We start from the raw sequence: 57,671 nt of genomic DNA on the forward strand, positions 1-57,671 counted from the left end.
GATCCGTCGTTCAGGATTCCAGACGCGCTCTATCCCGCCGTCCCGGTTCTCGGCGTCCTCCTCACAGTCGTCGTCATCTCGCAGATGGCGACGATCATCATCGGGCTCGGGTTGGGTATCGTCGGCCTCGGCGTGGGCTGGTACTTCCTCTACGTCAGAGACCACGCTATCGACCGGGGACTCATCGGTGAAGCCATCACGCAAGGGTCGGTCGGATACCGGGTCGTCGTGCCGGTCTCGAATCCCGAGACTCAGGAGCGGTTGATTCGCCTCGCGGCGGCGACTGCCCACGCACACACGGAGGAAGGAACGCCGGAACTCGTCGCTGTCAACGTCCTGCAAGTCGCAGACCCATCACCGCAGCAGAACATCGCGGCTGAGCGGCTCGAACACCAACGCGATCTGCTCGAATCGGCGCGGGAGATCGCCTCTGAGATGGACGTGAAACTGCGGACGGTCGCGATGAGCGGTGATCGGGTCGACGAGACGCTGCTAGAAGCCATCTCTCACGAAGCGCCCGACCAAGTCGTCCTCGGCTGGCGAGGGACGCTCTCGAACGGTGGGTACGTGTTCGGCCCGAACCTCGACGCCGTCGTCGAAGACGCCCCGTGCGAGGTTACGCTGGTGACGTTCCACGGGAACCCGATCGGGGGGACAGTCGCCCTCGCGGGCCCGGGCCCACACGCACCGTTCGCTGCGCGACGGGCTGCCGAGTTCGCGACCGTCGATGGAACGACGCCGACGCTGCTGAACGTGCAGCAGATGCGAGACGGGGACGAGGATGCGGCGGTGGAGCGCGGCGAGGCAGTGATCGACGAGGTCGCCGGTCGGGCAGGCCTCGAATCCGGGGCGTATCAGCGCGAGGTGGTCGTCGCTGCTGATACCGAGGTGGCGATTCTCGATGCGGTCAGCCAGTACGATACGGTCTGTGTGGGGCTGTCCGAACGGAGCGCGGCCTCGCGAGTGATGTTCGGGACGATCGCGAGCCGTATCAGTCAGGAAGCGACGGGCAACGTTGGTATCGTTCGGGGGGCACCAGAGTCCTGACTACACCCTCTACATCTCGCACGCTGGTTCCGCCAGACTTCGAGTAGGTTCCGGCGACCGTGCCAAATAGAGGGTCCAAGTCGGTCAGACTTCTGCACGGACGGACAGACGCTCAGACTCAATCCTTTTTACCAGGCAACTGAAAACGGGTAGCGAATCCCGATGCGTCCACTTTCCGAGCGGGTATCGAACCTCTCCCGCCGTGACCGACTTATCGCCATCTACCTCCTCGGACTCGCGGTACTCGTGGCGTTCTACATGATCACCTATAACATCATAATGGCGCGCCTGGAAGGGGTGAACCAGTCGATATTCGCCTCTTTCGAATTCGTCGTCCAGACGATGACGACGACGGGGTATGGCCAGGACTCCGGGTTCTGGAGTCATCCAGCGACCTACCTCTTCGTCGCTCTCACGCAGATCTCTGGCATCGCTATCGGCTTTTTCACCCTACGGCTCATCATCATACCTCTATTCACTGGTGCCGAGGTGAACCTCGACAACCGGCTCACCCCGAAGCAGGATCACGTCATCATCTGCGAGTACCGTCGTGACTCCGCTGTCCTCCTCGACGAACTCCAGGAACTCGGTATCGATTACGTGCTCATCTCGTCCGACGAGGAAAACGCGCAGGAACTCTCTAACGAGGGGTACTCCGCCATCCATGGCTCTCCACAGGACGCCTCGGCGTTCGACCGGGCCAGCATCGACAGCGCTCGGATGGTCATTACGGATGCTGGGGACGCGAACGTCAACACCATCCTGACAGTCCGGTCGATTCGTTCGGATATCGAGATTCTCACGCTCACCGATGACAGTGAGATGCGCGATATCCTGCTCGATACAGGTGCGGACACTGTCCTCTCGCCACACGGAGCGCTCGGCCAGCGGCTCGCAGAGAAGGCGATCTCATCGATCAGCCTCGATCTGACAGACACGATCAACCTCGGCGGTGACTTGGAGGTGATGGAGATTCCGGTCCACCACGGGAGCCACCTGATCGGCTCTCGGATCCGTGAGTCGAATATCAGGGAGGAGACAGGTGCGAATATTATCGGGGCATGGATCGATGGGGAGCTCCAGTTGCCCCCCAACCCTGACGCTATCATCCGCCAGAATACTGTACTCCTCGTCACCGGGGGGAGCGAGGCGCTGGAGTCGTTCAGCGACTTCACGCGTCCGGCACGCACGCTCCACAGGCACGAGGACATCGTTATTGCCGGCTATGGTGAGGTCGGACAGGCGGCTGAGGACGTCCTCACCGATGCCGATATCGAGACGACGACCATCGACGTTGAGGACCGCAAGGGCGTCGATATCGTTGCGGAAGCAGGGGCAAAAGAGACCCTCGTGGCGGCAGGTATCGAGAACGCCGGGGCGATCATCGTCGGCCTCCCCGACGACTCTGCATCGCTGCTAACGACGGTGTTGGCACGGTCCCTGAACGAGGATATCGAGATTCTGGCACGGGTCAGCGAAACCGATGCCACGCGGAAGGCACTGAGCGCGGGGGCCGACTACGTCCTTTCAGTCCCCCGAGTGAGCGCGCGGATGGTCGCTAAGGAACTCCGGGGGGAGGAGATCCTCGCGCCGGCGAGCCAGATTCGGCTGATTCAGGTGCCCGCAGGCCCGTTTGCTGGCTCGACGCTTGCCAAGTCAGAGATTTATGAACGAACTGGCTGTCGCGTAATCGCCGTTGAAGATGATGCGGGACTCACCAGTACGGTCGATCCCCAGCGGCAGTTCACTGGCGACGAGCGACTTACCATCGTTGGCACGGATGAAGCGGTCCAGCGGTTCCTCAAGCAGTTCGATGTCTCACCGATGCAGGAGACCGAGACGTAGTACCGTCTGCCGAATGCGTCCTCTATATCGGTCACGCCGGTTCTGTCTGTTCCTGGGCAGATTAGCATAACCGACATCACCGACTCGTCCAAGGGAATTCGTGGAGGTTGGTGAAGAGGCGGAGGGCGTCATCAAGGACATCATCCCCGGAGTCCTGTGCAGCGGCGTGGACTTTCGCCGCGTCCAGGAGTGTCTCGAACGCCGGGCGGCGTTCATCATTGATGACGAAGTCGTCGTAGTCGAGGAAGACGCGCTTGCAGAACTGGAGGTCCTCGTAGCGCCAGTCCGACCAGAGGTCGGCGAGTTCGACCTCGTATTCCTGGCCGTTGTATTCGTCGCGGAGACGAACGAGTCCCCGGTCGGTATCGCAGGAGACGATACGCCGGACGTGGCCCGTCCCGTCGGTGATGAATACTTTGGAGTACGGAGCTACCTCGGCGATTCCGAGGTCCTCCGCCATCGTCTGGAAATCGAGTTCGCCATCTTCGGTGTGTGGGTAGCTGGCGCGACAATCCAATCGGTAATCGCTCGTTCCTTCCACGTCGACATCGATAGTTGCCTGGATGCCGTCGGAAGGCGTCGGTTCGTCGTAGGCGTAGTACTCGAGGTCGGATTCGAGGAGAACGTGGTGGGTATCCGAGTCGTGGACGCGGAGCTGTCGTTCGTAGCCGTCGTCGACGTTGGGGCCGCCGAGGGCGAGGACGAACCACCCGGAGTCGGGGGAGCCACGCGTGGCTTCGAGGACGCGATAGACGCAGCCGGTCTCTTCGTCGAGGAAGAAGACTGTCGGAGGGGTTTCGGAGTCGGTTTCGCGGGCTTTCGAAAGGGCGTGGAGAACGCATTCCTCGTCGAATCGCTCACAAAGGTCGGAGAACGTGTCTGGCGTATCGGTTGGATTTGAGTTCATGAGTGGCTGGATGACTGGCTGGCTGGTCGTGGAGATGCACAGTTACCGGCTTGGGGTGTCACTCGGGCGGGGCGGAGGGGGATTCGAGGATTTCGTGGACGTCGGGGTCGTACCGGGCGTGGAACGCGTCGAGTACGTCGCGCTGCCACCGTTCGTGGCCCGGATCGCCGAGCCTCTTGATGCCGAGGCCGTTCGAGAGCGCAACCTGTTCGAGGTCGATGCACTGAATCGAGGAGACGTCGCCGCCGTCGCCGGCGGGGATGTCAGCAGCGTCCAGGAGTGGGGTCTCGACCCAGGCGTCGAAGCAGTTGTCGCTCGAGGACGTGACGGCGAGGCCGTCGGTGGCGCCGGCGAACAGTTCGGTGGTGATTCGACCGAGATTTTGGTAGACGCCCGGCGGGATGACGAGGATGTTTCGTTCGTGGTCGATGGTGGATTCAGCGCGGACCTGCCGGGGGTGGCCTTTGAGGAGCCACTGTTCGTCGGTGTTGAGCCAGGCGCCACGGATGAGGCGCTGGATCGCAGCGTCGAGGTGGTCATGCGTGCGGTACGTGAGGTAGCCGGAGAGTCGAGCGTAGAACGTCATGAGAGAGTCTGGTAGTGGTGTGAGTCGTGTGTGAGTGGGACTCGAGAGCGTCCTCGAAGTCCGAGTTGCGGGCCGGGAGCGACGAGCACTCAAGCCAGTGAGACGTGGGTGATTTCGCCGTCGGGGTCGACCGTGTACTGGTAGCCGACGAGCGGAAAGCGGCATTTCTCGTAGCCGGCGGTCTGGACGATGAACGGTTCAGTGAGGTATGCTGCGAGTTCGCGCAGGAAGTCCTCGGTGTGCTCGTGCTGGTAGTCGTACACGAGGTCCTCGGTTTCGGCGTCGATGAAGGCGTCGCGGTCGTCGTCGCTGAGGCCCTCGAGCTCGCCGTCGGCGTCGAGGTGGTCGCGGGCAGCGTCACGGACGGTCGGGCGGTGTGCTGGCCCGAAGGAGGCGTAGCCGTACAGGACGAGATACGGCGACGGCGTGTCGCCGGTCTCGGTATCGCTATCCGTCTCCACGTCGGTGTCGGCGTCTTGCCCGGGTTCGGGTTCGATGACGTCGGCGGTGAGGTCATCGAATGGGCCGGTTCCGAGGAGCCACTCGGTGAGGAAGGAGCGGAGTTCGTCGACGCGTTCGTGGTCGACGGTCGGTGCGTTCGAGGCGGTGCTGACTTGGAGTGTTGCCATTGGTGATTCGGACGAGTGCCCTCCACCGATTCGAGGGAGACAAAGTGGGCGTGCTGGTGGAGCGGGGCGACTCAGATTAAGGAGCATCGCTGTACGGAAAATCGGGCGTCGCGTGTGGAGGGTCACTCGCGTTCAAGTAACCGAATCGAACGCGGATGAGACGTGGGTGGGATGCTTGCGTATCCCCCTGAGAGAGAACGACCGTGTTGGAGTGCTGTTGTGGAAGGCCTCTTGCGACGAATCACTCCTCAAGGCCGGCGTTGGCGACGGCCGAGGCGAGGGCCGCTTCGTCGATGGCCTCCTCTTCCGTCTCCCCCTCGGGTTCGGACTCGACGTTGCTGTCGGTGTCGTGGTCGCCGTCATCGCTCTGGTCGGCGTCGTCGGCGTCGTACACGCGGGTGGAGCCGTCCTTTGTGTCGGCCTCGGCTTCGACCTCAACCTCGCCATCGGCGTCGTCGTAGCGGACGGCGTCCATCCCAACGTCTTCGCGAGCGTCGTTGAGGCCGTCGCGGTAGACTTCGAGCGAGAGGTTGTCCCCGTACTGTTCGCGGCACATCGCGACGTAGGGGGTCGAGTCGGTACCGTCCTTGTCTCCGTCCTCGAAGGCATCGAGGCGAGCGGCCGTCCGGTCGATGGTTTCGCGCACCCACTGGTTTCGGGTGGCTTCATCGACGCGGGTGATGGTCTCGGGCCGAAGGGAGACGTTCACGTTGCCGTCGTCGGTTTCGTACGTGCTGGGCTTGGCGGTGATAGCGACGTACGCGGGGGGTTCGAGGCCGGAGAGGAACGCGGCGGCGTCGGGCTGGTACTGACCGGCGTAGACGAACACCGTCCCCGTGGGATCGACGATTCGGGCCTGCCAATATTCGCTGTCCTTGCCAACGTCGTTGACTTCGGTGACGGTCCCGACCAGGAAGTAGCGGTTCGCGGTCTCGCCGCTGGGGAGCAGCGCGAAGTTCGGGGCGCGCTCCTCGTCACTCTGTTTGAAGACGTGGGTTGCGTCGTTGAGTTCGGCGGCGAAGGCGCGCTTTGCGACCTGTCTGCCCTGTCGCTGGGTGCTGTTGCTATCGGTACTGCTGTCGGCTGTAGATGTTGAGTTACTCATTAATGTGAATTGGAGAGGGTAGTGGGCGGAGCGTGGGCCTACGCGAGTGGGTCGGCCTCATCGACGAGGAGATATTTCCCGATGACGCGGCCGCTGACTCGGTAGTAGCGACCGACGAGGGCGTCGGGGAGGTCGTTCGCGACGACGCTCGTATCGAGAGCGTCCATCGCTTGCTGTTTGGCCTCCTCGATGGTGATGTCGGCGAGGGCTTCGGTCGCCTCCTTGTCGAAGATGGCGTGCTGGACGCGCACGCCGTCGTCGAAGACGGCCTTGATGCGGAGGTCGAACTCGCCTTCGACCTTTCCGTGTTCGGCACACCGGCCGTCCTGGAGGACGCGCGTACAGCCGTCGTGGGGACAGCGCTTGATGAGCCCGCTTCCGGACTGGATCGCGACCATCGGGGCCTCGATGGTCAACTCCTCGGCGTTGTCGCCGACTTCGATATCGTCATCGACGGGATCGATGACCGTCCGGGAGTTGAGGTTGATGGAGTAGCAGCCTTCGTACTCGCTGGTGACGACGTTGTCGAGTCGGTACACGCCGTCCGCGTCGAGTTCGGGAAGCTCGGCTTTGGCCCACTTGGTGAACTTGAGTCGGCCGCTCTCGTCGCCGATGAGCCCGACCTGGGCGATGCTGTCGCTGGTCGGCTCCCATAGGTCGACGACTTTGACGGTGACGCTGACCCACTGGCCGTCGGTGTTGATTTCGTCGAGCGTCGTGTCGCTGGCACTCTGCGAGGGGAGTGCGAGGTCGTCGTATTCGATGCCGAGCACCTCGAGGTAGTGGTTGCGCGTGGCGCGAGTAGCCTCCTCGAGCGGCACGTTGTAGCCGTTAACCATCTGGTCGAGCCGGGTGACGATATCGTCGACACTCGGGAGGGCTTCATCGCCGGCGTCGTCGGGGAACTGTTCGATGAGGGTGGTCGCGGTCGTCGCGAGGTCGTCGCTGGAGGCGTTGACCGCCGAATCTGCGGGTGTTGCGTTGGTGGACATTGGTTCGAGTTTGGTTCTGGTTCGATGGCTGTTTGAGGTGTCTTCTGGGGGAGTTTCTCCACGAGGGAGACGGGCCGAGAAGCGTCGGAACGAGGCACACGAGAGCCGTGAGAGACACGGTATCTCTCGTCTCTGTTCCGATTCCCCTCACCCCCTCTTGGGGAGCAAAAACTCTGGGAGGGTTGCTGGTCGCGACGGCCTGCGAGTCCTGGCCTGCTCGGTCAGCGAGCGTCTTCGAGGCTGATGGTTTCGTCGGCACTAATCCATCCGCCGAGGGCGGCACGCTCGATGATGGCGAACGACCCGTCTTGGAGCGTGGCGAAGCGCGTCCCGACGGTCGGGCCTGGCCCCGGCGGGTCAGGCCGGTATCGGTCGTCGGGATTGACCGCTCGCGAGGGATCTTCGCCGTCGACGATATCGAGGGCAAACAGCTCCTCGTCGGTTTCGGTATCGGTGTCGCTGTCGCTGCTATCGGGATTGGAGTTGGTATGTGAGCACATGAGTGTGAAGTTAGCTGTCGTCGCGCCAGCGCTGGCCGCAACTGGCACACGAGAGGAGTCTGGTTGGTGGCTCGTCGATGGAGCGGAGTTGGACGAGTCGGTAGTGCGCCCGGTCGTGGGAACACTCTGGACACCGGCAGGTCGTCGTGGGCAGGCCGAGGCTCGGTTCTGTCGTCGCCGTCGTCTCGGAGGTGTCGGGAGTCGCGACGCCGGTGAGCGCGTTCGTGCTGGGGTCCTCGGTGGTCGCTGCGGTATCGCCGGTGGCGTCGGAGTCGTCGTTCTCGAGTGCGGTTCCGAAGTGGTCGAGGTTGCGCACGAGCGCCCAGAGACGGCGCTTGCCCTGTGGGACGGGATGGTCTGGGACGGGCATCGAGTCGGGCTGTGAGGTGGCAATGACGTCGTGGACGGCGGCGTGAATCGCGTCTCGGTCGGCGTCGGAGTCGACGAGGACGGAGACGACGTTGGCCTGTTCGCGCCACCAGGTCGGGAGTGGGATGCCGCCGTCTTCGTCGAATATTTCGGTAGCTTTGAGCCATTCGTGGGCGTCCATCTGCCCGCTCTCTTCGGCGTCGAGGCGGTCGACCGGCGTGTGGACGGGACGAGAGACTTCCTGCACACCGGGTGTGCCGAGCGCGGGTATCGAGCGGCCGCCGTGCCGCTGGAAGGGCTGTTCGATGCCGCGCTCACGATTTGCTTTGGCGTATTTCGCCCAGTCGACGTTGGGGATGTCGCCGCGTGGCGCTGGCCCGTCGCCAGCCTCGATGACCGTGATGCGAGTCTCGGAGTCGGCGGCGAGCGTCGCTTGGCCCTGATATTTCCCGACTTTCCCGGCGACAACGCGCACGAGGTCGCCTTCGTGGAGGATGGTTCCCTGATTGGATTTCGTCCAGACGGTGAATTTGATGGTCCCGGTGTCGTCTTCGATGAGGCCGACCTGCTGTTGGGTGCGGGATTTGGGTTGCCAGAGTCGCGTGACGGTCCCCTGGATGTCGGCTTCGACGTTATACTTCGAGGGGATGATCGGCACGGAAGAGATGGGCTGGATGACGCCCGCTTCCTGGTAGAGTTCGTCGAGGACGTTCGATTGGGCGGTGAAGAGGTCCTGTCCTCGGGCGACCTTGCTGGCGAGGCGGTGTTCGAGGATGGGCTTGTTCGGGGGTGTGACGAGGCGGTCGGTGATTCGGTCGGCAGCGTCGTGCACGCGCTGGGTGGTTTCCTCGTCGAGCTGCTCGAACGGGTCGTAGGAGTGGATGTTGTCGCCGATGACGCGGTCGTTGTAGTCGGCCCGGCGCTCGCGGTACTCGGTGAGGAGTTCCCCCCTGCGCCGTGTTTCCCGGTCGATGCCCGCGACGTGGGCGGCGAGGGCTTTCTCTCGCTGGCGTTTACGCTCTTCGCGAAGTCCGTGGAGGCGCTCTTGAGCTTCGAGTGGGAGTCCACTGAGGTCCTCGTCGGTGAGGTCCATCGGGTCGATGTCTCGGGCTTGCGTGGTGCGGAGGCTTGCACCCACCCAGTAGGCGTCGAGTTCCTGTCCGCCGGTGCCTTCGATTTCGAGGCCGAACTCGTCGTATTCGGGCTGGGTCCGGGCGGCCATCATGAGCTCGCCTGCGTTCTCGAGGCGGACGCCGAGACAGTCGCTCTCGAGGTGGGGGCTCTCGTAGAGGCCGCGAAGTCGGAGTTCGTCGAAGCGGTCATCTTGTTCGACATCGCTGTTCGAGAGGCGGTGCTGTCCGTCGTGGTAGTATGTCATCGGTAGGTCACTCCGTGGTGGTTGATTCGAGAGGCGGGCGGCTGTCGGCCACCCACCTCTCGAACCCCCTCGACCCCCTTGGGGGGCCAATACTGAGCGAGGGCTAGCCGAGCCCGGTCTGTGGAGGCGGAGCTCGATTAGCAGCGACACAACCTGGTGCAGTCCTCACAGGGCGTCTCGAACAGCGTATGTGACGTTGAGCCCAGAACAATCTGGAGTGGGCGACAGGATGTGGGGAGCGAGTAACATAGTCCCGTGGCAAAATACTATATTCCCGCACCGCAAAGGGACCAGTATGACTGATCAAGCGCCAGCCGAGTTCGCGGATATCAACGAGGAGGTCCGAGAGGATTGGAAGGAGGAGACGACACCTTACGAGCGTGTTCGCCACGTTATCGCCCACACGTATTCACCCGTGTCGGCAGACACCGTCGCCGAGGACGCTCTCACCTCGCCGAAGACGGCTCGAAAGCACCTCAATGCACTCGCCGACGAGGGGTTTGTCGTGACGGCTACCGGCGAGCACGGTGGGACAACTTACCGCCGGTCCCCCGAATCGCTCGTCGTTGAGCAGGCGGCAGATATCCTCGAGCACGTCTCGACGGATGAACTCGTCACGCGTATCGGCGAGATGCGCGATCAGCTCAACGAGTATCGCTCTGAATACGGCGTTGATTCGCCTGAAGAGCTAGCCGTCGAGCAGACGAACCAGACACTCGAGGATAGAGCATCGGACCAGCCGGAAATTGATTCGGAGACGATTCAAGAGTGGCAGACGCTCCGGCGCAACCTCGCGTTCGCAAACGCAGCCCTCTCGATCGCGAATGCCGAACGATTTGTCGATGGTGATCGTCGCTCGACCGACCGCAGTATTTCGGCCTAGTCGATGTCGAATCCAGCTGGAACGGAGGAGAGCCACTCACTCCGTGGGCCGATTGACCGGTCAGCCCTGATCACAATCCGCGATATTATCGACGAGACAGAGCCCCTCGCGACACCTTCACTCGACGACTATCTCAACCCGTCTGTACTTGAGATCAGCCTCAAGGATGGCCTTTGTGGGGCCGATAATGGGCGAATTGACGTCCAGTGGACAGTCCGTGGAGACTACAAGTTTCACTATACCGACTCCAAGGGCGTGAACTTTCGGTGGGGAAAGCATCCACACGATGGGGACTATATCCACGTGCCCGGTCTCGAGCATTATCACCCACCACCTAATGCGAGTTCAGACCCGGACGAGGTAGAGGAATCCTGCATCAAGCAGTCACCGGAGGCACTGGTTACTCGTGCTGTGCTCAAACTCTGGCGTGTCGCCTACCACAGCCAGTCATATGACCCGCTGAACGCTGGAAGCAATCCTCCGTGAGACTCGACTACCAGCAGAGCTAGCGATGGATAGTTCCGTCTTCGAGGTCCCTCGACGATATCGTTATATCCAAGCGTGGAGTAGCTATAGTGAGCCTTGAACGGCTCATCATATCAAAGTAGGAAGGGCCACTCGCCTTTCCATTCCACTAACGATGAGCTGTAGCGCCGTTACGTGAGCGAGTTTCTGTACTGACTGCTTCTGTTCGACGTGGTCGTTCGCGGTCTGTCGTCAAGGGCGCGCTGGAGCCACGTTGAATGTACGCGGGATTGTGGGAGGTTCCAACGAGAAACCGACAGACAGCGCAGGGATACCACGATACAGTTATCATCGCTGTCAGCCTCTCTGCGAGTGGAAAGCACGGCGCTTTCTTACTTTGATATGAGTGGATACACCGACAGGTCCGACCTCACTGAGGACGGACAACAGAACGGCAGTACCGAAATCGAACACAACACCGAACATGAGCACCCCACCCACACTGTTCGCCTGTTCTCACAGGCGGCAGACCACGGATTCCCGGCGACGGTTCGCCTCTCCACCGAGGAGATCCGCCGTCTCGACGATGGAGTGGAATCCCCGACGATTCGTCGGTGGCTCAACCTCGATGCAGACACGAACGCAGACGCGAGTTCCCACTCGCCGTCCGCACTCTCGACAGAGCGTGAGTTCCGTGGCACTGTGGATGGACAACACTCGACCACCGAATCTGACTCCGAATTCGACACCGATGTCGACGTCCTCGCCGATGTCGATGCCGGTGTCGACTTCGACCGTGAGTCCGAGCGTACTGGTGCGCACGAGTCCGGTTCTGAACTCGAACTCGAACGTGAATCCGAGGGCGTCTACGGCTGGTACGATGACCAACCGATGGTCGCGTCTCGGAGTGATGAGCGGAGGACTGAGATGAACGCTTGCGGACGACCCGCTGATGCGCTCTCTGAGTCCGATGTTCTCGCACGTGGGCAGTACATCTACATGGGCCACGACCGCCTGACCGACCCGACTGGGGACCAGTTGACGGGCACGGCATCTGGCTTCGATGAGTACGACCCCATCAGTTCGACGGAGGTTCCGGTGCGCCTTGGACGAACACTCGTCCCTGAAGACCAGCTGGATGCACACACTCGCCGGCTGCGTGCGCTGAAGGTCATCCCCGAGGATGAGCAGGCGCCACGCGAGGCAGAGGGTGTCGGAACGGACGATCTGGAAGTGACGCTTCCCTCTGGGGAGTTAGTCGCACTCCGGACTCTCGTTGCGAATCCAGCGGAGTACTCTCGATCGTCGATTCCTGGTATCGAGCGCCGGCTGGCGTTGGATGCAGAGCTAAAGAGAGTCTCTGCGGGAATTGACGCTGCTGGACACCTGACTGGCCTGGCTGCGACGTTGGATGCACACACCGACTTGCTCGCTCGCTACCGGAGCGCGCGTGCTGGTGTTGCTCCTGCGCGTCGTGAACAGACCGTCGCCCAGCAACTCTACGACCTCGCCGAGCCCCTTCGGGAGCTCGACGCTGAGGATTCCGAACTTCGTGAGGAGGTCTTGACTGAAGCACGCAGATTGCTCCAGGCTGAGACCGTCCACGAGATTCGTCGCCGACCCGTCGAAGTCGCGTCCGACCTTGCACAGCGTGTGCTGGATGGACAAGATGTGACGTCGGCATTCCTCAGACTCCTCGAAGACGAAGCAACGAACCCGAGAAACGTCCTGCGAATCAACGCGATTCTACAGGCGAACCTCTGGTCCTCGAAAGGCTATCTCACCACGCAAGGCGTCGTGAAGAAGGTCTACCATGCTGACGTCCCTGGATTGAAATTCGGGATGATCGTCAAGGATGGAGATCGCCGCGAGGATGAAGTTCGTGTCTCTGTCTGGGAGTCAAGCGAAGAGGAAATTACTGCATCAACGGCCGACCCGGATGACGCCGATGGAGAAGTAATCATCTCGAAGAAGATTCTCGCCGAGCCGAACGAAGGTGACGTGGTCCGCCTGGTTGACTTCAAGCTACCGTACAAGAAGTCCAACCAGACGTATCAAGGTCAACCGAAGCTCGACTCGCGTTGGGAATCCGAGATTCAGATTCTCGAGCGTGCACCGATCACCGCACCGACTCGCTCGACGCCTGCGACACCTCAGCGTGTTAGTCAGTCGTCGCGCTCGTCTGATGCTGGTGAGGCTGTTCCCCGGAGTTCCGCTGCGAAGTTCTCTGGTGACGTTTCGACAACCTGGCCTTCGCCAGTGCTGCTCGAGACGCTCATCGAAGACGAACTCGCTCGTGTCTCCGACCGCGTTCAAGCAATAGCCGAACGCAAACAGCTCGCACAGCAAGAGCGTCAGATGAAGCGAAACCGCCGATTCCTCACGGACCACCCTGAGGCACTCGGTCTCTTCAAGGCAAACGCGTTGATGAGATTCGTGAACGGCGACTCGCCTCGTGACCCCTCGTCGTGTTGGGTTTGTGGTGTCCGGAACGATGACATGAACTACGATCCGGTCGTAGCGTCTCGATTCCACCCACTCTGCCTGGCACGCGCTGGTGTTGAGAGTTGTAAGGAATACACCGAACAGCGCCTCACCGAGTACACCGAGTCACTCGATGGAGGAGCTGCCTGAGTATGTGTATGAGCACAGTTGATACCCGTACTCAGGTTCGGATTCAGGCTCAGATTCGACAGACCTCGATAACGGTACTCCCCGATACCTGGTTGTGTCCTGAACTGTAACGAACCCTAGCACCCCCGAGTTCCCTACCGATCGAACTCAGAATTCCAACTAAATTCTCTTTCGAAAACCAAACCTGTAGCCGCCGAGCAGCGCCTCAGCCTCCCGAACCGCCGATCACGAACCCCCCAGAAGCAGCCTGTGCTACGGTCGATGTCGTGCGGACCAGAATGTGGTGGGTGTAGTTCCACATTCAATGTAGCCAACGAGTCCTCATACGGGTGAGACGCATATGGAACAACAGTATGACGACGTCTGGGCACGGTGAGGAGGAGACATGGTTTGAGGTACAGCTGTCGGTTCCATGGGTGGTGGCGGGAACGACGGGCGTCCAGGACGTAATCAACATCGCGGTGTCGGAGGTGGGCAAGAGGGTGAATCAGACGTCGGCGCGGTACTCGGAGATCGTCGTTCAGGACGTCGCGTGTCCGTCCTGCGGGTATGAGTATGAGGCGGCGCTTTCGACGACGGATTTCGCGTTGGTGGTCGTGACGGTGTTGGCGCAGTTCGAGGCGTCCTCAGCGGAGGAGAGTTCGCGCATCGCGAAGCGTGAGTTGGGTGTGCGAATGAAGGATATTCCGTTGACTGTCCTTGGGGTTCGGCGGGCGTCGTCAGCAGTGGAGCCAGCGGTGGAAACGGCGTCGGAGCCGGACGCGGTGACAGATGCGCCCGCAGGGGACAGGCCGGAGAGTGACGCCTCGAGGTCAAGCTCCTCGGCGAGGTAGTCTTCCGTCTCTTCAAACTTCATAGTGAAACGAAGCCCTACAGGTGGTATAGCGCTAATACTGGCCCTTAGTACTCTACCTCAATCCAACTTCCTGGGTATTCGAACCCAGTATTCTGATTGTGACCCCGAAAGTCATAATATTTATTATGTTAAGGAACCAACTGATGTCGTGCCCAAAACACCCTCCTACGACGGACGACACCCCTCCATGGATGGGCACACATCCACCGGGGATTAGGACAGTTTCCTACGTCTCCTGCCACGAGCGAGCGAAGTTGCTCGACCAGTGCCGAGCGTAGGATCAGCGGAGCAGTCTCTAGCGGTGGATTAGCCGCGGATGACTGTAACGTCGAAGCCGATAGCAAAGCCAGTTCCAATCCCACTGCCCGTACAAGCACGGGAACTCGGCCTCTCACGTAAGGATGGCCGGGGACACCCTCCTTTCGAGAAAGTACCAGAACGAACGGTGCGCGAGGTCGATGGCTTAGTGTCTGGTCGGGGAGTGGATTCAGCCAATTCGATTCGTAAAGAAGATTTCGAGTGTGGGGTCATGGCTGTCGAGGGACCGAAATCCGTGGTCCTCAGCACGCCCTCAACGACATGAGCAAAACTGGATATTCGATGCACAGCGACCGCCGGCTACCAGGACGGTCGGGTGAACGCGTGGAGGATGCGGCGGATCGTCGAGATGACGATGTATGCGGTCGAGACTGCGAAGCCACCGACACAGACGGTCCAGAGGCCGGTGGTAGCGAACTGCGGATCGACAGCGAGGAACATCATCCCGACGTAGGCGGTGATAAACATCGAAAAGACGGCGGTGGTCAGGAGCGGTACGTTGACCGGGGGTGCATATCGGATGGACATAATTCGTGGTCGGAGTCGAAGGTGAGTCGAGACTGATCGGTTCGGTCGGGTCGGCGGCGCACGGCCGCGCCGCGGACAAACTCGAGATCGAGCTGGAGCTGGAGCTCTGGCTCGGAATCGGAACGACGCGAGTGTCGTCGATGTCGCGGCGAGACGCCGCGCTGCTCGACTTCCTCACCCCTTTAGGGGACCAATACTCGGCCCGAGAGTGACCGTCCATCCGAGGGGGGTCGAACCGCATCGGTAACCGGCCGAGCGAAGCGAGGCCGGGAGCGGAGCGGGGCGGCGGAACGGGGCGGGGCGGAAGCGACAGGCCTCTCACAACCGGGGGAGCGCTAGCCGAGCCGGATCAGGGGATTCGAGCGTCAAAAAACGCCTCCGGGAGGTGGGGACGGCTCGCCCCTTATTGGGCTTGAGCGAGACTCGCTTCCGGCGCGATGTCCTTGATGGCCGCCTCGACTGCCGCTTCGATGTCGGAGACATCCGACTGGTACACCGACTGGACGGCGTCGGTGGCGTCGGAGTCGCGACTGGCGAGCGCGCCGAGGCGCTGCTGGGTCGCGTCGATGGTCTCGGCCACCCACGAGTCACGGGCCTCGCGGTCGACGACCGTGATGGACTCAGGTTGGATGGACACCTTCACGCCGTAGTCCGTCTCGTAGTGGTGGAGTTTGCCGACCACGGCCACGTACGAGGGCGTCTCGGCCGACCGGAGCACGTCCATTGCCTCTGCCTGGTACTGCCCGGCGTAGAGGTTGGCGGCCTCACCAGCGGCCATCACGCGCCCCTTCCAGAACTCGGAGTCACTGCCGACGTCAGCCGTCTCGATGAGCGTCCCGACGACGAACACGCGGTTGGCCGCCTCGCCACTCGGCAGGAGCGTGAACTTCGGCGCTCGGTCATCGCCCTCGTCTTCGGGGCGGGTGAACGAGTGGGTCGCCTGGTTGAGTTCTTCGGCAAACAGGCGCTTGGCCGGCTGGCGCTGAGTGACGGCCGGGGCGATGATCGCGTCGCTGAGGCCGGGGTTGTCAGCGGAGTAGCCCGTCTCGACCGCTTCGTCCACGAGGAAGTACTCGCCGACGACCGGGCCACGCACATCGAACGTCTTCCCGATGAGCGAGGCGCGGAGTTCTGCGCCGACCACGCTGGCGTCGAGGGCATCAGCGGCCATTTCCTTCGCTCGCTCGAGTGTGATGCCACTGACAGCGGTGGTCATCTCGGCGTTGAACAGCGCTCGGACAGCGCGCTCACCGTCGTCGAGGATCGCTTTCAGCCGAAGGTCGAACACACCATCAACTTCGCCGTGCTCGGAGCAGCGGCCGTTCTGGACGACGCGGGTGCAGTCCTCGTGGGGACAGCGCTTGATCAGGCCACTGCCGTCTTCGAGGGCGACGAGCGTGCCCGTTGCGCGCACTTTGCCGTCGGTGGATTCGACGGCGTCCTCGGCGGCGACCTCGGTGACCTCGCTGGCCTTGTTGAGCGAGATGGAGTACTTGCCTTCGTACTCGTTGGTGATGGCCGAGGCGATGTCGTAGGTGACGCCCTCCTCGAGGGCAGGCAGGCTCTCAGTGTTCTTCTGCCAGACGACGAACTTCATCTGGGCGCTCTCATCACCGATGAGGCCGACCTGCCGCATGGAGTCGTGCTTGGGCTCCCAGAGGTCGACGACCTGCACTCGGACGTCCACCCATTCCTCCGGGCCGACATCTGCGATGTCGCCGAGCATGACGCGCTCGAAGGCGTGCGAGCCGCTCGCGTCGCCACCGAAGCCCGCCAGCGCCGAGATGTCCTCGGACAGGTCGCCGTCGTCGAGGTCGTACTCCGCTGCGAGGTTGCGAACCGTCGTCGTGGTCGCCTCCTCGAGAGGGACGCTGAACTCCTGCATCGCCGCGATTCGCTCCTGGACGGTCGAAGCGGGCACGTCCACGCCCATCTCGCCGAACTTGCCGCTGATGTCTGCCGCACGCTGCTCCACGCTGAGGTTGGAGTTTGCACTCATAGTAGTCTCTCTGAGGGGGATTTCACGAGTCAAGACAGAACGAGGACGTGCCTCGCCCCACCCGCACTTCCCTCACCCCCTTTGGGGGCCAATACTTTCGGGAATCGCAAGCAGGACAACCGCCAGTGGCGGAGTTTTAACAGATCGGCGTTGCTCGCATCGAGCCGCTCGTGAGGTCGAAGATCGAGAAAATGGACGTCGTCACGCCCTCTCTCACTTCCCTCACCCCCTTTGGGGGCCAATACCCACGTCAAAGGGGAAAGCCGAACTTGTCTTCGTTGAAAGTCTCGCTCGATTCTGAATTCCAGTGACTGTAGTCGATGTCGGGAGCGTATTCGAGTTGTATTTCTCTCTGGTAGGCCCTAGGATTATATGTTCCTAAGATAACCTGTTGATGCCGGGAGATGTCAGAGGCACTGGCTCCCCCACCCCCAATCCCCTTGCATACTGGTAGCCGCTACCCCGGAAGAGTGGTTGTCGAGATAGAGTCAAGGATTGTCCATTACTCCCTTTTAGCAGCACGCATACCGAATTGGTCATCCACTGTGGATTGCTCTGAAGCCTAAGCCTGGAATCCTGCTCTTAGCACATGATGTGGATTAGAACGTGTAGTCGTCACGAACGACCGCGTTCGCACAGGATTCACAGAGGACGTCGAAGGGCGGCCACCCGGTGAGGCCGTCGGCGTCCTCGAGGAGCGCGGTCGGGACCAGGCCGCTGGTCCCACAGCCACCGTCACACGAGGTGAACGAGTGGCTGACCGCGGCGAAGGTCTCGCCGTGCGGGTCGTGGTCGGGCTTGCGGAACTCGGGTTCCTCGCCCGTTTTGAAGGACACGCTGACCGGCTCGCGCTCGGCCGTGTGGTTGGTATCGGTGCGCCGCTCGTCGGACTGGATGTTGGTCATCTCAAATCCCTCACCCCATTTGGGGTCCAATACTTTCGCAGCGACGAGGAAGGGGACACCACGGGCCGTGCGGGAGCGACGCCGCCGAGACGCGCGGCGATCACCCTACCAGCAAAGCCGGGAAGCGGAGTTAGCCGAAGAAGCGGGAGAACATCCCTCGTTGTTTCCGGCGTTCACGTTCGTCGGCCTGGATCTGCTCGTTTGCCTCCTCGTACTCGCGGAGGACGGCGTCGAGGCCGGAGAGCGTCTCCTTGGCCGTCGCAACGTCTTCGCGACGGACCAGCGGGCGGAGAATCTGCTTGAGCCGCTTGACGGGGTCGTCCGGAAGGTCGGAATCCGCCGGCGACAACAAGCCGGCCCGCTTGAGCTGGGTCCGGTAGCGTTCGCGTTCGCCCATCAGCTCGTCCATCGCCTTCAGGTAGGTCTCGGCGGTGAACTTGTAGCGGTCACGTTCCGCCTCAACATCCGCGAGATCGCGGAGCCGCTCTTCGAGGCGGGTCTGATACCGCGCCAGCACGCGGTTGTCCTCGCGAGCGACCTTCATCGCCTGGGCTGTCGGCGTTCGACCCTCGATGGGACCAACGGTCCAATCCGTCGGATGTTTCTCGGAATCGTCGAGATGGGGATTGGTCCGCGACCAGTTGCCACCGGCTTTCGTGACGGATTCGGTCATCATCCGCTGCGTACTCTCATCGAGGTCGGAGTCGATGTCCGTCCCGTCGGGAGCAGCGGGCGAGACGCCCTCCGGAGTGACGCTCCCACCAGGGGTCGACTCGCCCCGGTCGTTCGAGGCGGGGGAAGCGTCGCGCATGGCCGTCGACGCTGACTGTCCAGTGGGGGCGTTCGCAGCCGCGTCCGCAGCAGCGGCCGGGTCCACACCCATATCCACACCCACACCTCCGTCGTCGGCCCCACTGTCGCTGTCGTTGTCGCCGTCGAGGTCGAGGAGTACGTCGGGGGGACTCTCGGCGGCAGTCGCGGCGTCATCCGTGTGCAGCGGACCTGGGGCGCTCGGAGCGGCCTCGGCCGATGCAGACGCGCCATCACTCACGAAAGAACCCCCGGCCGCACCAGCGGAGTCCTGTGGCTTCTGAGCGGATGCTGAGGATGCCACGTCATTCGCGGGGATATCCAAGGCCGAGGTCGAGGGAGAAGACGATGCCGTTGGCCCGTCGGCCTTCGAGAACTTCACCCCATCGTCACTCGGGAGTTCGTAGTGGTCATCCACTCGGAGGAGCGCGCGGGCGAGAGTGACGCCGCCATAGGTCGCACCACTCGAGTAGTGTTGGCCGTCCCACTTGGGTCGCATCAACCCGGAGGTACGAAAGAGCGCGTCCATCCGATCGGGGTCTTTCCCCGTCCAGAACGCAAGCGTATGAGCGAACGCCATATCCGCTTCAGACTGACTCGGATAGTCGGCATCGTGAGACCCCCACATCGAGGAATCGCCTTCGTAGAGGCGGCGTTTTCGGTCGCCACCTTGCGAGTCGTACATCCGATTCAGAATCTCGCCATCTGATAGCTCGATACCGGGCCCTGCGAGGTCGGCAAACGTACTGGGGCACACCGGGGGAAGGTACTTCGTCTGGACCCGCTCGAGGGCTTCTCGGATGGCCGGGTCACGGATGTTTCTGAAGGCGTCACCGTAGCGCTCGACGAGTGCGCTTTCACTCTGCCGACCAGGGACTTCGGTGGAACGCCGACCGCCACGATTACCTCCACTTTCTGAGGTATCGCTCGCGGCGGTATCGGCGAGACTCAACTGCCCATCCGAGCTGGACTCACCACGAATGTACTCACCGTGAACGGCGTCTAACTCGTCCTGACATTTCCGAATCTCCGTGGGCGTGTCCTCGAGGTGGGCCCCAGTCACGGTGAAGTAGCGATCAGAGTCGTACATCTCGACGCGACCCCGGCGATTCCCGGCGGCGGTCAGTTCGCCCCCGACGAGGATATGCACACCCGTGCCGGAGGGAGACACTTCGGTGTATGAGTCGAGTCGGTCGATGATATCTTCGGCCCAGTCTTCGAGCTCGCCTGTATCAGGGTCACGACACTTATCGAGGTCGACGCCGGTGATGGAGACGTTGTCGGTGAAGACGAAGCCAAGGCCATCGCCGGGCACGCGGGAGTCGTTGAGTGCCTCCCACGCAGTGTCGAAGTCGCGGCGCTGTTTGGGGTTGGTGACGTCGCAGTTGATATCACCGCTGGTTCGATACGGTTTAGTCGGGATTTTGGTAGCTTTCCCGTTGCGCTCTCCCTCACGCCAGAGAATCCAGTTCTCGATAGAGCGGATATTGGCCGGGATTGCGTCGTTTGTTACGTCTATATTCGTCATAGATTCATCGTGATGTTCGGAAGGGTCGTCGCCACTCGACGGCGGGCGAAACAAACCCGGATTGTCGATATCGACCCGATTTCAGGGAAAATCGACACCCCGCGCGCGATTCGCGCAGAACTGGTGACCCCCTCTAATCCAATACTATGATATGTAGCATCGAAGGAGCCGAATGGGGCCACCAGATTGCTCGATAGAGCCTCTGGGCCGTTTTGCGCGCGTGCGCTAAGTCCCGACGGTTGGGGAGTCGTCGCAGACCCGGATTCTGGGGGTAGAAGGCTCTTACCTACTGAGCGCGGCGTGCGCGGATTTTGCGCGGATTTGCGCGCACTCGAATCACCTTCAATTTGGCCGATTTTGATCGGAGCAACGAGCGCGCTTTTTAGACCTTCTGGGCCGTTTTGCGCGCGTGCGCTAAGTCCCGACGGGTAGGAGGCGGTCTCAGACACGGGGTCTGGAGGTACAAGGCCCCTACATGCTGTGCGCGCCGTGCGCGTACTTTGCGCGCACCGCCGGAGAGGGTTATTCAAGGTCATCGAGTAGATTGGCCGCGCTGACGAACTCCCATTCTCCATCCGACCCCCAGATCGACTCGGTCAGTTCACCGTGTGACCGCCCCCGTCGTTTGGCAGGGAGCTCGTCGATTAAGCCGGCGTTCGCGAGAGCCCGCGCGATATTCCATGCTTCTGAGAGATTTGGGACGACCCAGATTTTCTTCTCGACGTCGAAGCAGTTGAAGTCCTCGTAGTGCTTGACGATGTGCTCGTGGCGTACGTTCCAGATCGCCTCTCCAATCACAGCTGGCTTGTCGTCTTTGTACGCGACGACATCTGGCTTCACGTCGGTCCCGAAGATCGGGGTGTATCGCTTGACGAAATAGTGAGAGGTATCATCGTTCGCGAGTGTGCGAGCGAGTGCCTCGACCATCACCTTGTGGTAGGTCTTCTCGTTGACGTCACCCTGGTCTTCACCAAAGGCGACGCGAGCGCCACACGCACGCTGACCGTCCTCGGTGACGGTGTAGTAGACACGGAGATTCTCGATCACCTTCTCTAGGTAGCCGAGGTCGATGAGCCGGTCGGGGGATACCTCAGAGAAGTGACTATTTATCGGCTTCATCGTATCGAGCATATCGAACTTGGGATGTCGACCGTTCACAGTTGTCACGACGGCGGCGAGAAATTGGCGTTCCTGAACTGTCAGATTCTCGTCTATGTCTGAGCCAACGCCACCGACCCAGGTATCGTGCCGGTCGGCGTGGTCAGCGTCCGAAGGGTTCTCCGTGGCCGCCCCCGCTCCATCGGCGCGGGTCGTATCTCCCTCCACGCCACCCTGTGCAACGGCGGTAGCAGTCTCGTCCGTGGTGGTTGGGTCGGCCCCGTTGTAGAGGAAGTCGTTGATACGATCTTCCAGATTGCTTACCGAATCTTCACCGCCACGTTCAGCGGGAGATTCGGCCTGAGCGCCACCGATTCCTTCGCTGGCTGCTCGGCGCGAACCAAAGTCGTCCGTGAGGTCGTCGGCGGGCCGGGTGACAGGCCTCGACGGGCCATTCTGATCGCCACCATTTGCGGGTTGCGTCCCGACCTGAGTTGCTACGTTCCGCCGACTCTCCCAGACGTCTTCTTCGGGCTCCGAGTCGGAGTCGGGGCCGGAGCCGGACACATCGTTGTGGTGTGCGTTCGGATCGGTGGCATCGACCCCAGAGCCGGTGTGGGATGCCGAGAGTTGCTCGGCGGAGGGGTCCGTGTTGCTTCCGGGGATGAGACAGTAGTCGTCCCGCGTTTGGCGTGTCTTCTTCGCGTCGATCCCTCCGAAGGAGTCACCGTAGGGTGAGACTGAATCCTCGTTCACGGGGTCGTCCGAGTCCCGGTGGCCGGCGGGGATGCCGACCGGCAGGAGCGTGACAAGTTCGGGAACGTCGGTCATGAAGCCCGTGTCGGGGAGTTGGGCGACCCATTCCCCACGAGGGAGTGACGTAATCCGGTCAACGAGTTCCTCGTCTTCGATGCCCTCGTGGAAGAGTGTCATCACCAGCTCTTCGTCGACGGCGAGTTTGCCGATGAGTTTGGTGTTGATGTTCCGCAGAATCTCCTTGTAGGAGGAGACGTCGAGGGCGTCGGATTTCACCTGCTCGGCGAAGTGAACGATAACCTCGAGGGCGAGGCCGAACTCACGGCCGTCGGGGATCATGTCGTCGCGAACCAGTTCGGACTGGAGGAGCGGTGCAGCCTCGTCGATAATCAGGTTGATGACGTAGCCATCGCTGACAGGCGGTGTCTTGCCGAGGCGATGGCGGAGGCGAGCGCCGGACCAGATGTAATCGAGCAACATGAACGTGAAGAGGTTGCTCGAGGCGGGCCGGAGGTCGCCGGTGTCGATGAGAACGACGCGCTTGCTGGCGAGGATGTCCTGGATGTCGAACATCGGCGATTGGTGGGCGTAGTGCCCGTTCTCCTCGTCCCATTCTGGGACGAAGTTGAGAATCCGCCAGATGAACGACCGCTCTGCTAGTTTCGTTATCCGATTCATCACCGCGTCGATGGAGGTCATGAACCGCTGGCGGTCAGCATCGACGTGGCGCTGAAGGGTCCGGTGGAGCGTGGCATCGCTCACGGGTGGGAGCTTCCCCTGAGCCTTCGTTTCCTCGTTCATGCTCCCAAGTTTCTGCATGTCCATCGCCGCAGTCAGGAGGTCGCTGATGGGCCATGCATCCTGGCCGTGAACGGGGTCGAACATCGCCTTGATGAGGCTGTTGAGAATTTCCTGAGCGACGAATGCCTGGTCAGCCATTTCTCGACCGAGGACGTACACGAGCAGTTCGTTGTAGCGGTCGATTTTCTCTTGGACAGCGACGGTTCGACTGACGCCGGCGGCGAGTTGCGGGCGAATATCGAAGTAGGGGAACGCGAGGACCTCGTCATTCGGCCCAGGGACGGTGATATGGACGACGTCGTCGAGGTTCCCGAACTTCTTGAAGTGGGCGCGCTTGTACTGGTCGGCCATCGACCCGCCCTTCTTGTCGAAGACGAAGATGGGGCCGTCGAACGACTCGTAGGCGCTGAGGGTGTCGTTAATCATCGCGGTGGTCTTCCCGCCACCCGTCGTGGCTGCGCGCATCACGTGGTGGGTGAGTTGTTCGGCGCTCAGGCTGATCGGGATGTCCGGCCGGTTGTCGACGGCAGTCTCGGCGTACCCGATACACATCCCGTGGTTATACTGCGAGAGGAGGTCCTCGTCAGTCGCAGTGAGTGGCGAGCGAGCGTCGGGTGATCCGCCGGAGGATCCGCGACTCGCGCGGGGGAGTGCGTCCGTGTGGGGGACGACGACGAAGTTCGCGAGTTCGTCGGGCGAGGCACACAGGATGGGGTCGGCTTTGCTGAAGCGCCCGGAGAGCCCGCTCGAGGTCGCAAGCCGGGCGTGACAGAGCGCGGCGAACTCTTTGTCGCTGATGCCGAGGAGGTCGCCTTCGATGCCGTAGTAGGGGCCTGACAGCGAGGTGAAGGCGTTCGAGATGCTCTGGATGGTCTGTTCGTTACAGGCGGCCCGGAGCGTGAGGTCGAACGTCGTCGTGGGCTGTTTGTGGTCGATCTGGGCCATCCGCGAGCCGGTGATTTTGTTGCTGTCACCGGCGGTGACGGTCCCTCCGACCTGTTCTGAGATATCGCCTCGGTGGATGTTGCGGCGTTCCTGTTCTGAGGTACCGAACATCTGGCGGGCGAACTCGTTTTTGAACGCGCTGAACGTCCCGTGGTTGCCCATCTTGAGGTTGCGCTTGTGGACTTCGGCTTCACTCGTCCAGTCGGGTCGTGGTTTGAACACGGCCTGGAACATGAACGGGTCGTCGGCGTGCACAGCCTGCTCAAGGAGGACGCTCAGGGGCGACCGATACTGGTCGTCGTTGTCCGTCGCGATGTCGCTGAACGGCCGCAGGAGCGTCATCCAGTCGTTCTTTTTCGACGAGATGCCTTTCCAGCGAACCAGCGAGGGGCGTTTCTCCTCGGGGACTTCCTCGGGACGGAGGGGGACGCCTTTCTTGATGAGTTGCTGCTCGGCTTCCTCTGGTGAGGGCCCGTCGCCACGGCCGATATCGTGGTCCTCGAACACGGCGGGATCCTCGAACCCGCTGAGGCGCTCGAGGTCGCCAATATCTTCGAGGGTCGCAATCCGCCGACCGCCCACCTGTGCGTTGCCGTTGTCGCTGGCGAACGCGGCCACGGGGTTGAACGGGACGATCTCGAATTCAAAAGACTCGGGATACATCGCGGCGATGTTGGCAGCGAGTGTCTTGAACGCGGTTGCGTCGTAGGGCGTTACCGAGACGTAGAAGTCGAAGCGTTTGGTGTCTCGCGGCTTGTGAATGACGAACTCGAAAGATTTCTTCGTGTCTTTGAGTCCGAGGCGGCCCGCGAGGTTGAACCGCCCAGTGTCGGTGACGCCGGCTCGATAGAGGCCGAAGAGTCCGGCGATTATGTTACCGGGCGTGACCTGCTCCCGAGCGGGGGAGATGTGGATGTACGGGCGGGCTTCAATAGGGTCGCCGAGTTTCTTTCCGGGCCCGGACCCCACTTCGACGTCCTCGTAGTCGGCGAGACGGTCCTCACGTGACGCATCCTGGTCGCCTGCGGTTGCTGGCGTCTTGACGCGGTCAAGGTCAGATGACTCTGTGCGAGTCTCTGCGGGGATTTCCTCCTCTGTACGGTCGTTCTGGTGCTCGCTCGCGTCCGTCGTGGAGTTCGGAGCGTCGGCCCGGAGACGCGAGAGGTCGAGGCCTTTCCGCTCAAAGACGCTCTTGGGGGGCTGTGAGCTCTCTTGAGCGTCGGCGTCCTGGTCGAGTGTTTCGCGGTCTGAGGGCGTTGCGGTCATCGCATCACCTCTACGCGGCCGGGGAGAGGTCTCCCGGTGGGGCGTGCGATGGTCGCGAGAGTCCCGGTGGGCGGGACGATTCGATTGCTGTTGGTGTGCTCGGTCATTATCGTGATTGGCGGGTGAGCGTCTCGTCCGGGGACGCCGGTGTTCCACGGGGTAATGCCTCGGAAGCTGTCGCTCCCGAGCTGTGAAACGAGCCACTCGGAAAGGGCCCGGTTGGTTGTTCGGGCACGAGTGGGACGATGATTGAGGTGTGTTTCCTATCCGTCCCTGCCGGGTCAGGGGGTGGCGATCCACTCGAGGAGCGTCACGAAGACGGTGACCCCGAAGTAGAAGATCGTCATGCTGGCTCCGCCGATCATGAGCCACATCCCGTTTTCTGCACGGTCGGAGTTCTTGCGGGCGGTGAACCAGACGATTGCGCCTAGCGCGAGGCCGACGAGACCAGCGTACTTGAGGACGAGCAGGACGGTGTCGTACAGGTTGGTCATGATGCCTTCCAGACCACTCGTGCCGGTCTGTGCCGCGACAGGCTGCACGAAGAGGGTCAGTGCGATGAGGGCCATGAGGACGGTCATTCGGTGCTTCTTCAGGAGTTTCGTTACAGGGAGGGTGTTCATGTGATTCCTCGAACACGAGTACGGCGAGAACGAGAATAAAGAAGCGCAGCCCACATTGGATGTGGTAATGTAGCGGATGTAGTGATGTGGTCAGAGCAATAGTCGAGGACCGCTTCGTGAACAGTCCATGCGGCTGATTTCGGCGTTTCGAAAATATACACGGGTTTGCGTGGGATTCGCGGAGGGGCGGGATTGTGGGGGTGACCGCTCAGTTTATTTTCATGCCATACGTAAGCGTCTCCGGATAAGGGAACACCCTCCTCGTAGACCCAGTCCATCGAGTGATTGAAGTGTCAGCCAAAAACACCACACCAACCACGGGTATTGCTACCGACTGTGACGAACCCCGGACGACGATCAACGTTTGTCTGCACCGGAATACGCACACGCGTTTGACGGCCTACAAGAATTACAACCCACTCGCGAACAAGACGTTCGACGAGGCGGTCAACGAGATTCTGGACTCGGTCGGATTCCCCGAGGCCGATGTCTTTGAGAACCCGGCGTTCCCAGTTCTCTCATACACGGGTGACCAGCCATTCTCGATGCCTGGTGACGACTGAGCAGAGCCACCCACGCGGTCTTTCCCGCCGGTCGCTCTCCACAATCAAATAGCTGGCTCTGTTGAAATTCTTATTCGTTGATAGTTCTCAGCAGCCGTGCTGAATATAGAGGGTGGGCCCTGTTTAGACGCTCCTGATCAACTGAGAGTGGTCGTGACTAGTAACTTCTAGCGTTCTAGCAATAATCGCTACTTGTCGAATCTACTAGGAAATGAAGCGGGACGGATTCGGTGTGCAAACCAAGACCGCCCGCTTCGCGAAGACAGTCGTAACGTTCGCTCAAAAAGCCGTCGCTGGCGAGCCAGCTCCGGCATACCGGCCCGGGAAAGAGGGGTATGCCGATTGGGTGATTCTGGCGATACAGGGGTTCAAAGAGTATCTCGGCCACGATTACCGGAAGCTGATGGACGTGCTGCGAGAGATGCCGCGCGTCGCGGAATCACTCGATTTGACGGTGGAGACGCTGCCGCACTTCTCGACGGTGTGTGCGCGCAAGCAAGCGATTCCGATGGCTCGGTGGCGAGCGATCCTCGACGCGTCGGTCGAACTGTACGAACTCGGTGATGTCCAAGCGATCGACGCAACCGGCGTGGATCGTGTCCAAGCTAGTCAGCACTACGCAAAACGAACGGACTACACGTTCGAGGCGGTGAAGACCACGCTGCTCATCGATTGCGAAACGAGTGCGATCCTAGATATACACTGTTCGATGAAACAACCTCACGATACCCAGATCGGCTGGCAAGTGCTGGTGCGGAATCTCGACGATTTGACGGCTGTGGCGGCTGATAAGGGATACGACTGGGAGCAGCTCCGCACGAGGTTACGCGCTGAACATATCACACCCTTGATTCCGAAGCGTGACCCAGGATTCCGGGGGTGGGCGAGGAATCTACTCATTCACGATCGGGGCTACAATCAACGCTCGAACGCTGAATCGGTGTTTTTCGGCTTGCGGCAGCGATACGGTGAGACGCTGTGGGCGAGAACCTGGTTCGGTCAATTCCGCGAACTTGTCATGAAATCGGCGGTGCGAAACATCGAACGCGCCTTAGAGGGTTCAACCCGATGAAATCAGGCGTCTAAACAACGCCTAGAGGGTGTATTCAGCAAGTTTCCGCTGAACAAACCGGCCCTCCGTTATTAGCGACCGTGGGACTGCCTCTGGCCGTCAAACTTTTTTCAGATGGCACGGTACCTGATACATGACTGACTTGCCCTCCCTCTCTCGTCGTCAACTTCTCGCAACACTCGGTGCTACTGCGACCGGTGTAAGCGGGTATGTTGCGGGCGTTCGCTCCGCTGACAGTGTACCCAACTGGCTCGCTGGGCGCGACTGCCCTTCGTTCCCGCTCGTTACGAGTCCGACAGACTGGTCGTTTCCCCAGCACGATAGCGCTAACACGGGCCACGCTCCGGCACGGGCCAGTCCAGACTGGCCACTCGACGAGATGTGGGAACTTGAATGGCCAGTCGGGGGACTGTACCGCCCAACCCCGCTCATCGTTGCCGACGGCACCGTAATTGCGTTTGTAGATGATGGGCAGCGAGGTCTTCTACTCGCTATCTCGCTCGCCGACGGTCAGATACGCTGGCGTCGCCCGGCTCAAAACGCCGAATACGGATGGGCTGCTGCAGCGAACGGGACGGTGTTCGCTGACGTTGCCACTCCTGACTCGCCTGTGCAGTTCGCGGCTCGGTCACTCGGCGACGGCACGGCCTCGTGGACATCGAACGTGGGATTGGCTGGCTTGGCCACCCCTAAGTTCGCCGGAGGACAGCTCCTTACCGTTGACCAGTCTCGTGACAGCACACGCAACGACGAGCAGTTTGCTCTCGTCGCACGCGATGCCCGTACCGGTCGAAAGTGCTGGCGAACCGTCCACGATGGGAGGCGGCCTCTGGACATGGCGGTCGCCGACGGGCGAGCCGTTCTCCCGACGCGTGAATCCGGTATCATAGCACTCGACGCTGCCTCAGGTGAGCAACGCTGGCGGTCGGATGTTGGTGGGGACACCGCTGCAATCGTTGACGGACGGGTCGTCTCTACGCGATTCCCGGGGGAACTTCGGGTGTTGTCGCTTGCTGATGGGTCGGTAGAGTGGACTATCCAGAGCGAGTACTTCATCGAGAGCGTGGAGAGTGCCGAGGAGACGCAATATGCCCGGCCCGGGTTCGATGTCGGTGCTGTTACTTCGGAGGCGATTGTGTACCACCTGAGCGTACCGAGTGATTACCCGGGACGATTGCAGGCCCGTGCGCTCGATACTGGTGACCTGCTGTGGGATGTCGGGCCAGAGCCGACACCGGTCGCGGCTCACAGTTACTCACGACCAGTTGTGGTTGGTGACGATGTCTTGTCCGTCCGGTCTGCCCGCCGTGGAGGCAGTGAAGACCCACCGAGAGCACTCTTACGACATGACATCGCGGACGGGACGGAACTCGACCGGATTAGTTACTCGGTCGGCGATATCGTCTATCGTCCAGTAGTCGCTGATAACACTCTGCTCGTTCCGACGGGAGAGCGGTTGGTCGCGTATACCTGAGGGGGAGGGCGATTGGGTGACGGTCAGACAGAGGGACGGAGACATGGGCTGGGCCACGACTGAACTCGTATCCCCACTATCTGCTCTGCAAGATTCGCGCCCTCTATGCAGCACGTGCTGACCCGGCTACTCGTCTTCTGACAGTAGTGGTGTGCCCGATAGAGAGGGTGTATGCAGCAGGCGGCTTTGCGGTCACCGATATCGCACTTGAGTCCCTGCCGCTGTTCTCACTAGCCGCGGGGAGTGTATTGGGTGGAGTTCTCGGAATAATCGCTGGCTATGGGGGGTTCGCAGCGGCGTTCTTTATCATCGCCAACCGGATCTATTGTGACGTTTTACCAGGGGATATTCGCGGCCCTCGATTTGATTTTCTGTTCACCGCAGTTATAGTTTCGATTATGATGACCCAACGCTTCGTAACCACACAGACGCAGCTATCGGTGGTTTTCGGTATCCTCCCGATATTTGTGGGAGGCGCGGTGCTGTTGGCAGTATACGTGCGTGCAGTTGGTCCCCGGAGCCTCACCGACCCGACATCGCCACTGGTTGCGCCCTATGAACAGGTCATAGTCTGGACTGAGGTTCGCGACAACGATCAACCTCAAACTACGGCGAAGAAAGTGTAGCGGTCCTGTTCACTATGGACGATGAGTGCCGCACAATTTGAGTATAAGCTCAATCGCCAGGCGAGACGCTCGAAAACTGGATTGAAGAGGTGCCATCATCATACGGGAAACGGCCCATCAGTACTGATGATATGAGTTTGATCTTATCAAATGAGTCTGGTTGATTAGGGCCCCTCGTTTTCGGCATCGTTACTTCTTGATCGAGAGTAGAGAATATAGCTTATACCCCCGAGAGCTGCGATTGCAGTGGGTACTCCAAACCCCGGCATTTGTCCGCTGGTGGTCTGTGTTGGACCAGTACCATCATCACCCAGTTCATTATTTTGTTCGGTAACCGTAGTGTCAGAAGCATAGTTTGGAGTAGAAGTAGGGGTAGGGGTATCGCTCGGGGTAGGAGTAGCGGTAGGAGTCTCGGTTGGCGTAGGAGTGGGAGTAGCTGTCTCAGTTTTTGTGCTTGACTGATCATCACTGCTGGCGTCGGGGGTGCTATCTACGTCATTATCTGATTCAAATGCGCTCAATGCTTTCTGACGAAGTTGCTCTAACGGGTTGGTTGACTCAACGGTCTTTCCCGGATATTGTCCAGTGAATCCCTCCCCAGTTCTAGCCCCTACACTGCTTCCGGACTGAGGGTTTGCCACAATTGTTGGTATTGACGATGAATAACTTTCCAACGATGGCTCGTATTCCCAGAGAATCCTTCCCCCTAAGTCTGACACGTCATCACCATCATCATTCGATTGTAGAGCTAAGCAGCATATGGACCCCCCACCGCTGCTGAAGATGAATCCATCCAGTATCGTTGCTAGACTCCCTAAGGTAGTACCTCCCTGATTTACTTTGCTCAGATTATACTCTATCTGCTCTGCAGTGTTTTGTGGGTTTATCCTTTTAATAGATGACTCTCCTAGTATGTACAGCTCATTATTTTCTAAGACGATGCGACTATCCTGACGTAGCGATAGCCTGTTGTGTAGAGTGCCATCTTTATTCAGAATATACACCTGTGGCCCCTCTGACGTAGTTATAAAGTAGTATATAAATTCCTCGTCGATTATTGGACTTTCTACACGGATAGCATCCTCAAGCACGTATCTCCAATTAATCTCCATACTGGGGACATCTACTGAGGCTATTTCATCAGTGTCTATCGGTGCAGTGTAGATATTATTAGAGGACTTTGTAATGAGGCTCATCTGCACATCCCCTTCATCAAAGTTGTCAATTCTCTCAATTATCTCTCCGCTCTCTCTGTTAATGACAAAAAGATTACCGAACACGCCTGCTACATATACCTCGCCATCTTCAACAAAAACTGGCGAAAAGGTCCAAACCCCACGTGTAGTATCCTCATCTACTCTGTATTTTTTACTCTTCCATACCACCGACTGTGTAGTTACGTCTAATGCGAGTATATGGGCTCTATCAGAGAATTCAAATCCTCCCCGGTTTCCAAGGTACAATATATCATCAACCAAAGTAATAGCTAGTGAATCCAAGAATGGGTTCGGAATATCATTTTCAAACACCCATTCTCTCTCTCCAGAGACGGCATCAAATGCATATATAAAATTCTTGTGAGTTACGTAAACTGTTCCATTAACAACCGTTGGTGTATTTATTCCTGTATCACCTGCCTCAATCTGTGCTTCCCAAACTTCATCTCCCGATATTGCATCAATAGCAACCAATCTATCGCCCAAGCTCACGTAGACCGTGGGCCCGCTAGCGTCGTTATTCAATGTGGGTTGGCTTACGCTCCCCTCTGATGTTGTACGATTTCTTGATTTGGCGTTAACTGATTCCACAACACCAACGGATGATAAAAGAGCCAACCCACCTGCTGATGTCACGATGTTCCGACGACTCACCGAATTCCACGAATTTGGTCTACCCCCACCCTGATTTTTGTCCATATAATGTCAATAGGTTGAACTAATAAAAATGTTCTGGCAAACCTCGCTCTCCAACCCCTGTCACCATGTTAATCAGTTTAATATCGTTTCCCTACTCTTCCCCCGGCAACTGTTTGGGAGTGGCTGAATTAGTAGTATAATTCGCAGCGACTCATACCGGTGACCGGCACGCGCCCTGTATGCAGCACGGCCTCAGAAACCTCCCCTGTTCCTGTCAGGAGTGCCGTGCCCGATACAGAGGGTGCATCGTTCACTCAACAGCAAGGGGGTTCAGTCTCCGGAAGCAGCTTCCTGAACAAGGCATATGTATCGAACAGGGTAGTTCCATACGTGCACGATTGGGTCAGACTCGGATTGGTCGCCGTCGTCGTATTTATCGCTCTCGCAGGTGGTGGCGCACTGTTGTTGCCACCCGATGTGATTTCGACGTTTCCGCTGAGTGTTGTACCGCTGCTCATCTGCTGGCCTGTTGCATACTGGTTCGTCTATTATCGAGAAGGAAAGACCCCGTTCCAGTCTGATGACTAAGCGCCCTGTATCCAGCACGACTGCTGGGTAATGTCTCTGTTTGAGCGTTTTACTACAGCCCTTGAGTTCCGACTCTGCCTCCGAATATTTGACCACACTTCTATGAGCGGAAAGTTCTCTACACGATGACGAGTTGTCGGTAGTAATGGGGTGTTGTGTCTCCGGTGAACTGGGGTTGACTTCGGCACGCAAGGCGTGCCGAGAGGCTATCGAACAGGCTGTACTCGAGTCGATGCGAGAGGACACGCCGGGGGTACTAGTCGATGCACTCCCGACACTGGGGAAGTCGAGAACCGTCGCCACCATCGCGGGAGACCTTCTCGACACCGACGATGGGCCCCGGGGTGTCACGGTACTGACCCACCGGAAGGAGACTCGCGACCAGCTAGAGGCCTGGGCCGACGAGGCGGGACTGGACGTTCTGCAACTCCCTCGACTCGACGACGACTGTCCAGCGGCTAGCGGTGAGTTCGGCGAGTCGTGGGTCGAACGCGTTCGGCAACTCCGTGCGAGGGGGCTGTCTCCTGGCCGACTCCACGGTAGTTCGGTGTACGATCTCCCCTGTTCCGGCGACGAGACGTGCCCCTACGTAGCCGGGTGGGAGGACTGCAGAGAACACACGGTCCTAATCGGACACCCCACCCACGCGTACGTGCCCGAGGTGACACGCAACCGAGTGGTGGTGTTCGACGAGGACCCTGGCGAGTCGTTTCGACTGGAGTTCGATGCGAACGCCGTCCAGCGTGTCGTCGGGGCGTACCTCGAGGAGAACCCGGACTTCGACGAGCCGTTGGGTGGCTCTGACGACCCGGTCCAGTCCGTCGGCGACCTCCGAGGGTACCGAAAGTACTCGCCGGACGAGGACGTCGAAGCGCTGCTGCGAGTCGTGCGTACCGGTCAGCTGTTCGACGACCCAGTACTAGCCGACCGACCTCGCGGGCACGGGGCCGCACGAGCGGTGGTACTCTCGCTCCTCGAGTCCCGGCGAGACGACCTGAACAACGGTGTCGAACGCGTGGCGCTCCCGGGGAACGCTGTCGCCGCGTACGACGACATCGACGGTGTGCTGTACATCCGACGCCCGCCGAACCTCTCGGCGGCAGCAGGGGTCGTCGGGCTGGACGGTACCCCCATCCACCGCATCTGGGAGGGGCGGCTAGGCTGTCCACCGGAGGCCGAGCTCCAGTACGAACGAGTCCTGTGTGACCGTTGCCGTCGCCAGTACCTGATGGAGGTGCTCGGCTACCGGGTGTACAACACCACGCCGAACATCAAGCCGTATTCGAGACAACGGCACATCAGCAAGGGGAAGGACTTGGCGTTGATCGAGGCGGTGTACCTCGAGACAGGTGTCGAACCAGCCGTCATCACCACAAAGACCGCGGAGCGCTACCTCGGACGCGAGTGGACGCACGTCCAGGCCAGTTCTCACTACGGTGCAGTCAGAGGTAGCAACGCCTTCGCCGGAGACGAGATACAGGTTGGAATCGTCCTCGGGAGCCAGCATCCTGGTGACCGCGAGATCCTTCGGCTGGCTGCCTTGAGCGGGGATCGACTCGAGTTATCGGAGCGCCACCTCAACCGTGGCCCAGACCTGTCGTACGGAGTTGCGGCTCGCCCGGAAGAGCCGGAGAACCCGTACCTGACGTACTTCCGCGAACACGTGGTGGTGCAGTCGGTCTTGCGATTCGGTCGCAGTGCGGGCGCGACCGTGTACGTACACACGGGTGCGGTGCCGGACTGGATCCTCACCGATGGGCCGATCGGGGCCGAGAAGTCGGTCATCCGCGAGCGCTGCGCCGGTGAGCGCGAGGTAATCAGTGCGCTCTCGGATGGTGCCGAACTCACTGCCAGCGAGATCGGTACTCGAGTCACCATCGCTGAGCGGACCGTCTACGACCGACTCGGACCTCTATCGGAGTGGTGCATCATTGAGCGAGTGACCGAGCGCCAGCCCCACCGGTGGCGCCTTCTCGATCCCGACCGACCCGGAGCTGGCTACGTCATCGACGATCAGTGGTACGTCCGTCTCCCCGGGACAGACGGTTTCGTCGACTGAGGCACGCTGTTTCGGCTGCTGGTCGTTTCGCGGTTCGACGTACGAGTAAATGTACGTGACTCCGCAAAGTTCGGTACCTGAATGGTTTAGACTGAATTGGTCGTCGAACCGCGCGGCGGAACGCGCCAACGTGGTGGGTTGAGCGCGTAATCCGCCGTCAGGAACTGCTGCACTGCGCAGTGGCAACGATGCAACGCCGGGCCCCGGCCCGGGCGGTTCGCGCTTGGACGCAACAATGTCCAACAAAAACCCAAACAACGGAAACCAGAACCCGAACTCGCCCACTGACGACCCCGAGAATCCTTCGATCTCGTTCGAACAGCTCCGCGAGTTCAAGGAAGAAATGCTGTCACAACTCGATGGTCGCGCCTCCGCCCACGCGTCACTCACCCCCGTCTCACCCGAACAGGCGCTCAAGAAGTACCTCGAGACGAGAGCCGGTGACGTCCAAACCACGACGCTCCGGTCCCACGAATCACGACTCGGCAAGTTCGTGGACTGGTGTGGCGATCAGGGCATCGAGACCCTCGATGAGCTCGGTGGGAGTCACCTCGTCGACTTTCGCAACTGGCGCCGCGACGACGGCGACCTCGGGAGAGTCAGTCTGAAGACACAGATGGACACGCTTCGCGTGTTCGTCCGGTTCTGCGCCACCATCGATGCCGTCCCGGACGGACTCCACGAGAGCGTTCTCTCGCCGGTGCTGTCGCGCGACGAGGAGTCGCGAGACGTGTTGGTGTCACACGAGCAGGCGTCGCAAGTACTCGCGCACCTCCGCAAGTACCAGTACGCCTCTCGCGAACACGTCGTGTGGATGCTCCTCGGGAGTACGGGGATGCGCACGGGTGCGCTCCGGTCGCTCGACCTCGACGACTACGACCCGGACGACCTCTCCCTCGACGTCAATCACCGCCCCGAGACTGACACACCACTCAAGAACGGGAAGGACGGCGAGCGACTCGTATCGATCGACGAGTCGGTCGCGGAGGTGCTGAACGACTACGTCGCCGACAAGCGCCCGGAGGTCGTCGACGACTACGGGCGCGACCCGCTGGTGGCCACGACTGCCGGGCGTATCGCGCCATCCACCATCCGCAAGTACGTGTACAAGTGGACTCGTCCGTGCGTGCTCTCGGGCGAGTGCCCGATCGACAACGACCCGGAGACGTGCCCGGCGGCCTGCTCCTCTGACAAGGCTAGCAAGTGCGACCTGAGTCGCTCGCCGCACACCGTCCGTCGCGGGTACATCACGCACCAACTCGACACGGGTGTCCCCCCGTTCGTGCTCTCGGGGCGGTGCGACGTCACGGAGGACGTGATGGACCAGCACTACGACGTACGGACGGAGGACCAGAAGATGCGCCAGCGGAGGGAGGTGCTGGAACGCCTCGCCGAGCTCGAGGAACAGTACGGGCACCCGACCGAGGAGGAGGACGAGCGATGACCGGGTTCGCGTTCGAGACACCCGACCGGTGTGTCGTCTGTGCTGGCTCGGCGGACATCCATGCGGTCGTCACCTACCACCGCGCCGGTCTCTACGATTCGGAACTCCAGAGTGGTCACCTGTGCTCGTCCTGCGTGACCCGGGTCGAGACCATCCTGAACTGGGCTCCGCCGTCCGAGTGCGACTTCTGTTCCGCGCCGTTCCCCGAGGCCGTTCGGCACGACGTGATGATGTACGACCCGGAGAACACGCTGTTCGAGACCTGTTCGATCTGTAGCGACTGCTACGACAGACAGAGATAGTCACCGGACCCGCCTACCGTTCACGGGGACGGTGTTGTCGGAGGAGCGTGGTACCGTGTCCAGTCGACCGTGGCAGGTGTATCTTCTCACGCCGAGCGGTGGTGTTGTGGGAGGCGCGTGGTGCCGTATCCGACTAACCGTGGCAGGCGTATCTTCTCAGTCCGGCTTGGATCCCAACGAGAGTGACGCGCCCGATAGTTCGGCCATCGCCTGTTCTCTCACCCTGTACTACGTCTCGGTCGCTAGCCGGCTCTGAGAACGCTGTTCGAGCCCCGTCGCTCCAACTTCCGCTGCGAGTCGCCGACCACGTTTCAGCGTCTGTTCAGCATCTCTGTCCTGTCCGTAGCCAGACTCCGCGAGACCGAGGTGAGTGTGAAGCCAGGCGACGACGTACATGTTTGCGAGTTCTCTGGACCGCTGTAGTGCGTCTTTCCGCTGTGCACGTGCCCTATTGAAGTCGCCAGACGCATACTCGACACACGCACGGAGACACGACAGTTTTGCCTCGTACGACTGGTCGGAGGAGTCCGCCTCTTCAAGAGCGCTCTCTGCGCGGTCGAGGTGTGGCTTCGCTTCGTCGGGCCGCCCCTCTTCGATGGCGACCTGCGCTATGGCTAACAGCACAGAAATGCTCGGCTCCCGAAGCTCCAGTTCGTCGAACGCTTCGAGTGCTTCCGTGAGGGTCGACTCTGCCTCCCCGTACCGTCCCTCGGCTAGGGCGACCCGACCCAGAACACCCTTCGAGAGCCCTCGGACCCGGTCGTCGCTCACCTCCTCTGCGCACTCCAGCGCCTCACCGGCCTCTTGGGCCGCGGTGTCGTACTTCCCTTGTTGCCTCCACACCTCCGCGAGGTTCCGCCTCAGTATCGCCTCGTCGCGGACATCGCCCATCGACTCGACCGTCCGTATCCCTCGTTCGAGGTACTCCTCGGCGGTCACCAAGTTACCCAATCCCGTGGCTACGTTTCCGAGGTTGATGTACCCGATCACCTGCCACTCCGGGTTACCGAGTTCTACTGCTCGCGCGAGCGTCTCGCGGTGGTGCTCCCGCGCCCGATCCAAGTCGTTCTTCGCCTCGGCGACCCGACCCAGGACGTTGTGACATTGCGCGACCCCGAGGTCGAATCCGATTCTTTCACGCAGTTCGAGACTTCGCTCGGCGTGCTCGGTGGCTTCATCGTACGCCTCCATCGAGACGTAGACGGACGCCATGTTCCCCAGCGCGTTGCTCTGGCGGCGTAACTCGCCGAACTCCTCGAACAGTTCGAGTGCTGCCCGCTGGTACTCCAAGTCACGCCCGTACTCGGTCCGCCTGAAGTACACCATCCCCAGCCCCTGTAACGCGTCCGCCTCCCCCGTCCGGTCTCCAATCTCGCGGTGCGCTTCGAGCGCTCTCTCGAACGCTGCCTCTGCCTCGTCCAGACGCCCCAGACGCATGAGGACCGTCGCGGCACCTCCAACGCAGCGCGCCCTGACCTCTCGCACCTCGTCGGATCCCTCTCCCTCTGGTATCTCCCGTTCGACGGACCGATACTCTTCCAGCGCGGCCTCCAGTTGGCCACTCCCGGCGAGCATTTTCGCCCGGTCGCGGTGACAGTGGAGGGCACCGACAGTCGAACAACGAGCTTCGAGGGAGAACGGCTGTTCGTCGAACCGCCCGAAGTACGGAGCGAGTGCCGGTACGTCACAGCCGTACCTGAACAGTCGTCGGGTAAACTCGTCCGCCCACGTCTCCGGGTCAGGGGCGATACGTCTCGCCAGCCTACCTCTCCCGCCTGCCTCCGTGCGCGCCCCAGACTGCTCCTCAGCGAGTGCAAGTACCCGGTCTACCGCCCGCCCGAGCAGTCCCGGTGCGTCGTCGAACACCTCTAGTGCCTCCGTCAACATCCGCCTCGACCAGAGTTCGTGACCGATTCGAAGCCGACCCTGCTGGTCCGAGGTCCAGACGACTCCGAGGTCGTGGAGCCGTGCGAGCGGCCTGTCGGTCGCTTCCCCTCCCGGACCGCCTGCGTGGACGTCGACGAAATCAGCCGTCACTCGCTCGCCTGCCGCGTTCAGGAGGTGGACGAAGAGTGCTGCCTCCTTGGTCAGCGTCCCTTCATCGGCCAACTCAGCTAGCCGCCGCTGGACGTCTTCGACAAGTCGCGTCGGGGTGGTACTGCTCGCGACCCCAACGGGGTCGGCGTAGAGGCTGACCCTGTGTGCGAGCAGGAACATCCCCCCGGAGTTTGCTTCGTCGTCCCAGACGCCGTCCAGTAGGTCCTGCGGTGAGAGGTTCGTCTCGACACCACTCAGCGAGTGGAATCGCCCGAGAAACCGCTCGCAGTCCCCGAATTCAGGGTCTCCCAACTCGATCACCTCCGGAACCGCGTTCTTGTACTCTCTGACTGCGGCGTCTACCGGCAGCGAGCGCGTGTCCATCCACTCGCTCGAACGTGCGTCGAACAAGAAGTGGACGCTATCGTCCGCTCGGAACTCTTCGGCTAGTCGGAACACGTCGTTAGCACTCTCTCTGACGGCGTCTTCGACGACGACCAGCGTCTCTTCGTGAGTCGTTCTGAGGTAGTTCCGGAGGAGCGCTACCGACCCGAACGAGTCCCCCGTCCCCGACTCGCGGTACAGTACGGTACCGATATCTCGGTCGAACCACGCACAGGCCACTGCTTTAGCTACCGTGCTCTTCCCACTCCCGGGTTGGCCAACTATAGCACAGTCCTGTCCCCCCGAGAGTCTCTTGACAAGGTGTTGCGTGAGGGACTGCGCCTCGTCTGAGGCCTCTCCTTCGAGCGTCCGTTCGACCGCGTAGCCCGCTTCGACCTCCGAGAGGGTCAATCCGGTCCGGAGTGCCACGGAGAAATCCCGCGGTTCGTGCGCCTTGAAGTACTCCTCGGTGAGTCTGACGAAGCCCTCGTTTTCGAGCGCGAGAGGGTGCCAAACGTCTCTACTGGCCCGTTCCGGCACTTCGGCTCCGTGTGCGAGTTCGAGTTCGTTCGTCACGTCGGTCCCGTCCGCTCGGAGTTCCTCCACAATCTCTCGTGCCCAGTCTACAGCACGCCCCCTCTCGTTCTGGACGGCTCCGAACGCCCCCTCGTCTGAATCGTATATCAAGAGACGAGCGCTCCACTCGCCGGCAGCGCTGGCTGTCACCAGTCCGTACGGGGGTGTCTCAGCCGCTGTGACGTGACACCCTCCTCCGGCCATCTCTGGGAGTAACTGCCCCGCCCCGGTGAGTCCACGGTAAGCCTCGACTGGGACGATCAACCGAACCGCCCCGTCAGTCTCGACCAACACGTTCCGGCACGCCTCCAAGACTGCCAGCGGACGAGTCGGGGGAAGGACTACTCCTACATCGTCTTTACCTTCCAGCCAGTCTGCGAGGTCGTGTAGGTTCTCGTTAGTCTCTCGACCGCTCGATATCTGTGCCCCTCGTAAGAACTCTCGTGGCACGTTCGCACGGTGGTCAAGGTGATCAACGACCGGTTGTGCTCGCAGAATGTCGCGCTCCCGGACGAGGAAATCCCGGTACTCCTCGACCGCTAGGACCGCTACGAGGGTCGGTTCGTACCCCTCCCCGGTACGAGTCACCAGCCCAGAGCTTTCTAACTCGTTCACTACACGGTTGACTGTCGCACGCGAGTACTCCAGGACATCTACCATCTCGCGTTTCTCCAGTGGCCGTTCCCGGAGCGCCTCCAGGAAATCGGCCCGAGATGCGACCAACGACAACACCTCGTCTCCTCCATCGCCCACCAATCCACTCACGATACGGATTCGTACGTATGATTGTGGTATGATACTTGCTCTCCTCTGCGGAGTACGGACGCTCGTTTCTCACCGGGTGAGAAGGCTACTCACCAGGTAAATAAATCACCACACGGAGTGCCGATGCGGACGAACTCAATGAGAGGAAACAGACGACGAACCTTGCTGAGTGTCGCCGTGGTCGTGATCGTTCTGCTCGCTGGTTGTGGAGCGAATGCACCAGGGACACCCACTGCCGACGTGACTGAAACGTCAACACCCGAATCTACCCCTACTCCGACGCCGACGCCGACGCCGACGGTGACGCCGACGCCAACAGCGACACCGACACCGACGGCAACCCCCGAGCCGACACTGAGCGACGTATCGCTCCCCCCCGGAATGACCACGGACTCGGTTAACCGCCGGCTTGCACAGGCGCACGTCTTCGCTCTCGGTGAACAGTCACTGACGCTCAGTCGGACTACAGACTTTGATTTCCAACCCGCGATCACTACCACCACTCGGATCGCGAACGACACCGCACTCTCGGTCAGGTCCGACTCGTTCTCGGAGACGACGACCTGGATAAACGACTCCGGCCAGTACTCCAGGACCGAGTCCAGTAGCGGTGTGACGTATGGGACGACCGACCGACCGTTCCGCTTGGAGGGGGTCTTGGAGCAGTTCCGTTACCAGACGTACTTCGAGGCCGCGAACTTTGAGCCGACCGAGGTCGTTCAGCGAGACGGTGAACTACTGATCCGAATCGAAGCCGACGCGATTACGAGTCCGTCCACGTACCAGCAGACGTTCAGCATCGACAGCGTGGAGCGTTTCGAGGCGACTGGTCTCGTGACGCAGGACGGTGTGATTCGATCCCTGAGTGTCGAGCAAGAGTTCGTACGGGACGGGCGTACTGTCGAAGAGAGCGTCTCGCTACGTGTCACTGACGTCGGCAACACCACAGTTCAACGCCCATCTTGGATCTCGCAGGCTGTCGAACAGGCGGTTCAGGTCAGCTTCTCGTCGCCGAGCGATGGCCAGTACGTCGCAGTGACACACGAGGGCGGTGCGTCGGTCTCTGCCGGAGCCAACGTCTTCGTATTCGCGTCCGGTGACTACAACGGTCGACTCGCCGAACAGTTCTCTGAAGGGGACACTCTGTACCTCTACGTACAGAACGACCAACTCGTGGTGTCCCGCTCACAACCCGGCGAGAACGTCCAGACGCGCTCGTTCTCCGGGAGCGTCACCGTCGGGATGTTCAACGAAGGTTCCGAGGTGTTCCAGGAGTTCGTTAACGTCGGTTAACTCACCGACTCAGACCCACTCCCGACCGTTCGCGAATCGTATTTGAGTCGACTGTCCGTGACGTCCGGTTTGGACAGTCACTCACCACACTACAACCGTTCTTTCGAGAGTACACCGAGGAAATCACTGACCGACAGAAGAGTAGCCCGTAGACGAAGGAACACCTGACCGACGTCTGCTGTGTTGCCGGTGTTCTCAGTACCAGCCCCCTACTGTCTGGCCTGAAAGGCACGCTCCTGACCCGCGACCCTTCGTTCTACGACCGACACTCCATCCCCAGAGATCACGAAACACACCGGATCGAGAACTTCGACGTGTTCCTCGAGGGTCGGTCGATACTGATCCGGGACGAGTTACGCTCGGTCCTCGGTTCGTCGGCAGAGCGGTAACCGTGGACTGGTTCTCGTAGGAGTTGCCCGGACCTTATCTGGACGACCTGTGTCTCCCGTTCGATTAGGCGGCCCTCCGAACGAACGATTGATAACTCTCCACACACTATCTGGCTCCAGCGAATCGCACGACGTGACGGGGGTGGCGCACGGAACATGACGAACTCCAGAATCGTGACGGCGCAGGTGTTATGTACGACCCGCCGCCGTCTGTCGATTCCTAATCGTCATGAAGCGTAGCGAGCCCGGAGGGATTTGAACCGTTGCGGGACGGACCGCACAGCACCGCTATCCGTCCCGCATGGTTCGCGCGCAAGCGCGCTCACCCCCGACAACCAGCCCGGTTCCGGGGCGGCAAACCGCGCCGCCCGGGCTTCCGGGTACAAGCACTCTTGCCGGCTCTGCCTCGGGCCCTTGCCCATACTCCCCGCCTTCTGTCGGTCACCGAATCATGACTGTAGAAGACATGAAACCGACAGACGCAGTGGCATTGTATCTCGAAGACCGAGCCGCGGAGCTGGCTGACCTGACGCTTGCAGGGTATCGCTCCCGCCTCGGGACATTCACCGACTGGCTCGACGTCGACATGATGAGCGAGATTACCCCGCTCATTCTGAAACAGTACAAGGCCGAGAGAGCCCCTGAGCTGGCCGAAGACTCACTCAAGGGGCAACTGGATACGCTCCGGCACTTCATCCGATGGTCGGAGACACTCGGACTCGTCGAGAGCGGGATGCACAAGTCCGTGGTCTCCCCCGCCGGAGGAGAACAGCGAAGTACTACCCTCTCGGCAGAGCGAGCAGACGCCATCCTCGGCTATCTCGAACGGTATGAGCGGGCTTCGTTTGACCACACGCTGCTGACGACAATGTGGCACACGAGCCTCCGTACCGGCTCCCTACGAGCGCTGGACGTGGAAGACATCCATACCGGCGATGGATGGCTCGACGTACAACACCGTCCAGAAACGAATACTCCACTCAAAAACGGGAATGATGGCGAGCGACCAGTGAGCATCTCTCCCCGAGTAGCCGACTTGCTCTCAGAGCATCTCCACCACCGACGTATCGACAAAGACGACGACAGCGGTCGAACTCCGTTCTTCACGTCTCGTTACGGCCGCCGGAGCGCAACGAACATCCGGATGATCGTCTACCGATGGACCCGCCCTTGCGTGATCGGTCAAGAGTGTCCCGTCGGCCGTGATCCGGCCGAGTGTGAAGCCGCGGTCGACAATCGCCTCGCAGGCAAGTGTCCAGAAAGCGTCTCTCCACACGCTATCAGACGCGGGGCAATCACCCACTTCCTGAGTGAGGACGTGGAGCCGACCGATGTGAGTGCACGAGCAGACGTCTCAATGGGCGTCCTGCGGAAACATTACGACGTCCGAACCCCGCACGACAAGATGAACCAGCGGCGTGGGTCTTTCGACGCTCTGTAACCACCTCTCTCCTCATGTTTCCGTTGTAAGACTTCCGTAAACTGTGTTAAACTCCGATCTTCAGCACGCCAGTGTATCCGGCCCTGTAGGGTTCTGTTGAAACTCTCTGGAACTGATAGCACCAGTGTGCGACATGTAGAGGATGTGTACAACAATAGTACTGGTCTCAGTTCGGTCGTACTGGAACTGAGCGGGGCACGGAAGGCAACCGCAGTACGGTTGCTCCAGTACTCGTCGCATCACGGAGAATACGCCTTTGTTTGGAACTCTTCTTCAGATAATAACTGCTATTGTCGATGGCTTCTAGCGTTGTGTATAATGTCGAAGAGTACGCTCTCGACTATAGAAGAGTTGCTCGAGGGGGTTCAGGTGGATGTTGACGACCCAGACGCTATCTACAAACTCAGAAGTGCGAGGCAACTCCTCAGTGTCCTGAAACAGCGTCATAAAGACTTGGACGAGGCGGTCGACGAAGCGATTCCAGACGAGGATATCCTCGAGAATCTCAGAGAGCTAGGGTACCTGTAGATACAGCACTCGGCATGTCGGTCGGGAACCGCTTGAGACGTTCGTACTATTGCTGCCAACGAACGGCCGTTATTGCCACTCAACCGGCGCCTACCGACCGATTCGCGACTTGTATACCGCACGGTAGCGGGAACCTGCTCGGCGTCTGGCAGAACTGTGGCGCGAGATACAAGGGCGTATACAGCAGCGCGAAACGGGGGGAACCACAGCGATCGAGCCGCCTCTGTGCTGAAGCGATATAAACGCTCCACCCAGCTCTGTGCCATTCAACACGTTGCTACCATCACCAACAGTCCCTTATAGAGTCGATTGGAGTAACAGCTAATATCATCACACACAGACGACGTCTGTGAACGAGACGATTCGACGGCGGGTGAATGCTCGTTGGAAGAATGTCGTAATCTTCATCGCTGCCATGATTGTGGGAATAATGGCGTATACCGGTGAGCTCGTTTATACGCCCGTTGTGCTCGTACTGTTGCTGATTGCCGTGGGGATTGGTCGGTACGGTTCCGAGCAGTGATCGGGGGTGCCTCGCAACGCCCCATGAGAGATACCTGCTCTTGACCTAGCAATGCCGTTCCAAACCACCCGATATCCACCAGTACCGGGCTGTGAGAGACGGAGGATGTAGCCAGCACCACGAAGGCAACCGCTCTGGTATAGACCGAGTACGCGTGGTGACAAAATCGCCCTACGGCTCGGTTACGTTCTCGGGCGCACGTCTAACTGAAGGGGATCGGCCAACCTGTGGGGTGAGGCGCATCATCTTGCGGTAGCGAGGAAACCCCGTCCTTTAGGACGGGGAGGAATCGCGTTCGTACACAGTACCCCTTGACTTATAATGGCCCCTCGGTGTCCAGTGCTTTCGAACCCTGAATGACGAGTCCTCGCCACGTCAGGCCGTGTGCTTCTTTCACTTCGCTCAGTTTCTCGTATTCTTCATCGCTCACTTCGATGTTCAGGTTCGGCATCTATGCTATAACTTAGTAATTCGTTAGTTTTAACTTTCATGGTTTCGAGTGTTCTACTGTGACCGCTACTGCCACCAAGACGTTGCAGGCCACGCTCGCGCCCCCAACGGCGCACAAAGAGCGTCGTCTTCAACGGACTGTGGCTACCTACCGTCGTGCCCTCTCCGAATCGTTCGAGAGTGGCGCTGACACGCAGACTGCGGTCAACGACGTTGTGACGCCGTACACGCTCACGTCCTACGCCAAAGACGCGCTCAAGAGCTATGTCCCGAAACTGCGGGACACGTACAACGCTTCTGAGTTGAAAGACGACCATCCCGTTCGGTTCACGAACCGTGGCTGGCGTCTCGACCACTCTGAGGAGCGACGACACGAGTTCTGCTGGCGCGTCCCACAGGCAGGACGTGGCAACGCATTCTGGATTCCACTTCGCATCAATCCCGCACAGCGAGAGTTGTGGGATAACCTCCTCGACGGCGACGTGACAGTCGGCGAGTTTCGACTCCAAGAACACCGCACCAACTGGGTGCTTCACGTCACTGTCGAGTACGAGGTCGCGGAGCCAACTGAACCAGACGAACCGACGCACATTGGCTTCGATATTGGCGAATCCAAACTCCTGACGGGCTGTGCCCTTCGGGACGGTACTCCAACCCAACCATACATCTATAACGGCAGTCGTGCCCGACACCTCCGCAAGGAGATGTTCACGACGCTCCGTCGCCTCCAAGAGCGAGACGCCGAGTGGCGTATTCAAGAACGATTCGACCACTATCAAAACGCCCTCACAGATATTGTCGAGAAGGCGTCTCGTGAAGCCGTCGAGTACGCTCAACAGTTCGAGAACCCCGTTATCGTTCTCGAAGACCTGTCGTACATCCGTGAACATCTGGACTACGGCAAGTGGATGAACCGCCGTCTCCACAACTGGGCGTTCGCACGACTCACTGGTCGAATCGAGGACAAGGCCCGTGACGCGGGCATCTGTGTCCGATTCGTGAATCCTGCGTACACCAGTCAGACGTGCCATGAGTGTGGACACATCGGTTCTCGTAGTTCTCAAGCCATGTTCCGCTGCACGAACGACGAGTGTTGGGTGACGGAGTACCAAGCAGACATTAACGCGTGTGTGAACATCGCACGTCGCGTCAACCCGTGGGGAGAGAGGTGTGAGCTGAAACTTCACACCGATGACTCGCCACAGGATGGGAGTGCTTGTGACAGCACCACAGGACACCGCGAGCAGAGTCGGCAATCCCGACAGACGACGCTCGGGGACTTCAGTTCTGAAACCTCCGACGACGAGACTTCCCTTGTAGGAAGCCCCGCCCTTTAGGGCGGGCGAGGATGTCACGCGTGGATTAGACGCGTCAATCCGGTTTATTTCCCAACCCGCCCGATCCGCTCGATTGTTCGGACGAGTGCGGGAGGGTCGGTCGAGGTTACGACGAGCACACTGGCATCTGTTCGAGTGATTCGGACGGCCCGTTTTCCCTCGACGATGTATCCGACAGGCCCGTCAAGGCGGATACCCCAGCGGTAGAACGTGGGCTGAACCCGAACACCGAGGCCACCGAAGTCACCCATCGGTGAAATCTCCGTGGTGGTGATCGACTCTATTTCGGCATACGGGACCTTTCGCGCCCTGAGGTGGAACGGCCACAGGCGCAGTATCAGGGCGTCATCACGGGCTTCGATTCGAAGGTTCGCCCGATACAGTAGGACTAAGGGGCCGAACACGACCACGAGGACGACCGCAACCCACAGCAGGACGTTCGTGCCCGGGCCGGCGTCAGCGATGACACCGACGATCCCCAGTAGTGCAGCGGGGACGCCGCTGATCACCAGCAGTGCCCACAGCCAAGTTTGTCGGAAGTACTGGGTTTCCTCGTAGTGCGCGGTCGATGCCACGCCGTCAGTTAGACGGTGAGAATAAAAGACTGAATCGGCACGCTTGGGTATCGGCACTCGGCTTCCCGGCGATCCAGTATATCTGAGTTCTATGACCGAGGCACTCCGTGCCTACCGACCCAGCCAGAGCGCCACAGGTGCCGAACTGCTGTCCGGGCCACAGCCTGTATTCAGTACAGCCTCAACAAACTATCCGCAATTGAGGATTTCAGCGAAGCCCCCTTGTAGCGAAACGTGAGTTTGACGGCATATACGGTATCGGTAGTGTCCCGGAGCTGTATGGTGATGTTCCTGTGGTTGGAGAACCGCAGGACTCTCAGTTCGCTTTTACCAGTTCCGTGCCGACACGAACAAACTGTCTCGCCGCGCGCTCCCATGTGTACCGTCGCACCTGCGTCCGGCCATCCGTGACCAGTCCCTCTGCTAGTCGCTCATCCGTCAGTACCTCCTCGATACCGTTCCGAATCGCTCCAACATCGTATGGATTCACCAGCACCGCGGCGTTCCCACACACCTCCGGTAGCGACGAAACGCTGCTCGTGACTACCGGCGTCCCCATCGCCATCGCCTCCAGCGGCGGCAGGCCGAACCCCTCGTACAACGACGGAAACGCGAAACAATCGGCTCCGCGATAGAGCCCACGCAACTCAGCATCGGAGACGAACCCCACTGAGGTAATCGCCGCGTCGCGTTCGGTCGCAGCATCCACGTCGAGCTGCTGGAAAATACGCTTCGGGGACGGCCCGGCCATCACCAACTCGTGTGGCAGTCCCGTCTCTCGCTTCAGCCGGGCAAACGCCTCGACCAACCTCGCGACGTTCTTGCGTGGGTTGAGCGACCCGACGAACAACACGTATCGATCCGGAAGCTCAGCAGCAACCCCGTCGTGTGACGGCTCCCCGCCGTCCGCGACCAGCGCCGACGCCGATTGCTGCGTGGCCGGCCCTGCTCGGGCCGCATCGAGATACGGCTCGGCCAAGCCGTTGTGAATGACGTGTACGTCACTCTCCTCGACCGGGAGGTGCTTGATGATCTCTTCCTTCGAGAACTGCGAGATGGTCGTGACCGCATCCGCGGCCGCCACCGCCCGCGGCACCGTCGCCCGCCGATACAACCGGTGAACACCCGCCGAATGCCCCCGAATCGCATTCACGTCGTGTACCCAGACGACAGTCGGGTACGGCGTCTCATGAATCGGCCCGTTCCCGTTCGGTGCAAGTAATAGGTCAACGTTGGCGAGCGAGGCCCGTCGCGGGAGAATCGCTCGCTCCCACACTGCCCCGTAGAGCTGTGAATCGACCACGTAACCGGTCGAATCCAGCGGGAGGTCGGGGAAGTGCTGTTGTGTGTCGGGGTGTCCAAACAGGACGACCTCGGTATCGTCACGGGCGGCCAGCGCCCGCACCATCTGAACGGCCGCCTGCACCGCGCCGCCGGGTTCATCGACGGAGAACGTCCGGGCGTTCACACCGACACGGAGGGTATCTTCCATGTATCATATACTGCCTCCCCCGTCTATACCCCGGGTTAACCCCGACGTACCACACATCGTCCACCCCGAGGTGTCCCGTCCACTCGTCGTCAGTCGCCCAGCACAGGCTCGACAGATGTCCAGACTGCACGCTGAACTGCCGTCCCCCTCTCAAGCCGACCCACCGCTTCTGCGAGCGGTTCGAGCATTGACTCCGGGAGCGCAGCCGGGTCGTGAAACGCCACTCCAACGATGCCCTCGCCCGGATCAGGTGTCGGCTCACCGTCTAAGGAGACGGCATACAGGTCGTACTCCGTCGTCGCGTCGATACTCCGATGCTGGTACGAACAAGAACCAACCTGTTCTCCGATTGCGGCCGTACAATCGAGTTCTTCCCGGAGTTCCCGACTCAGCGCCTCGTAGGGTGTCTCTCCCGGTTCGACACCGCCGCCGGGGAGTGAGTGGTATATCGTGCCGTCACTGCGTCGCTCGCGGGTGAGGAGTACCTGCTCGCCGCGTGTGATGAGGGCTTTCACGCCGACGCGTCGACGTGGCACAGTCGTCGGAGTCATACTCCACACACGCTCACACAGGATGAGTCAACACGTTAACCTCAGGCATACAATCGAGCGTGATCTCAGGGTGACCGGCTGACCGCGCCGAGGTCATACGCGACTAGTACCCGCCCGTCGGGGAGTTCGACTGCGACAGCGACGGCTGCCTCAGCCCCACCGGCAACCGCCGGGGGCGTCACCGTGTCTGGTGCCGGTTCGACGGCCACGAGGTATCCATCATCCGGTGGCGTCTCGGGGGTAGTTGCCAACGGCGCGTCGATGTAGAACCCGAAGGTAAACAACGCGAGTTGCTCGGTCGCCGTTGGGGTGAGATACACCGGCTCGCCGGAATCGAGTTGCTCGTTCAGCGCGAGTGCGAACGCCCCCTGTTCGTTGTACGAGGCTCCCGCCGTGTTCGCGGACGTCCCGACGACTGCAACCCCCCCGACCACGAGAACGAGCCCAAGCAGTACCCTGCTTAACCGGCTGTTGAGAACTCCCTGTGCGGCAGCGGGGGCTGTGAGGACGCTATCGGTGTGTGTGTACGCTCCGTACAGACACACCGCGGCTGTCCCGAGGGCGGTCAGGACGACGAACGGAACGCCGTCTGTCACCGGTATCGCTGGCTTTGCACTCGCCACCGGCGAGATGCCGGCCAGTCTGAACGAATACAGCAACAGGAGTGTCGCACCCGCAGCGACACCAGCTAGTGCCCCGAGCCGCCCGGCAAGCGCATCGTCGAACAGCCCGGCTACCAGCAACGCGCCGGGCACGAACGCTGGAAGCAGGTACCACCCGTGGTTTCCGGTCAGGACGAAGACACCGACGGTGCTGACCCCCCACCAGAGCAACCACCCATCGGTCGTAACGCGGCTATCGTCCCCACGATACACTCCGTACCAGATGCTCCAGATGACCGCCGGAAACAGGAAGTATATCCACGGATCGAACTGCGCCGGAAGTTCACGGAAGTACGGAAAGCGCATGAACGCAAACGTCGTCTCGAAACTCGTTTCCACGAGGTCTCCCGTCGCCCGCGCGAGTACCTGCTCACGGATCAGCTCATTGACGAGCGTCTCCCCGTAGCGGAGGTACGCGAGCAACACCCACGGCACCGCAATCGAGATCGTGATACCGATGAGTTCGAGCGTCGCTTGCCAGTGCCGCGCGAAGACGTGCCAGCGGACGAGGGCGAGTGGGAGGACGGCGATGACGAAACTCCCGGCGGCGAACCCCTTGATGAGGAGCGTGATGCCGGCTGCCACTCCGACGGCCCAGAACGCAGCCCGTGGGCGATGGTGTGGACGGGACAGCCCCCCGTTTGCCTCTGTTACCGACTGCGTGCTGACCAACCGCCAGACCGTGAAGACGAACACCGTTCCGAAGAGGGTGTGGAGCGCGTCCGTCCCCCCGAAGCGGGCGGCGTTGTTCCCCGTCGCGACGAACGTCGTCGTCAGCCAGAGACCACCCGCTATCGTCGCCCGTCTCCGTCCCAGCAACGAGCGCGTCCCGAGGTACAACACCGGCGCGACGGCCGTCGCAGCGAGCGCCTGCGGGAGTCGGGCTGCGAACTCTGACGGCCCGAACACGCCCATACTCAGTGTCATCAGCCACATCGACAGCGGTGGCTTCTCCAAGAACGGCTCGTAGACGATCTCGCCGTTAGACGCAAGCCAGTAGAGGTGTGGAACGAGATAATCCCCCCGTTCGAGCGCGTAGCGGGCTGCAGTCGCGTAAATCGCCTCGTCCCACCCCCGAAGAGGGTACCCGCCGAGCCCCGGGAGATACAACAAAGACCCGAGCAGGGTGAGCCACGCGGCCGGTGAGCGGAGGCCCGCTCCGACCCACGTCAGCGCCCGACTGCCATGCGCTGTTGAGAGACGGCGTGTGACCGCTTTTTGAAGATCAGTCACGGCCGGCGACCCGCAGCCTCGGCGTCTGCGAAGCCGGTGTTGGCTGGCGAGGTGGTGTCTTCGACGCCCGGCGGCGGGCACTGAACAACTGTCCGAGCATCCGAACGGGGTCGGTCACCCGGACTGTCGTTCCGGGCTGGTCGACCCATTCGACCGGATGTTCGCTGACAGGTATCCCTGCGGCCGCCGCGATGGCCAACAGTTCGGTATCCCACCCGAAGCCGGTGTTGCGAAGCGTCGGGCGAAGTTGCCACCAGACACTCGCATCCATCGCCTTCGCACCGCACTGTGGGTCGCGAGCGTCGATACCGAGAACTGCGTGGGCGAGATGGCGATACCCACCGCTGAACACGCGACGATATCCAGTCCGGGTCTGTCTCTCGGCCTGTTGTGGCAGTTGACGGTAGCCGATTGCGAGCGTGGGGCTGCTGCCACTGACCTGTTCTGCGAGGTGGGCGGCGGACTCGACGCTGGTACTCCCGTCAGCATCGAGAAACAACAGGCGGTCGAAGGAGGTTGCGAGACGGTCGAACGCGCCGGAGAGCGCCGCTCCCTTCCCCTGTCGCTCAGGCGACCGTGAGACTGTCGCCCCGGCCCGTTCGAGCCGGCGAATCCGCGGGTCGGCATCTTTGACGCCGTCGAACGGGACATGTATTCGGCCGGGAGCGAGTCGCGTATCGAGGGCCTCAATATACTCGCTCAGTCGGTCGATTGGTGGGCGGTAGGCTGGCAGGACGATAGCGAGGTCTGTATTGTCTGGCATCGGACTGTGAGGGGTGTAGACCCGGCGAGAGCCGGTGTGGGGTGGGTGGTCTGTCGTCAGTACGTTCAGGCGAACAGCCCAGCCAGTGCCCGCACGGCGGCGACGTTGCCGCCCCACTCACCGAGCATGTAGCGGACGTGCCGCCAGCCATCGCGGAAGCTCTCTAACTTCGCTTCTCCAACCCGCGGGTGGTAGGTGATCGGCACTTCCTCTACCGAGAGGTCTTCGCGGGCGGCACCGATCAGCATCTCCGAGGCGAACTCCATCCCCGTCGTCTGCGGGTTGATTGCATCGAGCGCCTCGCGGGTGAACACGCGGAAGCCGGAGTGGGTGTCGGAGAACTCGGCGGAGAACAGTGCGTTTAGCATCCGCGTTAGCAGCGGATTGCCGACGTACTGGTGGAGCGGTGGCATCGCACCCGGGAGAATCTCACCATCGAGGCGGGAGCCAATCACCATGTCGGCATCCGTCTCCAGCATCGTCCGGATGAGCTTCGGCAGCTCGGTGAAGTCGTAAGTGGTGTCCGCATCGCCCATTGCGATGATGTCTCCGCGTGCTGTAGCGAAGCCATCGAGATACGCTGCACCGTAGCCCTTGCGCTCGGGCTCGGTGACGATGGCTCCGTGATTGCGGGCGATGTCGGGCGTCCGATCAGTCGAGGAGTCGGCCACGACGATCTCACCAGAGATATTGAGTTCGCGGAGCGCCGTGAGGACGGCCTGTATCACCTCTTCGATCCCCTCCTCTTCGTTGAGCGTCGGGATGACGACTGACACGACCGGGTCGACCGACGAGGCGGGGCCACAGAGGGTGAACCGACCGCTCTGTGACTCACGGATACTCGCGCCGGCACGCTCATCGGGGACGGTCGGCGTCTCGGGCGTTGCGAGAGCCGCATCGATCTCCGACTGTGGGTCGGGGGTCTGCTGCTGTGACATACCCGAGTAAAGGCAGGGGGTATCTATCGGGAGACAGTAGCCTCGAACTCACTCGGGTACGTATGGTGGAAACCACCCGCCAGCCGGCGGGCGTTCAGGCAGAGGCAGCGGGGAGACAGACGTGGACGACCGTGCCGTCACCGGGGGCAGACTCGATCCAGATGGCCCCGTTGTGGTACTCGACGATACGCTGACAGAGCGTCAGCCCCATGCCCGTTCCGTTCTGGCCGGTCTGTCCGAGCCGCTCGAATACGTCGAACGCTCGGTCGGCCACGTCGGCGTCCATTCCGATACCGTTGTCCTCGACGCGGATGTGATGCCACGACGTACCCCCATCGAGTGCCACCGGCTCCGGCGGGTCGATACTGGTGACCGGCTCGCCGGGGGTGATGCCGATCCGGGGGTTCGCAGACTCGTTGTATTTCAGGCCGTTGTCGATGAGGTTCTGGAACAGCTGGATGAGAAGTCGCTCGTCGCCGCTGACCGTCGGCAGTGGCTCGGTCGTGACCGTCGCCCCAACATCATCGATCCGTACCGTGAGATTCAGTTCCGCCTTCTCCACGACCGCATCGAGCGCGGTCGGTTCGAGGTCGCCACCACGGGAATCCACCCGTGAATACTGGAGGAGTGCGTTGATCATCGACTGCATCCGTCCCGTCGCCCCGACGGCGTTCTGGATGAGCGTCTCGGCCTGTGCGTCGAAGGTTTGTCCCTCGTCGTAGAGATCGTCGAGGAGGGTGAGGTAGTTACTGACCGACCGGAGCGGCTCCTTCAGGTCGTGTGAGGCTGCATACGCGAACTGCTCCAGTTCCTCGTTCGATTGTCGGAGTTGCCTGCGCGTCTCACGGAGGTCGGCCTCGCGTTGTGCCTGTTCGGTAATGTCGCGGTACATCCACAGACTCGCCTCACCGTCCGGCAACTCATACGGGACGTAATCGCGTTCTAACTTCCGCCCGTCTGCGAGCGTGAGTGGCTCCTTGGTGACTGGTGTTCGGGCCTCAATGAGGTGGTCGATACGACTGAGGAACTGCTCCGGTTCCGCGAAGGTGTGTTTGAGGTCTTCGGCCGCCGCTTCACAGTCCAGACCGACGAGTGCGTCCGTCGGTGTCTCCATCCCGAACAGTTCGAGAAGACGCCGGTTGACCGTGAGGATGTCACGGTTCGGGTCTTCGACAAGGACGCCCGCCGGGAGGCTATCGAGAACTGTCTGAAGAACGGTATTCGTGCGCTTGAGCCGGGTTTCACGCTCGATCCGCTCGCTGATGTCCCGGTCAAGAGCGATGAACCGCACCTCGCCATCGATCTCGGTTTTGCTGACCCAGACCTCGATTGGGTACGTCGTCCCGTCGGCCCGGCGGTGTTCACCCTCGGTCTTGAACATCCCACCGACTTCGATGCTGGCCCACATCTCGCGCAACTCATCGAGTGTATGACCGACCTCGAACTCTGCGACGTTCATCCCGAGGAGTGTCTCACGGTCGTATCCAAGCGTGTCCAACTGCGCCTGATTCACGTCCAAGACGTTTCCATCGGCATCGTGGACGACGATGCTGTCCGGTGATTCATCGAAGAGGATACGGAGCCGCTCACGCTGGCGTTCGAGTCGGCGCTGCTTTTCCTGCCGCTCGGTGATGTCGCGGTCGAGGGCGACGAACTGTGGGTCGCGCCCCTCGACTCCGACTTTGGCTACCCACACCTCGACCGGGAACGTCGTTCCGTCGGCCCGACGATGAGTAGCGATGGCTTCCACCGTCTCCCCCACCTCCATATCAGCAAAAATCTGCGTCAGCTCCTCTTTCGTAATGCCGACGGCGATCTCCGCTACATTCATGCCGATGAGCGTCTCTCTGTCGTATCCCAGCGCGTCGGCCTCCGTCTGATTGACCTCCAAGATGGTGCCCTCGGCGTCGTGGATGGTCACCCCTTCGGGGGCGCTGTCGAATAACGTCTGGAGTCGTGCCCGCTCAGCTCTGAGTTCTGCCTGTGTCCGACGCAACTCCGCCTCGCGCTCGGTGCGTTCAGTCGTATCCGTCGCCACGACGAGTGCCCGCCGTTCCGCCCCGGAGAGTTCGAGCGGTACGATGTCGGTCGTAATCGTCCGTGTGCGTCCATCGGCATCGACGATTTCCTCGTCCTCGATTCGTCGCGGTTCGCCGGACTCGATCACCTCCATGTCCGTGGCCCGAACGTCGCGGTCGGCGCTCGCTCTGGCGTACTCCTCGTCCGTCGCTCCCTCCAGTTCTTCGATACGAACGCCGTGGGCGGCGGCTGCCGATTCGTTGGCCAGCGTATACCGCCCGTCGCTATCCTTGACGGACACCTCCTGCGGAATCGTATCGAGGACGGTACGGAGCGTCTCGCGGGTCTGTGCTGCCTCCTGTTCGACCCGCCGGTTACAGCACGCATCCGCGAGCTTCTGGTTCAGCGGGTCGAGCGCGGCAATCGTCCCCGGGGCGAGCGGTGGCCCGTTCTTCACCATCACCAGCACCCCGAACTCAGGGAGGTCGAAGACGTAGTAGTGAGCCGCGCCGTGGCACACAGAAAGCGGGAGGCGCTCACGGAACGGGGCGACCTCGGCTTCGTCATCGTGGTCAAGATGCTGTGTCGCAGCCTCGAACGCTTCGTTGTATGCCGGTTGCGCAGGAATCCCCCCAACGAGCCGGTACGAAACGTCTCCATCCTCCTCATATCGCTCGAAGACACCGCCCGTCGAACAGTTGAGTCGGCGGAGATACGAAGAGAGCGCCGTCTTTGCGACTTCGGCAAGGGTCTCTCCACGACCGATGGAGAGGGCAATCTCGTAGAGGACTTGAAGTTGCTCGGGGGAGGTCGGTGACGAGCCACTCATAAGGTGTCGACGACCCCGACGACCGCTGTCTTGTTGTATAGTTCGAGGAACTCACGCCCGGAGTTAGCTATCTCTCCGATGGTGAGCGCCCCGACGAGCGGGGCATCGCCATCGTCTGCGACGGTGGCGAGTTCCTGCTCGAACTCGGATTCGAGGTACAGCACCCGCGAGATACAGTCGAAAAACAGCGTCGACCGGGGGCCACCGCCGGGAAGCTCGATTGCCCGGGCCGCATCCGCAGCCTCGCCTGCCGCCTCGATGAGTGACGCCGGGTCGCCCCTCAGGATGTGGACGAACGACCCCTGTGGCACATCACCGAAACAGCGGAGCCCGCCATCGTCGGTCGGCTCGAACGGATCACGGACGATCTTCTCCGCGTCGAAACGACTCAACCCGAGCGGGTAGGACTTGGCCACCTCGAAGAAGTTGTCAGCATCGATCTCCACACCCGCGTCGGGTTCGACGACCTCACGATACACGTCGTAGGCCGGTTCGTCACCGAGGAGGGTGACCACGTTCCCCTCGGCGCCGGTCACGCGGAACGGCCCGGCGAACTCCTGCCAGCCGTGTCGCACACCGACGTTCCCGTTCGCCACCGTCGCGGCGATGAGCGCCCCGTCCTCGCGCCACCCTTCGTCGGTCAGCAGGCAGGGCTGTTGTTCCATCGAGAGTGACCCTGCACCGCCACCGAGGACGTTCAGTTCGACGCCGTAGGTGTCGAACAGGGCGCGAATGAGGGCGTCCGTCCGGCTGGCGAACGCATCGACCAGCACGAACGCCGTTTTGAATCCCCGCGTGAGCAGGTCGGGGAGTTGGTCGGTGTAATCCTGTTCGGCATCGCTCAGCCCGGTGATGTAGGTCACCTCAGGGGCCTGCGATAGGCCGAGCAGGAGTGTCCCCTCCTCGCGGGCGACGCCGTCGACGATGAGTTGCGGGAAGATGCCGCCGAACAGTGTGAGGTCAGTCTCGCTTCCGGCTGTGGCCAACTCCTCTCGATGCGCCGCGGCCGACTCCGCGACGAGAGCGAAGACTGCCGTGACGTTCTCCGTCTCCGCCAGCTCAGCGAGTGCTTTCTGTGTCGAGTCCCCTGTCGTGACGTATCTTCGTTCCATTGTCGTTGAGTATATATGCAAAGGGTCAAGCCGTATTTGAGCCCACCGGGGATTTGGGGTGGGGCCTCGACTCAGTCCGATAGCACCGTGGACTCGACGCCCGTCCGCCTCGGCTCTGGTTGTCGGGCGGCCGGCGTTTCGTCCAGCACTGCCCGGTACACGTCGAGTGTCTGTGCCGCGATTCGATCCCAGTCGAACTGTGCGGCCCGCCGCTCGGGGCGCGTCGTCGCCGCAACGCCGGACAGCGACCGCGAGAGGGCTTGTGTCACCGCCGCCGTCGTCGGCCGAACGGCCAGCCCGGCGTCTCCGATGACCTCCGAGGCCGCACTCCGGGGGTGGTCGGCGCCGATGACCGTACACCCTGCCGCGAGCGCCTCGATGTACGTGATGCCGAATCCCTCACGCTCGGAGGGGGAGCAGAACACGTCTGCGGCGTGCATGTGGCCCAACACGTCTTCGTACTCCGGGAGGAACCCGAGGAAGTCGATGCGATCACGACAAGCCATTCCCGACGCGAGCCGTTCGAGCGCCTCGCGCTCGGGGCCGTCACCGATGATACCCAAGCGGATGTCGGGGTCGTTCTGTGCGGCGCGGGCGAACGCCTCGATGGTCACGTCCACGTTCTTCTCGGGGATGAGCCGACCAGCGTACAGCACGTCGTAGCCGTCGGCAGCCGGTGTCACCGTTTGGACGCCCTCCACGTCGATTCCGTTCGGGACGATATGTGTCTGCTCGCGTGGTCGACCGAGGTCTTTCAGCCGTCGTGCCGTCAGCTCGGAGATGGCGATGGGGTGTTGGCCGACCCGGGCAGTGTACCGTTCGACGAGTTTGCCGAACGGGGAAAGTCGCCCGAGATACTCCTCCCAGTAATCCAGCCAGACCTCGTGCCACGTCGTCACCAGTGGCGCGGCATCTCCCCGCACCGCGGCTTTGGCGACTGCGGCTCCGAGGACGGGAAAGTACGGGAAGACCGACGCATGGACGATGTCGTGGTCGCGGAACGCACGAGCGAGCGCGGGGACGGTGCGCACACCGAAGTCGAGGGCCTCCGGAATCGAGCGCCGGTCACCAGCGTATAGTTCCTTCCCCGGCGCGATAGCCTGATAGATGACTCCCTCGCGCTCGATGCGCTCGGGGCCGTCCCAGTAGTGCCTACTGTATTGAGTGACGGTGTGTCCCTTCGCGGCGAGGCGGCGGGCGATCTCGTAGATGCGCTTCTCCGCGCCGCCCGTCACGTCCGGATAGACCACGTTGGAGACGAATGCGATGTCCATCTGGATCACTCCACGTACCCGAGCGCCCGCAGGCGGTGGGCCACGTCGTCTTCCGCGCCTTCGTTCTCCGTCTGCCCGACATCCCTCGCCTCTGACTGTCCAGCGTCGGTCGCGCCGATGTAGCCGTCGGTGTCGATGTGAGCATCGAGACGTGCCTTCAGCGTGAGTTGGACACCCGCATCGAACACGCGCTCATCCGTCTCGGTATCGACTTCGGCGTAGGCGACGCCGCCAGCCCGGTAGCCGGCATACCGGTGGATGCCTGTATCTTCACCCTCACCGCGTGCCTGTGCGAACACGACACGGTAGGGGTCGGGCTGGTCGGTCGTCGCCGCGAGCGACTTCCCGGGGCCGTCGTACTCGACCCCGAACACGTCCGCGACCGTCGGGGCGACATCGAGCGTGCTGACGGGTGCCCGAATCGCCTCGCGTGAGTGGATGCCCGCGCCGGTGGCGATGAGCGGGACGTGCGTGAGTTCGTGTGGCAGGAAACGTGGGTGTTCGTAGTAGCCGCGCTCTCCGAAGGCTTCGCCGTGGTCTGCGGTCAGCAGGATGAGCGTCTCGTCTCTGATTCCGAGTCGGGAGAGTTCGTCCAACAGGCGGCCGATGTTCGCGTCTAGATACCTGATTTCGGCATCGTAAAGATCGACGAGGAGTTGCTGCTCACGCTCGGTGAGCGAGTCCGGCTCGGCAATCGCCCGCTTGTAGAGCCGCGCCGCCTCGGCATCGGTGACCCGATCCGC

At 61.1% G+C, this 57,671-nt stretch carries 42 protein-coding genes (2 of these 42 only partly in view); 17 read left to right on the forward strand and 25 right to left on the reverse strand.

Annotated features, from left to right (window positions below):
• Positions 1-1,047 carry the final stretch of an amino acid permease gene (locus tag N0B31_RS22005; protein ID WP_260644209.1) on the forward strand. It extends 1,143 nt beyond the left edge of the window, so 1,047 of the gene's 2,190 nt are visible here — the last part of the coding sequence; its start codon lies off the left edge, out of view; the stop codon is at positions 1,045-1,047.
• A 162-nt stretch (positions 1,048-1,209) separates the two neighbouring features.
• The gene (locus N0B31_RS22010; RefSeq protein WP_260644210.1) at positions 1,210-2,892 is read left to right on the forward strand and encodes a potassium channel family protein; all 1,683 of its coding nucleotides are present in this window, start codon (positions 1,210-1,212) and stop codon (positions 2,890-2,892) included.
• Positions 2,893-2,968: 76 nt separating this feature from the next.
• Here N0B31_RS22010 and N0B31_RS22015 read toward each other — a convergent pair whose 3' ends face one another.
• The 7 genes from N0B31_RS22015 to N0B31_RS22045 form a co-directional block, all read right to left on the reverse strand.
• Positions 2,969-3,799, reverse strand: a complete 831-nt coding sequence (locus N0B31_RS22015) for a hypothetical protein (RefSeq protein WP_260644211.1) — start codon at positions 3,797-3,799, stop codon at positions 2,969-2,971.
• 58 nt (positions 3,800-3,857) lie between these two features.
• Positions 3,858-4,385, reverse strand: coding sequence for a hypothetical protein (locus N0B31_RS22020; RefSeq protein WP_260644212.1), 528 nt, complete (start codon positions 4,383-4,385; stop codon positions 3,858-3,860).
• Positions 4,386-4,474: 89 nt separating this feature from the next.
• Positions 4,475-5,140, reverse strand: a complete 666-nt coding sequence (locus N0B31_RS22025; RefSeq protein ID WP_260644213.1) for a hypothetical protein — start codon at positions 5,138-5,140, stop codon at positions 4,475-4,477.
• A 115-nt stretch (positions 5,141-5,255) separates the two neighbouring features.
• Positions 5,256-6,119 (reverse strand): RPA family protein, encoded by an 864-nt coding sequence (locus N0B31_RS22030; RefSeq protein WP_260644214.1) that lies wholly within the window; start codon positions 6,117-6,119, stop codon positions 5,256-5,258.
• A gap of 38 nt (positions 6,120-6,157) precedes the next feature.
• The gene (locus tag N0B31_RS22035; RefSeq protein ID WP_260644215.1) at positions 6,158-7,111 is read right to left on the reverse strand and encodes a replication factor A; all 954 of its coding nucleotides are present in this window, start codon (positions 7,109-7,111) and stop codon (positions 6,158-6,160) included.
• 221 nt (positions 7,112-7,332) lie between these two features.
• Positions 7,333-7,659 carry a hypothetical protein gene (locus N0B31_RS22040; RefSeq protein WP_260644216.1) on the reverse strand — a complete coding sequence of 109 codons (327 nt, stop codon included), beginning with the start codon at positions 7,657-7,659 and terminating at the stop codon, positions 7,333-7,335.
• The gene (locus N0B31_RS22045; protein WP_260644217.1) at positions 7,622-9,358 is read right to left on the reverse strand and encodes a hypothetical protein; all 1,737 of its coding nucleotides are present in this window, start codon (positions 9,356-9,358) and stop codon (positions 7,622-7,624) included. Before N0B31_RS22045 ends, N0B31_RS22040 begins: the two co-directional genes overlap by 38 nt.
• A 295-nt stretch (positions 9,359-9,653) precedes the next feature.
• On the opposite strand from N0B31_RS22045, the gene N0B31_RS22050 reads away from it, so the two are divergent.
• The 4 genes from N0B31_RS22050 to N0B31_RS22065 all read left to right on the forward strand — a co-directional run bounded on the left by N0B31_RS22050 (position 9,654) and on the right by N0B31_RS22065 (position 14,173).
• A complete protein-coding gene (locus N0B31_RS22050; RefSeq protein ID WP_260644218.1) occupies positions 9,654-10,241 on the forward strand; it encodes a DUF7342 family protein in 588 nt (195 codons plus the stop codon).
• 3 nt (positions 10,242-10,244) lie between these two features.
• A complete protein-coding gene (locus N0B31_RS22055) occupies positions 10,245-10,727 on the forward strand; it encodes a toxin-antitoxin system TumE family protein (RefSeq protein WP_260644219.1) in 483 nt (160 codons plus the stop codon).
• A gap of 351 nt (positions 10,728-11,078) precedes the next feature.
• On the forward strand, positions 11,079-13,340 hold the full coding sequence (locus N0B31_RS22060; protein WP_260644046.1) for a hypothetical protein: 2,262 nt from the start codon (positions 11,079-11,081) through the stop codon (positions 13,338-13,340).
• Between the two features lie 353 nt (positions 13,341-13,693).
• The gene (locus N0B31_RS22065) at positions 13,694-14,173 is read left to right on the forward strand and encodes a DUF555 domain-containing protein (RefSeq protein ID WP_260644047.1); all 480 of its coding nucleotides are present in this window, start codon (positions 13,694-13,696) and stop codon (positions 14,171-14,173) included.
• A gap of 641 nt (positions 14,174-14,814) precedes the next feature.
• Here the strand turns inward: N0B31_RS22065 and N0B31_RS22070 are convergent.
• The 6 genes from N0B31_RS22070 to N0B31_RS22095 form a co-directional block, all read right to left on the reverse strand.
• Positions 14,815-15,042 carry a hypothetical protein gene (locus N0B31_RS22070; RefSeq protein WP_042666012.1) on the reverse strand — a complete coding sequence of 76 codons (228 nt, stop codon included), beginning with the start codon at positions 15,040-15,042 and terminating at the stop codon, positions 14,815-14,817.
• A gap of 403 nt (positions 15,043-15,445) precedes the next feature.
• On the reverse strand, positions 15,446-17,041 hold the full coding sequence (locus N0B31_RS22075) for a hypothetical protein (protein ID WP_260644048.1): 1,596 nt from the start codon (positions 17,039-17,041) through the stop codon (positions 15,446-15,448).
• A 599-nt stretch (positions 17,042-17,640) separates the two neighbouring features.
• Complete coding sequence (locus tag N0B31_RS22080) at positions 17,641-17,946, reverse strand: hypothetical protein (RefSeq protein ID WP_260644049.1); 306 nt, start codon at positions 17,944-17,946, stop codon at positions 17,641-17,643.
• Between the two features lie 130 nt (positions 17,947-18,076).
• Positions 18,077-20,284: a phage NrS-1 polymerase family protein gene (locus tag N0B31_RS22085; RefSeq protein ID WP_260644050.1), complete on the reverse strand. Its 2,208-nt coding sequence runs from the start codon at positions 20,282-20,284 to the stop codon at positions 18,077-18,079.
• Between the two features lie 522 nt (positions 20,285-20,806).
• Positions 20,807-25,150 (reverse strand): ATP-binding protein, encoded by a 4,344-nt coding sequence (locus tag N0B31_RS22090; protein WP_260644051.1) that lies wholly within the window; start codon positions 25,148-25,150, stop codon positions 20,807-20,809.
• Between the two features lie 281 nt (positions 25,151-25,431).
• A complete protein-coding gene (locus tag N0B31_RS22095; RefSeq protein ID WP_260644052.1) occupies positions 25,432-25,773 on the reverse strand; it encodes a TrbC/VirB2 family protein in 342 nt (113 codons plus the stop codon).
• Between the two features lie 392 nt (positions 25,774-26,165).
• Here N0B31_RS22095 and N0B31_RS22100 point away from each other — a divergent pair, with 392 nt between their 5' ends.
• From N0B31_RS22100 to N0B31_RS22115, 4 genes are all read left to right on the forward strand, one after another.
• Positions 26,166-26,336 carry a hypothetical protein gene (locus N0B31_RS22100; protein WP_157837765.1) on the forward strand — a complete coding sequence of 57 codons (171 nt, stop codon included), beginning with the start codon at positions 26,166-26,168 and terminating at the stop codon, positions 26,334-26,336.
• 211 nt (positions 26,337-26,547) lie between these two features.
• On the forward strand, positions 26,548-27,408 hold the full coding sequence (locus N0B31_RS22105; protein ID WP_260644053.1) for an IS5 family transposase: 861 nt from the start codon (positions 26,548-26,550) through the stop codon (positions 27,406-27,408).
• A 379-nt stretch (positions 27,409-27,787) separates the two neighbouring features.
• The gene (locus N0B31_RS22110; protein ID WP_260644054.1) at positions 27,788-28,882 is read left to right on the forward strand and encodes an outer membrane protein assembly factor BamB family protein; all 1,095 of its coding nucleotides are present in this window, start codon (positions 27,788-27,790) and stop codon (positions 28,880-28,882) included.
• 167 nt (positions 28,883-29,049) lie between these two features.
• Positions 29,050-29,508 (forward strand): hypothetical protein, encoded by a 459-nt coding sequence (locus N0B31_RS22115; protein WP_260644055.1) that lies wholly within the window; start codon positions 29,050-29,052, stop codon positions 29,506-29,508.
• Positions 29,509-29,672: 164 nt separating this feature from the next.
• Here N0B31_RS22115 and N0B31_RS22120 read toward each other — a convergent pair whose 3' ends face one another.
• Positions 29,673-31,424: an outer membrane protein assembly factor BamB family protein gene (locus N0B31_RS22120; RefSeq protein ID WP_260644056.1), complete on the reverse strand. Its 1,752-nt coding sequence runs from the start codon at positions 31,422-31,424 to the stop codon at positions 29,673-29,675.
• Between the two features lie 1,189 nt (positions 31,425-32,613).
• Between N0B31_RS22120 and N0B31_RS22125 the strand changes: the two genes are divergently transcribed.
• From N0B31_RS22125 to N0B31_RS22135, 3 genes are all read left to right on the forward strand, one after another.
• On the forward strand, positions 32,614-34,011 hold the full coding sequence (locus N0B31_RS22125) for a helix-turn-helix domain-containing protein (RefSeq protein ID WP_260644057.1): 1,398 nt from the start codon (positions 32,614-32,616) through the stop codon (positions 34,009-34,011).
• Between the two features lie 235 nt (positions 34,012-34,246).
• A complete protein-coding gene (locus N0B31_RS22130; RefSeq protein ID WP_260644058.1) occupies positions 34,247-35,455 on the forward strand; it encodes a tyrosine-type recombinase/integrase in 1,209 nt (402 codons plus the stop codon).
• A complete protein-coding gene (locus N0B31_RS22135) occupies positions 35,452-35,757 on the forward strand; it encodes a hypothetical protein (RefSeq protein ID WP_260644059.1) in 306 nt (101 codons plus the stop codon). The genes N0B31_RS22130 and N0B31_RS22135 overlap by 4 nt, the downstream gene beginning before the upstream one ends.
• A 228-nt stretch (positions 35,758-35,985) precedes the next feature.
• Here the strand turns inward: N0B31_RS22135 and N0B31_RS22140 are convergent, their stop codons facing one another.
• Positions 35,986-39,507 carry a tetratricopeptide repeat protein gene (locus N0B31_RS22140; RefSeq protein ID WP_260644060.1) on the reverse strand — a complete coding sequence of 1,174 codons (3,522 nt, stop codon included), beginning with the start codon at positions 39,505-39,507 and terminating at the stop codon, positions 35,986-35,988.
• A 150-nt stretch (positions 39,508-39,657) separates the two neighbouring features.
• Between N0B31_RS22140 and N0B31_RS22145 the strand changes: the two genes are divergently transcribed.
• The 4 genes from N0B31_RS22145 (at position 39,658) to N0B31_RS22160 (ending at position 45,480) form a co-directional block, all read left to right on the forward strand.
• Positions 39,658-40,812, forward strand: a complete 1,155-nt coding sequence (locus tag N0B31_RS22145; protein ID WP_438271178.1) for a DUF7537 family lipoprotein — start codon at positions 39,658-39,660, stop codon at positions 40,810-40,812.
• Between the two features lie 840 nt (positions 40,813-41,652).
• Positions 41,653-42,642 carry a tyrosine-type recombinase/integrase gene (locus N0B31_RS22150; protein WP_260644062.1) on the forward strand — a complete coding sequence of 330 codons (990 nt, stop codon included), beginning with the start codon at positions 41,653-41,655 and terminating at the stop codon, positions 42,640-42,642.
• A 318-nt stretch (positions 42,643-42,960) separates the two neighbouring features.
• Positions 42,961-43,170, forward strand: a complete 210-nt coding sequence (locus N0B31_RS22155; RefSeq protein WP_260644063.1) for a hypothetical protein — start codon at positions 42,961-42,963, stop codon at positions 43,168-43,170.
• A gap of 1,032 nt (positions 43,171-44,202) precedes the next feature.
• Positions 44,203-45,480, forward strand: a complete 1,278-nt coding sequence (locus tag N0B31_RS22160; protein WP_260644064.1) for an RNA-guided endonuclease TnpB family protein — start codon at positions 44,203-44,205, stop codon at positions 45,478-45,480.
• 44 nt (positions 45,481-45,524) lie between these two features.
• Here the strand turns inward: N0B31_RS22160 and N0B31_RS22165 are convergent, their stop codons facing one another.
• From N0B31_RS22165 to N0B31_RS22210, 10 genes are all read right to left on the reverse strand, one after another.
• Positions 45,525-46,055, reverse strand: coding sequence for a hypothetical protein (locus N0B31_RS22165; protein WP_260644065.1), 531 nt, complete (start codon positions 46,053-46,055; stop codon positions 45,525-45,527).
• A gap of 316 nt (positions 46,056-46,371) precedes the next feature.
• Positions 46,372-47,547 (reverse strand): glycosyltransferase family 4 protein, encoded by a 1,176-nt coding sequence (locus N0B31_RS22170; RefSeq protein ID WP_260644066.1) that lies wholly within the window; start codon positions 47,545-47,547, stop codon positions 46,372-46,374.
• Between the two features lie 89 nt (positions 47,548-47,636).
• Complete coding sequence (locus N0B31_RS22175; protein ID WP_260644067.1) at positions 47,637-48,098, reverse strand: NUDIX hydrolase; 462 nt, start codon at positions 48,096-48,098, stop codon at positions 47,637-47,639.
• Positions 48,099-48,163: 65 nt separating this feature from the next.
• Positions 48,164-50,074 carry an ArnT family glycosyltransferase gene (locus tag N0B31_RS22180; RefSeq protein WP_368389264.1) on the reverse strand — a complete coding sequence of 637 codons (1,911 nt, stop codon included), beginning with the start codon at positions 50,072-50,074 and terminating at the stop codon, positions 48,164-48,166.
• Positions 49,986-50,756: a glycosyltransferase family protein gene (locus N0B31_RS22185; protein WP_260644069.1), complete on the reverse strand. Its 771-nt coding sequence runs from the start codon at positions 50,754-50,756 to the stop codon at positions 49,986-49,988. The genes N0B31_RS22180 and N0B31_RS22185 overlap by 89 nt, the downstream gene beginning before the upstream one ends.
• Before the next feature lie 65 nt (positions 50,757-50,821).
• Positions 50,822-51,694, reverse strand: a complete 873-nt coding sequence (locus tag N0B31_RS22190) for a glycosyltransferase family 2 protein (protein WP_380628610.1) — start codon at positions 51,692-51,694, stop codon at positions 50,822-50,824.
• Between the two features lie 94 nt (positions 51,695-51,788).
• Positions 51,789-54,542, reverse strand: coding sequence for a PAS domain-containing sensor histidine kinase (locus N0B31_RS22195; protein ID WP_260644070.1), 2,754 nt, complete (start codon positions 54,540-54,542; stop codon positions 51,789-51,791).
• Positions 54,539-55,654: an FIST signal transduction protein gene (locus tag N0B31_RS22200; RefSeq protein WP_260644071.1), complete on the reverse strand. Its 1,116-nt coding sequence runs from the start codon at positions 55,652-55,654 to the stop codon at positions 54,539-54,541. Before N0B31_RS22200 ends, N0B31_RS22195 begins: the two co-directional genes overlap by 4 nt.
• Before the next feature lie 71 nt (positions 55,655-55,725).
• Positions 55,726-56,928 (reverse strand): glycosyltransferase family 4 protein, encoded by a 1,203-nt coding sequence (locus N0B31_RS22205; RefSeq protein ID WP_260644072.1) that lies wholly within the window; start codon positions 56,926-56,928, stop codon positions 55,726-55,728.
• A 5-nt stretch (positions 56,929-56,933) separates the two neighbouring features.
• Positions 56,934-57,671, reverse strand: the 3' portion of a protein-coding gene (locus tag N0B31_RS22210; protein WP_260644073.1) for a sulfatase. Its footprint extends 696 nt past the window's final position; only the last 738 of its 1,434 coding nucleotides appear in the window; its start codon lies beyond the right edge, outside the window; the stop codon is at positions 56,934-56,936.

The sequence above is a fragment of the Salinirubellus salinus genome, from assembly GCF_025231485.1.
GTDB lineage: Archaea > Halobacteriota > Halobacteria > Halobacteriales > Haloarculaceae > Salinirubellus > Salinirubellus salinus.

Coding starts and splice junctions, on each gene's coding strand:
- N0B31_RS22010 (WP_260644210.1), top strand. CDS start 1,210: ATGCGTCCACTTTCCGAGCGGGTATCGAACCTCTCCCGCCGTGACCGA.
- N0B31_RS22070 (WP_042666012.1), bottom strand. CDS start 15,042: ATGTCCATCCGATATGCACCCCCGGTCAACGTACCGCTCCTGACCACC.
- N0B31_RS22050 (WP_260644218.1), top strand. CDS start 9,654: ATGACTGATCAAGCGCCAGCCGAGTTCGCGGATATCAACGAGGAGGTC.
- N0B31_RS22030 (WP_260644214.1), bottom strand. CDS start 6,119: ATGAGTAACTCAACATCTACAGCCGACAGCAGTACCGATAGCAACAGC.
- N0B31_RS22155 (WP_260644063.1), top strand. CDS start 42,961: ATGTCGAAGAGTACGCTCTCGACTATAGAAGAGTTGCTCGAGGGGGTT.
- N0B31_RS22020 (WP_260644212.1), bottom strand. CDS start 4,385: ATGACGTTCTACGCTCGACTCTCCGGCTACCTCACGTACCGCACGCAT.
- N0B31_RS22065 (WP_260644047.1), top strand. CDS start 13,694: ATGACGACGTCTGGGCACGGTGAGGAGGAGACATGGTTTGAGGTACAG.
- N0B31_RS22150 (WP_260644062.1), top strand. CDS start 41,653: ATGACTGTAGAAGACATGAAACCGACAGACGCAGTGGCATTGTATCTC.
- N0B31_RS22035 (WP_260644215.1), bottom strand. CDS start 7,111: ATGTCCACCAACGCAACACCCGCAGATTCGGCGGTCAACGCCTCCAGC.
- N0B31_RS22015 (WP_260644211.1), bottom strand. CDS start 3,799: ATGAACTCAAATCCAACCGATACGCCAGACACGTTCTCCGACCTTTGT.
- N0B31_RS22055 (WP_260644219.1), top strand. CDS start 10,245: ATGTCGAATCCAGCTGGAACGGAGGAGAGCCACTCACTCCGTGGGCCG.
- N0B31_RS22095 (WP_260644052.1), bottom strand. CDS start 25,773: ATGAACACCCTCCCTGTAACGAAACTCCTGAAGAAGCACCGAATGACC.
- N0B31_RS22175 (WP_260644067.1), bottom strand. CDS start 48,098: ATGACTCCGACGACTGTGCCACGTCGACGCGTCGGCGTGAAAGCCCTC.
- N0B31_RS22135 (WP_260644059.1), top strand. CDS start 35,452: ATGACCGGGTTCGCGTTCGAGACACCCGACCGGTGTGTCGTCTGTGCT.
- N0B31_RS22145 (WP_438271178.1), top strand. CDS start 39,658: ATGAGAGGAAACAGACGACGAACCTTGCTGAGTGTCGCCGTGGTCGTG.
- N0B31_RS22110 (WP_260644054.1), top strand. CDS start 27,788: ATGTGGGAACTTGAATGGCCAGTCGGGGGACTGTACCGCCCAACCCCG.
- N0B31_RS22195 (WP_260644070.1), bottom strand. CDS start 54,542: ATGAGTGGCTCGTCACCGACCTCCCCCGAGCAACTTCAAGTCCTCTAC.
- N0B31_RS22085 (WP_260644050.1), bottom strand. CDS start 20,284: ATGACGAATATAGACGTAACAAACGACGCAATCCCGGCCAATATCCGC.
- N0B31_RS22205 (WP_260644072.1), bottom strand. CDS start 56,928: ATGGACATCGCATTCGTCTCCAACGTGGTCTATCCGGACGTGACGGGC.
- N0B31_RS22075 (WP_260644048.1), bottom strand. CDS start 17,041: ATGAGTGCAAACTCCAACCTCAGCGTGGAGCAGCGTGCGGCAGACATC.
- N0B31_RS22185 (WP_260644069.1), bottom strand. CDS start 50,756: ATGCCAGACAATACAGACCTCGCTATCGTCCTGCCAGCCTACCGCCCA.
- N0B31_RS22200 (WP_260644071.1), bottom strand. CDS start 55,654: ATGGAACGAAGATACGTCACGACAGGGGACTCGACACAGAAAGCACTC.
- N0B31_RS22045 (WP_260644217.1), bottom strand. CDS start 9,358: ATGACATACTACCACGACGGACAGCACCGCCTCTCGAACAGCGATGTC.
- N0B31_RS22105 (WP_260644053.1), top strand. CDS start 26,548: ATGAAGCGGGACGGATTCGGTGTGCAAACCAAGACCGCCCGCTTCGCG.
- N0B31_RS22090 (WP_260644051.1), bottom strand. CDS start 25,150: ATGACCGCAACGCCCTCAGACCGCGAAACACTCGACCAGGACGCCGAC.
- N0B31_RS22170 (WP_260644066.1), bottom strand. CDS start 47,547: ATGGAAGATACCCTCCGTGTCGGTGTGAACGCCCGGACGTTCTCCGTC.
- N0B31_RS22190 (WP_380628610.1), bottom strand. CDS start 51,694: ATGTCACAGCAGCAGACCCCCGACCCACAGTCGGAGATCGATGCGGCT.
- N0B31_RS22130 (WP_260644058.1), top strand. CDS start 34,247: ATGTCCAACAAAAACCCAAACAACGGAAACCAGAACCCGAACTCGCCC.
- N0B31_RS22120 (WP_260644056.1), bottom strand. CDS start 31,424: ATGGACAAAAATCAGGGTGGGGGTAGACCAAATTCGTGGAATTCGGTG.
- N0B31_RS22080 (WP_260644049.1), bottom strand. CDS start 17,946: ATGACCAACATCCAGTCCGACGAGCGGCGCACCGATACCAACCACACG.